This window comes from Williamsia sp. Y712 (genome assembly GCF_059445525.1).
Genome location: NZ_JCAIUN010000004.1, coordinates 172,710 through 229,572, shown reverse-complemented (window position 1 = coordinate 229,572; position 56,863 = coordinate 172,710). Strand labels below are relative to the sequence as shown.

The following is a 56,863-nucleotide window of genomic DNA, read 5'->3' as shown; positions in this document are numbered from 1 at the left end:
GCAGCCGCAAAGGCCGACATGCGGGCGATGTTCGCATCGAGTACCTGCTCGTCGACCGCGAGGAACGGGGTGTCGAGCGCCGATGTCGCGGTCAGTATCCGACCGCCCCGATCGGGCTCGACCCGGTGAGCTGTGATGCGTTCCGTCATGTGAGGCAACAATGCCAGAGTCGGATTCACGGCACCGAAGTAGTTCACTGCCATCGGCCCTGGTCGAGGTGTGAGGGCGACTTGTTGATCGAAACTATGTTCGATACCATGGGTTATGGGCTGGCACAATGGCCCTCCGACCTGGTCGGAGATGGAGCGCGTACTGTCCGGTCGACCGTCCGACGGCGGCCGGTCCGGTGAGACATTTGCCGGTGATGGCAGTGATAGTCCGGCCTGGTCCCGCAAGCGCGAGCCCTATGAGGCCGGAGCGCTCAGCAGGGGTGCTTCTGCCACTCCGTACGCCGAATTGCATGCCCATACCTCGTACAGTTTTCTCGACGGTGCCAGTAGTCCGGAAGAGATGGCGCAGGAGGCCTACCGGCTGGGACTCGAGGCGCTGGCGATCACCGATCACAACGGCTTCTACGGGGTGGTGCGGTTTGCCGAGGCCGCCCGGGAATGGGAACTGCCCACCATCTTCGGATCCGAGTTGTCGTTGGAACACGACTCGTCTCGGACCGGGATCGCCGACCCGAGCGGTTCGCACCTGCTCGTCCTGGCCCGGGGGCAGGAGGGTTACCGCCGTCTGTCGCGTCAACTGGCCGACGGCCACATGGCGGCCGGGGAGAAGGGGTTGCTGCGCTTCGACATCGACACGCTGGCGCAGGCGGCGCAAGGACATTGGCTGATCCTGACCGGTTGCCGCAAGGGTGATGTACGACGCGCACTGGAGACGGGTGGTCCGTCGGCTGCCGAGAAGGCACTGCGTGATCTGGTTGGCAGGTTCGGCCGCGACAACGTGGTGATGGAACTGACCGTCCACGGTGTTCCCGAAGACGACGAGCGCAATGCCGCCCTCGCGCAGATCGCCCATCGGAATCGGGTGCAGACTGTCGCGACCACGGGCGCGCACTTCGCGGCACCGGAGCGTCGGCGTCTGGCGATGGCGATGGCTGCGGTGCGGGCACGGCGCAGCCTCGACGAGATGGACGGGTGGCTCGGTCCACTCGGTGGCGCGCATCTGCGCAGCGGGGATGAGATGGCCCGGTTGCTCGCCGCACATCCGGAGTCCCTCGACAACGCCGTCATGCTGGCCAAAGACCTGGCATTCGGGCTGCATCTGATCGCGCCGCAGCTACCGCCTTTCGATGTGCCGCAAGGGTATACGGAGAGTTCGTGGTTGCGTGAGCTCACCGCACGTGGGGCATTGGAGCGATATGGCACCCCGCAGGAGCATCCCAAGGCGTACCAGCAGATCGAACACGAGCTGAACGTGATCGATTCACTGGGCTTCCCTGGCTACTTCCTGGTGGTACACGACATCGTCTCGTTCTGTCGTGCCAACGACATCCTGTGTCAGGGACGAGGTAGCGCCGCGAACTCGGCGGTCTGTTATGCCCTCGGTGTCACCGCGGTGGATGCGGTCAGCAACGGCTTGCTGTTCGAGCGGTTCTTGTCCCCGGCCAGGGACGGCCCACCGGACATCGATGTCGACATCGAATCGGATCGGCGTGAAGAGGCCATCCAGTACGTCTACCGGCGCTACGGCAGGCAGAACGCGGCCCAGGTGGCGAATGTGATCACCTACCGCGGTAAGTCGTCGGTGCGCGACATGGCTCGTGCCCTCGGATACTCGGTGGGTCAGCAGGATGCCTGGAGCAAACAGGTGCACCGGTATGGCGCTGCCCAATCGGCCGAGACCGACATCCCCGACGACGTGCTCGATCTGGCCGAGCAGATCAACGGCATGCCAAGGCATCTGGGCATCCACTCCGGTGGCATGGTCATCTGTGATCGGCCGATCGCCGACGTATGCCCAACCGAATGGGCGCGGATGCCCGGCCGCAGTGTGTTGCAGTGGGACAAAGATGATTGTGCCGCAATCGGTCTGGTGAAGTTCGACCTGCTGGGCCTGGGCATGCTCTCGGCCATCCACTACGCCATCGACTTCCTGGCCGAGCATCGCGACATCCACGTCGACCTGGCGAAGATCGATCTCACCGAAAAAGCGGTGTACGACATGCTCTGTCGCGCCGACACCGTCGGTGTGTTCCAGGTGGAGTCGCGGGCACAGATGGCCACCCTGCCGCGGCTCAAACCCCGAAAGTTCTACGACCTGGTGGTCGAGGTGGCACTGATCCGGCCGGGCCCGATCCAGGGTGGGTCTGTGCATCCCTACATTCGTCGTCGCAATGGTCTGGAAGAGCCGACCTGTGAGCATCCCTCGATGGAGCAGGCGCTCAAACGGACCCTCGGGGTACCGCTGTTCCAGGAACAACTCATGCAGTTGGCGGTCGATGTTGCCGGCTTCAGCGCCGCCGAGGCCGATCAGTTGCGACGGGCGATGGGGTCGAAACGATCACCAGAGAAGATGGATCGCCTGCGCAGCCGGTTCTACCAAGGCATGGAAGACCTGCACGGGATCACCGGGGAAGTGGCCGATCGCATCTTCGAGAAGATGGCTGCCTTTGCCAATTTCGGTTTCCCCGAGAGCCATTCGCAGAGTTTCGCCTCCCTGGTCTTCTATTCGTCGTGGCTCAAGCTGCATCACCCGGCGGCCTTCTGTGCGGCACTGCTGAAGGCACAGCCGATGGGTTTCTACTCACCGCAGTCGTTGGTCGCCGATGCCCGCAGGCATGGGGTCAGGGTGCACGGACCGGACATCAACGTCTCGCAGCCCCATGCGGACCTGGAGAACGGTGGCCTCGATGTCCGGCTCGGGCTGGGGTCGGTGCGCAACATCGGCATCGATCTGGCCGAGAAGATCGTGGCGCAGCGGGACGCCGGGGGACCGTTCAACGGTGCTGCGGACCTGTCCCGTCGCTGTGAGGTGAGCACCCGGCAACTGGAGTCGCTGGCCACGGCGGGGGCACTGGAGTGTTTCGGGACCAGCCGCCGCCAGGCGTTGTGGGATGCCGGGGCAGCCGCTGCGGAGAAGTCGGATCGGCTGGCGTTGCACGAGGTCAACGGATCACCCGCGCTGCCGGGTATGAGTGATGTGGAGATGGCCGCCTCGGATGTGTGGGCCACCGGCGTCAGCCCGGGAAGCTATCCCACCGAATTCATCCGGCCCCAGCTCAAAGAGCTCGGTGTGGTCGCGGCGGCCGATCTGTTGTCGGTGCCCGATGGTTCCCGGGTGCTGGTCGGGGGAGCGGTGACACATCGGCAGCGGCCGGCCACCGCCTCGGGGGTGACCTTTGTGAATCTCGAGGACGAAACCGGCATGGTCAACGTGGTCTGCTCGGTGGGTTTGTGGGCCAAATACCGCAAGTTGGCCCAGTCGTCGCCTGCTCTACTGATCCGGGGCCGGGTTCAGAACGCCGAGGGTGCGGTGACCGTGGTGGCAGAACGTATGCAGCGCATGGATCTTCGGGTCGCCAGCCGATCCCGGGATTGGGCCTGATCCGTCGAGTGTGCTGAAAACCGTCGTTGATCATGGCGTAATAACCTGAAGGCGTGGAAAAACTGGTGGTGGTCACGGTGAAGCCGAACAGTCGTAAGGGCCCGCTGATCGAAACCGACGACGCGGGTGCGCTCACGGTGTTCGTCCGGGAACCGGCCACCGAAGGCAAAGCCAATGCGGCTGTCGCGGCATTGCTGGCCAAGCACTTCGGTGTTGCAAAAAGCTGCGTGACGTTGACAGGTGGTGCCACTTCACGCGTTAAAAGATTCAAAATCGTTGGTTGAGTCGCCGCGCTGAGTTTCTTCGTATTGCTATCGAAAGATGTTGCAGCAAAACATAATTGGCGAGAATCTACCCTTGCGAACACGTGTTCGAACCGCTAGGCTGGGGTCAGTTGATCGCAGAGACCACTGACGAACAAATCCTCTTCCCAAGAGAATTATCAGCTTTCCTGTTGCTTCATGCCCGGAGGTGTTCTGTGGTGCGGCTTCTCGATATGGTTGATTCCCTGGTCGACTTGGTGCTACCCGACGATCCCCACGCGGCGCTCGGGATGACAAAAGATCTGATCACCCTACGCAACGCGACCGAGCATCAACTCATGGTGTGCGCCGCGGTGATCGACGAGTCCGGCATCGCTCGCACAGCCGGATCGACAACGGCAAAGTTGTTGCAGGCCAACGGTGCAGCCCCGGTCTCCGCATACCGCTGGTTACGCATCGGTGTCGGCATCGATGGCTTGGATCGGACTGCGGGTTATTCGAGGGACGGGTTTCTTGCATCCGAGCACGTCGATGCGGTGGTCAAAGGTGTCGCGCATGTGGTCGGCCGGTCCGCGGTTGCGGTCGCGGCCGAGGAGAAGGTTGAGTTCGAGCGGAAGTTGTTGAGTCAGGCAATTTCCGGGGCGACGCCGGCTGAGATCGGTGCGGCCGCCCGGTTGCTGGGGAACGAGATGGCGAAGGACACCGGGGGGCCACCACCGGCCGAAGACCGGTCCTTGAACAGTCTGGACTACGCGGTCCGTGAAGGTCGTTGTGTCGGGACGTTCGATGTGGATGCGGTGATCGGTGAAAAGTTGTTCTCCGCGTTGGACTTCTGGAGCAAGAAACGGCCGCAGCCTGACGGCTCGGACGATCCGCGCACACTCTCGCAACGACGCGCCGACGCCCTGCATCAACTGCTTGACTGCGGTGGTGGTGGGCAGACGCTGGTGTCGGCGCCGCGGACCGAGGTGATGGTCACCGTTCCCGCCGATCATCCCGAGGCTGCATCACTGCCGTGGATGGGTCCGATCACCGAGGCGACCGCGGCGATGTTGGCGTGTGATTCGTCGATCACCTCGATCACCCTGGACGGGCAGCAGGTGCCTGTTGATTTGAGTCCGCCGCAACGGCTGTTCAAGGGGTTGGTGCGCAACCGCACCTGCCACATGGCGGTTCACAACACCGACTGGGACGTGATCATGGGCTCCGACGGTCACCCGTGGCTGATCCCGCCCGCTGACATCGACCCACAGCGAAGACCGCTGCCTGCTTACAACAGGCGAACACTCACTCTCGCTGCCTGACTCTGACGCAACTGACTTCCCCTGTCGCACCCGGCTCCGGCCGGGACCGCGCGCGAACATCGACAACTTCATAGTGTGAAAGCGGTGGTGCTGCCGCCCGGACCTGGTCGATCCAGTCAGATCAACCGGGCCATGGCGGCAGCAGCCACCGCGGCCGGGGTTACGAGCCCCCGCCGGCGTGCGCTGCTGCTTGCGATGGCGGAACAGGTGGATTGGGCCCGGTGACGTCGGCCGCCGCGGGCACGGGTACCACCCGGCAGCCGGAAAGAGCCTAACCTCGGTATATGACCACGAGAAGCACGTATTCGAGCAATCTCGACAAACAAGCGTCGGGAGACGACCAGGCGAACGCCAAGCAGGTCATCGACTCCCACATCAAGGATCTGTGGGAACTGGAGGACGGTTGGAAAGGTGCCGGTTCGCTGGCACCGACGGCCGAGGCCAAGGCGTTCTTCGAGTCGTACTGGGACGGTCTGAGCAGTTCCTACTGGACCGAGTCCACACCGTCCGCCACCGTGGACGGTGGTTTGAGCATGCAATGGGCCCGCGACAAACGTGGTTACACCGCGGACATCCTGCCCGGTGGTGAACTACAGCTGACGGTCACAGAGGTCTCCCCGGCCGACAACGCCGAGCTCATGATCGCCGAGCCGACGACCGCCATGCTGCGCAGATTTGTCATGCGCGGCCTGCCCCTCGACTGACCGGGTGCTCAGACGGCGCCGGGGAATCCGTGTTGACGCCAGGCTTCGTAGATCACGATGCTCGCGGCGTTGGCCAGGTTGAGGGAGCGTCGTCCGGGCAGCATCGGGATGCGGACGGTCTCGGTGATGTGGGGGTCTGCCAAGACCTCGGCGGATAGTCCGGTGGGTTCCGGGCCGAACAGCAGGACGTCGCCGGGCTGATATTTGATGTCGGTGTAAAAGGTGTCCGCATGGGCGGTGAAGGCGTACACCCGCTTGGGTGCCAGTGCGCCCCACGCCGCCAGCAGATCGGAATGAACACTCACCGTCGCCATATCGTGGTAGTCGAGCCCGGCTCGTTTGACTTTGGGCTCGGACAGGTCGAAACCGAGTGGTTCGACCAGGTGGAGTTCACAACCGGTGTTGGCGGCCAGTCTGATCGCATTTCCGGTATTGGGTGGGATACATGGTTCGTGAAATAGCATTCTGAACACTCGCCAAGCTTGCCGTACCGGCGCATCGACCCCACCGATGGGTGTCGCAAAACGACCCGCCTTTGCAAAGACGAGCCACAAATAGTGGCTCGTCTTCGTATTTTCTGGCTCGTTTGGGTGGACGGGTGTGCCCGTGTAGACATGGGGCATGACTGATGTGGCGCAGGGTGAACAGTTCGACTATGCCGACTTCTCAGGGGAGACCTGGGAAGACCGGGAGTTTGTCAGCTGTAGCTTCGTCGAAGCCGACCTGAGTGAATTGTCCACTCGTGCAGTGACCTTCACTGATTGTGACTTCACCGGTGCCAACCTCGGATTCTCGAAACACTCCTCGAGCGCGTTCCGCAACTGCCACTTCGAACGCACACACCTGAACAAGGTCGAGATGAGGGACTGCAGTCTGCTGGGATCGGTCATCACCAACTCGCGGGTCCGGCCGATGAAGATCATCGACAGCGATCTCTCACTCACGTCCATCGGTGGCCTGGACCTCTCGGGTGTTGTCCTGCGGGGTTGCCGGATGCGGGAGGCGAACCTGTCGGATTCGAATCTCACCGGCGCCGACCTGGCCGGGTCGGACCTGTCGGGTGTCCGTGCGATCGGCACAAAACTCGGTGAGGCGAATCTGCGTGGTGCGAGAATAGATCCGATGCTCTGGCTGCAGGCCAAAGTCACCGGTTCACTCGTCGACCACGGGCAGGCGATGGAATTCGCGGCAGCACACGGACTCGACATCGGAGGCTGACCTGAGCAAGCCATCGATCTCCCCGGTGCGCTGGACGTCGACCCCTGCGACGACCGATGGCTGGCCGGAGCCGCAGGAACCCGAGATCACCGTCATCGATATCGAATCCGACTCACCCGAAGATGTGGTCGTCGACGGCCGCGGGCGGATATGGACCGGGGCGATCGGTGGTGACATCATCTGCATCGATCCCGACACCGGGCGCTGGCAGGTGGTTGCCACCACGGGCGGGCGACCACTCGGTATGGAAGTGCTTGGCAGGCGACTGCTCATCTGTGACAGCGAACGTGGACTACTGCAGATGGACCTCGACACCCACGTGATCGAGACCATCCTCGACGAGGTGGACGGTCATCGGCTGACGTTCTGTTCCAACGTGATCGTGACCGAGCACACCGGTGGCACCGATCCGCGGCCGCGTGTGCTGTACGTGAGTCAGTCCACCACGCGGTTCGGTTACGACCACTACAAAGCCGACATCATCGAGCACTCGGCGACCGGACGGCTGATCCGCGTGGACCTCGACGACGATCTTCGGCCGAGCGCCACCGTCGTCCTGGACGACCTGCAGTTCGCCAACGGGATCGTCGCGCACTCCGGGCTCCTGTTCATCGCCGAAACCGGTGACCACCGGGTGCGGTCCTACGATCCCGCGACGGGGGAGCAGTCGATGCTCATCGATCGGCTTCCCGGATATCCGGACAACGCGTCGTTGAGTCGCGACGGACAGCGCATGTGGCTGGCGATGGCGGGTATGCGGAGCCGGCCGCTGGCGTTGCTTGCCGGGCATCCATGGCTGCGGAGGTTGATCTGGCAGGTGCCGGATCGTTTTCTGCCGGAGCCGGTGTCCCCGCTGTGGCTGCTCGAGATCGAGTTGCCCAGCGGTCGTGTTATCGCAGATCATCGGGCACATGTCCCGGGTTTCGGCCAGAGCACCGGAGTGGTCGAGACCGGCGGCAAAGTGTGGATCTCGGGTATCGGATCGTCGAAGATCGCGTGCTTCGACACCCGCTAGATCCATGGCCTGCACAACCTGCGGCCGCGACCTGAAATGATGGGTGTCGTGAGTGCAGCTGTGTTGGACGGAAAAGCCACCCGTGACGAAATTTTTGTCGACCTGAAAGAGAGGGTGGACAAGCTCCGCGCCGCCGGGATCGTTCCCGGTCTCGGTACCGTGCTGGTCGGTGAAGACCCCGGCTCCCACGCCTACGTGCGTGGCAAGCACAACGATTGCGCCAAACTCGGCATCGCATCGATCCGCAAGGATCTGCCCGCCGACATCACCACCGAGCAACTCAACGCGGTCATCGACGACCTGAACGCCGATCCGGCCTGCACCGGATACATCGTCCAGCTGCCGCTGCCCAAGCATCTCGACGAGAACGCGGCGCTGGAGCGGATCGACCCCGCCAAGGATGCCGACGGCCTGCATCCGATCAATCTGGGCCGGCTTGTGCTGGACGGCTCGGGGACGTCGTCCGATGCTCCGCTGCCGTGCACCCCGCGTGGCATCCTGCATCTGCTGCGGCGGTACGACGTGCCGATTGCCGGATCCCATGTTGTTGTCGTCGGCCGCGGCGTGACGGTGGGACGTCCGATCGGGCTCTTGTTCACCCGCCGGACCGAGAACGCCACTGTCACGCTGTGTCACACCGGCACCGCGGACCTCGCCGCCGAGGTCTCGCGCGCCGACATCGTGATCGCGGCAGCCGGCGTGGCCGGCCTCATCACCGCCGACATGGTCAAGCCCGGAGCCGCGGTTGTCGATGTCGGTGTCAGTCGAACGGATGCAGGTTTGGTCGGCGACGTGGACCCCGCGGTGTGGGATGTCGCCGGATATGTCTCACCAAACCCCGGTGGTGTCGGACCGCTCACCCGAGCGTTCCTGATGGCCAATGTCGTCGAGCGCGCCGAATCCGCGTTGTCGCGAAGCTGACCCGGATATGAGCAGCAGGTCGGCCGCGGGCGAGGGGGCAGCAACAAGCGCACGGCGTGCGCGCGCCCGTCGCTTTCATCGCGTCCGGCAGTTGCGGACGGTGCTGGTCCAGATACCTTTCATCGCCGTCATGGCGCTGATCGTGGTGGCCGCGATCTTCTTGATCTTCGACCGCTGGCGTCGAGGGACCTTCGTTCTCGGTTCGGCCGCCTTGCTTGCGGCGCTTCTCCGGGCGATATTGCCGACATCACGCGCCGGTCTCCTCGAGGTTCGTGGACGTGTAGCGGACGTGTCGTCGATGGTGGTAGTCGGTGTCGCCATCCTCTGGTTGGCGACCTCGATCGACCCTTTGGGCACAGATTGATTACAATGGTTCCCGTTGCTGTAATTGTCTGTTGACTTTGGTCGTGCCGAAAAGTACTGGCGCGGCCGTAGACAATGGCAGTAGGGGAACTGTCCAACAGCGGCAGTGAATGGATCAGGGGTGTGAAATCGGCATCATCTGGGCCCCAACCGAGCGATAGCGATCGGAATGAGGACCATGAGTACGTCACTGGGTTTGTCCGCAGGCAGTGGAATGATCCACTGTGTCCTGCTGTCGACCGATGACAATGGTCGCCAGAGTTCGATCAACCGCGTCATCGACGTCGACCTCACCGATGGTCTGACCCGCGCGGGCCGCGTGAACTCCGGCATCGATCTGATGTTGGGTACCGCGCAGGACCGCGGGAGCAAGGTCGGGCCGATCGGCGTCGCGTACCGCACCGACGAGCACGCCCGCGAAATCGCTTCTCGTGGCACCGGTGCCAAGCGGCAGATCCAGTTGATCGCCGAAACAGAGGCTGTGGCCCATCAATTGGGTTCCACCGGCGAGATCGGCCGGTTTGCCTCAGTGGTCGTCGTGGACCTCGGCGACACCGGAATGAGCACGTACACACTTGATCCGGCGACTGGACGGGTCAGTGACCTGAGGCGGAGCGAGGCGATTTCGGGCGCCGAGCTCGATGCTCTGCTGATGCAGGAACACGCCACCAATGGTCGCTTGCGCGGACGTCGCAGGTCTACGGTGCTGAGCGCCTGCCGGACCGCAAAAGAAGAACTGTCGGTCAGTGAGTCGACCTCCCTGACCGTCGGTGGCTCGTCGGATGCCGGCACCGTGACCCGATCGGCGTTCGAAGCTCTCATCCGGCCGATGGCGCAGGCGGCGGCGGCAGAGGTCGCCGACTACACGGCGGTCTCCCGTCCGGACGCCGTCGTGCTCATCGGTGGTGTCGCCAACATTCCGCTGGTCCGCGACCTCATCACCGATGAGGTCGGCGTCGAAGCGGTGCTTCCGCACGGCCCGGAATCGGTTGCGGCCACCGGCGCGGCCCGGCTGGCCGCCGCGAGCATCCGGCCTGCCGGACTCGCTTTCATCGGTGGCCGGCGCAGCCGCGACTGGTTGTCGGCGGCGCCGCTTGCCATGTTCGGTGCATTGCTCGCGGGAGCGTTGATGACCGTGTACGCGGTCGGATCGTCGCTCGCAGGCAACCCGTCGACACCGAACAAGGTCCCGGAGCCCCCGGCGTCGCCGTCCGTGATCGCTGAAGCGCCGCCGCAGACAACGACCACGACCACGACCACAACCACGACGACCAACGCGCAGGTGACCTCCACGCCGACGCAGATTCCGACGCGGACCACGTGGGATATGGCACCGCCGGTTGCCGGCGGAAACCCCGAACTCGGCTGGGCGACAACCGAATTGCCGCCACCAACGTCGTCGTCGGATCCGCCGACGAGGACCCTGAGCCCGTCGTTGATCCCGTTCCCGCTGCCGAGCCTCACCTGGCCACCCAAGGTGGGCCCGTCGTCTCCGTCGACTCCACCGCCACCGCCACCGGAATCAACCACGCCTGAACCGACTCCGGAGATCGAACCCGCTCAGCCGCAGGAGGGGGAGGGCGCGGCGCCGTCACAGCCGGCGCTCGTGGCCCCCTCGGGTTCATCGCCGTCTGATGCACCGCAGTCCGGAGATCCGGCGTCGGGTACTGTGCCTACTTCGCAGCCCGCAACCTGACGATGTTCCGGTGCCGCCGCACCTGACCGACTGCCACGTGGGCCGAGCCGGTCAGGTGGAGGTATCAGCCACGCGCGAGGACGAGAGTCTTCTTGAGAAGGTCTGAGATCGCGTCGAATTCGGTCAGGAATCCGTCGTGACCGTTGGCGGAATGCACCACGTGCAATCCATCGACGCAGCCGGGCATGAGTTCGGCCAACTCGATCTGCTGACGCAGAGGATAGAGCCTGTCGGAATCGATGCCACCGACCACCACGGGTACATGGCAGCTCCGCAGGGCGGCTTCGACGCCACCGCGTCCGCGTCCGACGTCGTGGTTGTTGAGCACCTCGGACAGCACCACGTAGCTACCCGGATCAAACCGGCGGACAAGCTTGTCGGCCTGGTGTTCGAGGTAGCTCTGCACCGCGTAACGGCCGCCGTGTAACGGATCTTCTTGTCCCTGAGGGAGATTGGCGAACCTCTGGTCGAGTTCGGGTTCGCTGCGGTAGTACATGTGCGCGATGCGGCGGGCAATGCCAAGACCTGACGTGGGTGTTCGACCACTACCGTGATAGTCGCCGTTCTGCCAGTTGGCATCGGCCTTGATTGCCGCGATCTGTGTTGTCTGCGTACCGATTTGGTCAGCTGATGCGCGAGCGCCGACGGCCAGGATCAAGCCGCTCCGCACTCGCTGCGGGTAGCCGATGACCCATTCCAGAGCGCGGGCGCCACCCATCGAGCCGCCGATGACGGCTGCGACGGAATCGATCTGCAGTGCGTCGAGCAGTGCGACCTCGGCGCGGACCTGATCGAGAACGGTGATGGTGGGGAAACGTGAACCCCACACCTGACCTTCGGAATCCAGTGATGCCGGGCCGGTGGAACCGCCGCATCCGCCGAGGACATTTGCCGAGATGACACACCACTCGTCGGTGTCGACCGCGGCGCCCGGACCGATCAGCCCATCCCACCAACCGGGGGTGGGCTGATCGGGACCGACGGGTCCGGTTGCGTGGGAGTCGCCGGTCAGGGCATGCAGTGCCAGAACAACGTTGTCGCGGGTGGGCGAGAGTGTGCCCCAGCGCTGAAACGCCAGGGTCACATTCTCGATCTGTCCGCCGTTGTCCAGCGAAATCGGGCCGACCGACACACTGGTCAGCTGCCCATCAGGCAGGAATTCCCAGTCCGGATGAGTTCGTGGTGGCGTGTGCGGGTCGATACTCACCTCACTTGGCCGCAGCGAAGCCTGCATCGAGGTCGGCGATGATGTCGACGATGTTCTCGATGCCGACAGCCAACCGGACCAGTCCGGGGGTCACGCCTGCGGCCAGCTGCTCTTCGGCGATCAGCTGGGAGTGGGTGGTCGAGGCGGGATGGATGACCAGCGAGCGCACATCACCGATGTTGGCGACATGGCTGTGCAGGACCAGTGCGTCGACGAACCTCTTGCCTGCGTCCACGCCGCCGGCGATCTCGAAGCCGATGATCGCGCCCTGGCCACGCGGGGCCAATTCCTGGCCTCGCTTGTACCAGCGTGAGGATTCGAGTCCGGCGTATGCCACTGACTCCACCTGCGGGTGCTCCTCCAGGTACTTGGCCACTTTCTGGGCGTTCGACACGTGGCGCTCGATCCGCAGGCTGAGGGTTTCCAGGCCCTGGGCGATGAGGAAGGCGTTGAACGGCGAGATGGCGGCACCGGTATCGCGCAACCACTGCACGCGGGCCTTGAGGGCGTAGGCCGGAGCACCGAGGTCGGCGAAGATCGCACCGTGGTAGCTCGGGTCCGGGGTGGTGAATCCGGGGAACAGGTCCACACCGTCACGCTGGCCGCGCCAGTCGAAGGTGCCACCGTCGACGATCACGCCGCCGATCGCGGTGCCATGTCCACCAAGGTATTTCGTGGCCGAATGCACCACGATGTCGGCGCCGTGCTCCAGCGGGTTGATCAGGTACGGGGTGGCGACGGTGTTGTCGACGATCAGTGGCAGGCCGGCCTCGTGGGCAACGGCGGAGATGCCGGGGAGGTCGAGGATCTCGTTGTTCGGGTTCGAGATGGTCTCACCGAACAGGGCGCGGGTGTTGGGCTGGATGGCCGCGCGCCAGCTGTCGAGGTCTTCCGGGTCATCAACGAAACTGACCTGGATACCGAGCTTGGGAAGCGTGTAGTGGAAGAGGTTGTACGTGCCGCCGTAGAGGCGGGGGCTCGACACCACATGACCGCCGTTTTCGACGATGTTCAGGATCGAATAGGTCTCGGCGGCCTGACCCGACGCGACGAGCAGAGCCGCCACGCCACCTTCGAGGGCTGCGATGCGCTGCTCGACGGCGTCCTGGGTGGGGTTCATGATGCGGGTGTAGATGTTGCCGGGCTCGGCCAGACCGAAGAGGTTGGCGGCGTGCTCGGTGTCGCGGAACGTGTACGACGTTGTCTGGTAGATCGGCAGGGCACGGGCGGAGGTTGCCGAATCCGGGCTCTGGCCAACATGGACCTGCTTGGTTTCAAAGCTCCAGTTGTCGGCCGGATTGACGTCGGTGTCAGACATGTAGGACTTCTCTTTCTTGGTCGTTAGACATCCAATTAGAGGGTCCGACCTTTCGGACCCCGCGCTTGCCGCGGCGAACCGCAACCTGGTCGTCACCCGGAGCACCCCACCGCGGTTGGAGGGTTGCCGGTCAGCTAGCCGGGGCTTGTCGCTGACACTCAGGACCTGGCCAAAAGGATATAACACGCGCTTCCTGTGCAAAAAAGCGTTCAGCGCAGGGAGATTCTGTGATTCGCCATCGTGTAGTCCGCTCTGTACTACGTTCACGCGATTGGTCATTGTCAATACCTGTCGTAACTTCAGTGCATCGCCTTGAATTGCCTGAGGCAGTTAGCAATTCGAAACAACTGGGGCTGCTGTGGGTGTTCAGACGAGGCGTGGTCGTGTTGTTTCGAAACGGACCAATCGGCGCGCGGTGGCGCTTGCCTCCGGTGCTGCGGCGGCGGCGCTGCCGGTGCTCGGTTTCCTCGGGAGCGCTCCGGGGCTCGCCGCCGAGTCAGCGCCGTATGACTGCGGTGACGGCGGAGTGTTCGTGGTGGCCGGCACCGATGATCCGAACCACCTGCACACCCGGGGCCTGGAGACCAGGTACACCGACCAGGGCTACGTGATCAACCGGGTCGACTACCCGGCGACCTTCTGGCCACTCGGTGCGCAGAGTTACGACGCGAATATCGAGACCGGAAAGGCCGCGCTCGCCCGGGACGTGGCGACCTATCAGGCCAACTGCCAGGACAAACCGGTTGTCATCGTCGGTTATTCACAGGGGGCCCGCATCTCCGGTGACGTACTGACCGACATCGCGGCGGGCAAGGCCGGTGGCGTGACCTCGGTCGGAGTGTCGGGTGAGCTCTATTCCGACCCACGGCGACGGGGCACGAACTCCGGTGCCGGAGCCGAGGTCAACCTCATCAATGCGTATCCGGGGGCGATACTCGACGGTTCGCGCGACGGCGACTTCGGCGACATTGCGGTGTACTCGGTCTGTATCGACGGCGACGCGATCTGTGACCTACCCGATCTGCGGCGAGATCCCATCGGGGCGCTGGATGCGCTGGTGGGCTTCTTCGTCAAACACCAGAACTACGGCCCGATCATGGCGGCCGGGCCAGGCGCATCCGTCGGTACCGACGGCGTCACTGTCATCAAAGAGTCCGACGGTGCCGATGTGGTCTTCATCGCCGCCGATCCATCACTGACCATCGTGCTGGCACAGGTCGGGTTACCCAACCTGCTGCGCCCGGTGATCCTCGATTTTCCCTATGCCGAACTGGCGGTCATCCAGCCGATATCACGCGCGATCATGGGATTGCTGCCTGCGCTGCCGCAGCTCGGGCACGGCGCATATCTGACCGATCTGTACGCGATCCGGGACGCGCTGTCCGGTGATCCGACTGCATGGGCCGCGATCTTCGGGAGCGCGGTCAGCATCATCCGGTATCCGGAGAACTTCGTTCGGGACTGGATCGCGGTGATCGACGCCGTCCTCGACCACCGCGACCCGGACCTCGGGTTCATCGCGGCACCGACGGTGCGAGCCATGGCGGTTGCGGCATTCGGTGCGACCACCGAGGGAGGGGCGGGCCTGGACGATCGCACCACGGATATCGCCGATTCCGGCGATTCCGGCGAGGTGCTCGCCGCGCCGACCGTCGATCACGTGCAGACGCCTGTCGCCGCCGTTTCGGTGCCGGGCAGGCACCGGGCGCCGGAAGGCACCCCGTCGGCCGTGCGACCTGCTGATGTGTTCGCCGACGCCCCGGTGTGGAGCGGTCCGGCAACCTCGCAGCCGGACCTGGGTGTCGATGACGGCGGCCACGACGCCGCCGATTCCGCGGCAGATCAGGAGCCGGCTGTTTCGGCGCAACCGGTGTCCCAAGAGCCTGCCGCGTCCGATACAACGCTCGTTGACCTGTCCGCGGATCTCGCTTCCGCCCCGTGAGCCGGTCTCTGCGCCGACCCCCATGACCCGCCGGTGATGGGTATGCTGGCAAGCAGTACGCCCGTTATATTTGCATGTGCTCGGTGAGCGAGATACCTGCCCGCCGGACTAGGTTGAACATGTTTGGGTGCAGGCGCGCGCCGGCGCACGAGGCGGCGCCCGAAGCAGGGCCCACATCGTCGAGGAGGACGCGTAGCCATATGGGCAAGATCAAGGTCGAAGGAACGGTCGTAGAACTGGACGGCGACGAGATGACCCGCATCATCTGGCAGTTCATCAAAGAGAAGCTGATCCACCCCTACCTCGATCTGAACCTGGAGTATTACGACCTCGGCATCGAGGAACGTGACCGTACCGACGACCAGGTCACCATCGATTCGGCGTACGCCATCCTCGAACACGGTGTCGGCGTCAAGTGCGCCACCATCACCCCCGACGAAGCCCGGGTCGAAGAGTTCGGCCTGAAGAAGATGTGGCGCTCACCCAACGGCACCATTCGAAACATACTGGGCGGCACGATCTTCCGTGCTCCGATCATCATCTCCAACGTCCCGCGACTGGTACCGGGGTGGACCAAGCCGGTCATCGTCGGTCGCCACGCGTTCGGTGACCAGTACCGCGCGACCGATTTCAAGGTTGCCACCGCGGGCAAGGTCACCATCACGTTCACCCCGGACGACGGCTCCGCGCCGATCGAGCACGAGATCGTTCAGATGCCCGAAGAGGGTGGCGTCGTGATGGGAATGTACAACTTCAACAAGTCCATCGAAGACTTCGCGCGGGCATCGCTGAACTACGGTCTGCAGCGCAACTACCCGGTGTACCTGTCGACCAAGAACACCATCCTCAAGGCCTATGACGGAGCGTTCAAAGACATCTTCCAGCATGTCTTCGACACCGAGTTCAAGGCTGAATTCGACGCTGCCGGAATCCATTACGAGCACCGACTCATCGACGACATGGTGGCCTCCAGCCTCAAGTGGGAGGGTGGATATGTCTGGGCCTGCAAGAACTACGACGGCGATGTGCAGTCGGACACCGTGGCCCAGGGATACGGTTCGTTGGGCCTGATGACCTCTGTCCTGATGACACCGGATGGCAGCGTCTGCGAGGCGGAGGCCGCGCACGGCACCGTCACCCGGCACTTCCGTCAGCACCAGCAGGGCAAGCCGACCTCGACCAACCCGATCGCGTCGATCTTCGCGTGGACCCGCGGTCTCGATCATCGTGGCAAGCTCGACAACACCCCTGAGGTGCGTGAGTTCGCCCAGAAACTCGAGGACGTTGTCATCGAGACGGTCGAGAGCGGCAAGATGACCAAGGATCTCGCGCTCTTGGTCGGCGGCGACCAGGCGTACCAGACCACCGAGGAATTCCTTGGGGCACTTGATGAGAACCTCGAGGCGGCCATCAAGGCCGGCTGACCGGCCGAAAATCGCATCGGAATCCGCGGCGGACGTCGTTGGCGGATTGTCGTCCTGTGGGTCAATTCACGTCCGATCCCGGAATGACTCGTGACCTCTGCCGGTTGACACCGTAGCTACGCCGGTTGAAGAACCGCCAGCAGTATCGCCGTTGCCCCCGATCACCCCCGATCACCCCCGATCGTCTTCGAGAGGTTCGAACATGTCCGCAGTCAGCACCGTCGCCCCCGAATCCTCGGGGGTGGTGCGGAACAGTAGACGGACCGCCATTCTGGCGTTGTCGCTCGGCGCGTTCGGCATCGGTACCACCGAGTTCGTCGCGATGGGGCTGCTGCCGGACATCGCCGATTCACTGGGAACCAGTGAACCGACGGCCGCGCACGTGATCTCCGCCTACGCGCTCGGTGTTGTGGTGGGCGCTCCTACAATTGCGGCACTGACCGCGCGAATGTCACGACGCACCTTGCTGATTGCGCTGATGGTCGCCTTCACCGTCGGCAATGTCGCCACCGTGTTCGCCCAGAACTACGGCATGTTGATGCTCGCCCGCTTCGTCGCCGGACTGCCCCACGGCGCCTACTTCGGTGTTGCAGCCCTCGTGGCCGCCCATCTGGCGGGTCGTGAGTCCCGGGCAAAGGCAGTGGGCCAGGTGATGATCGGACTGAGCGTTGCCAACGTTGTCGGAGTGCCTGCGGCGACATGGCTCGGTGGCGCGCTCGGCTGGCGGGCCGCGTTTGTGGTGGTGGCCGTGATCGGCTTGTTGACGATCGGGGCTCTGTTCAGATTCCTGCCGGCACTGTCGGACATGAAGATCACCAATCCGATGACCGAACTCGGCGCTCTGAAACGGCCGCAGGTGTGGTTCGCGCTCCTCATCGGCATCGTCGGATTCGGCGGGATGTTCGCGTTCTACACCTACATCAGCACCACGCTGACCAGTGTGTCGGGCGTCTCCGAATCCCTCGTCCCGTTTGCCCTGATGCTCTTCGGTCTGGGCATGGTGGCAGGCAACATCCTCGGTGGTGTGCTTGCCGATCGTGGTGTGGTCAAGGCGATACTCATCAGTCTGGTCTCCATCGTGATCGCACTGACCGGGTTTGCCCTGCTGGCCAGTAATCCGTGGGCCGCGCTGATCCTGACCTTCTTCATCGGATTGACCGGCGTTGCGCTGACCCCGGCGCTGCAGATCCGGCTGATGGATGTCGCCGAGGACGCGCAGACCCTGGCCGCGGCGTTGAACCACTCGGCACTGAACATCGCCAATGCTGGTGGTGCGTGGATGGGCGGGCTGGTGATCGCGGCCGGATACGGATACCGGGCACCGTCGGTGCTCGGTGCCGGGCTGGCCATCGCCGGCCTCGCGGTCCTCGGGCTGGCGGTGCTGTACGCCCGCAAATTCGCTGTCACAGGACGCACGTAGGCTCGCCCGACGTGACCACAATCGTGACGACGATCAACGTAAACGGCATTCGCGCCGCTGTGAAGCACCGCTCGGAGCGCAATCTGGGGCTGATCCCGTGGCTGCGTGAAACCACCACCGACCATGTCCTGCTCCAGGAGACCAGGGCCACCGAGGAGCAGGTCGTCGAGGCGCTGGCCCCGGCGCTGGACGACGGTTGGTTCCTGAGCCTGCACGAGTCGTCGGTGAAGGGCCATTCAGGGGTGGCGATCCTCTCCCGCACCAAGCCGGACAAGGTTCGCAAAGGTTTCGGCAGCGAGGAGTTCGACGACACCGGGCGCTATATCGAAGCAGATTTCGGAACGCTGACCGTGGCCAGTCTGTATCTACCCAAGGGCGCCGGTGACGGTCCCAAGCGCGAGGCGAAGTTCCGTTTTCTCGACGAGTTCGGAGCGCACCTGGGCGCACTCGGCCGCAAGCGCCGGGGTGTGGTGGTCGGCGGCGACTGGAACATCGCACCCACCGCCCTGGATCTGAAGAACGCCAAGGGCAACGTGAAGAACCCCGGCTTCCTGCCGGAAGAACGCGCGTGGGTGGCCGGGGTACTGGAGACCGGATGGCGTGACGTCGCCCGTGATCTCGCCGGTGAGGTCGCCGGGCCGTACTCGTGGTGGAGCTGGCGCGGCAAGGCATTCGACAACGACTCGGGCTGGCGGATCGACTATCAGCTGGCCAACAAGACGATGGCCGCCACGGCGACGAAGTCCTGGGTCGATCGCGCCGGGGCCTACGATCTGCGGTGGTCAGACCATGCGCCGGTCACCGTGGAGTACGCCTGAGAGGCGTGCCGCCCGGAGCGTGCGGGTGCGGTGTGTGAAATGCGGTGGCGCCCGGATGAGAGAATTCGTCCGTGAGTGAATCGGTAACCGAAACCAAGCCCGCCCGGCGCAAGAGAGTCCTGTCGGGTATCCAGCCCACCAGTGACTCCTTCCATCTCGGGAACTACCTGGGTGCGGTGCAGCAGTGGGTGAGGTTGCAGGACGAGTTCGAGCAGGCGTTCTACTTCATCCCGGACATGCATGCCATCACCACCGCGCACGACCCCAAGGCGTTGCGCGATCGCTCGCGGCGCAGCGTTGCCCAGCTGCTGGCCCTCGGTGTCGATCCGGCACGCTCGACCATCTACCTGCAGTCGCATGTGCCGCAGATCGCTCAATTGACGTGGGTGCTCTCGTGCCTCACCGGTTTCGGCGAAGCCGGCCGGATGACACAGTTCAAGGACAAGTCGGCCAAACAGGGCACCGATCACGCGAGCGTCGGGTTGTTCACCTACCCGATCCTGATGGCCGCCGACATCCTCACGTTCCAAGTCGATCAGGTGCCGGTGGGCGAGGACCAGCGTCAGCACCTGGAACTGACCCGAAATCTCGCTCAGCGCTTCAACTCTCGGTTCGGCAAGACGTTCATCGTTCCGGAGGCGTACATCGTCACCGAGACCGCGAAGATCTATGACCTGCAGAACCCGTCGGCGAAGATGAGCAAGTCGGCCGAGTCCGATTCCGGTCTGATCAATCTGCTCGACGACCCGAAACGGTCGGCGAAGAAACTTCGTTCGGCGGTCACCGATAACGGCCGGGAGATCATCTTCGACCGTGAGGAGAAGCCGGGTGTGAGCAACTTGCTGACGATCCTGTCGGCGCTGAGCGGTAAGTCGGTGGACGACCTCGTCGCCGGATACGACGGCCAGGGTTACGGCCAGCTCAAGGTCGACACGGCCGAGGCGTTGACCGAGTTCGTGATTCCGTTGCGGGCCCGTTTCGATGAACTGCTGGCAGATCCGGCTCAGCTCGATCAGATTCTGGCCGCGGGTGCGCAGACGGCTCGTGAAGTGGCTTCGCGAACGTTGGCAACCGTCTATGACAAGGTGGGATTTGTAGCGCCAGTGCCGCTCGACTGACACACCGAACGGGGAACGACATGCCACAGGCTCGCGCCGGTACAAAGCTCAAGCCACGGGCATCCGATCACGGCCAGGACGCACACAAACCGGGTGTGATCACCACGCCCGGTGCGGCCGACAAGCCGTCGTTTCTCGATAAACAGCGCGCACGATATCCATGGTTCAACCACCTCATGGAGGCGGCGACGCGGTATCAGGGTTCCAAGGGTGACTACTTCGCCGCCGGGGCCACGTACTTCAGTGTCTTCGCGCTTTTCCCACTGTTGATGATCGGGTTTGCCGTCGCCGGTTTCGTCTTCGCCAACAACGAGGAGTTACTCGACAAGGCAAAGGACAAGATCGCCGATTCCGCGGACGGCAGCATGGGTGAGCAGCTCACCGATCTGATGGACCAGGCCATCGAGTCGCGCGCCACGATCGGTGTCCTGGGTCTGCTGATCGCCCTCTATGCCGGTCTCGGGTGGATGGCGAACCTGCGCAACGCGCTGACCGTGCAGTGGGGTTCAGAACCCGAATCGCCTGGCATCGTGAAGACCAAGTTGTCCGATCTCGGTGCCCTCCTCGGCCTCTTCCTGGCCATGATCGTCACCTTTTCGCTGTCGGCGCTGTCCAGTAGCAGCCTGGTCCATCAGATCTTGGAATGGCTGACCGTCGATGACCTCCCAGGGGTGTCATGGGCGGTTCGGGCGGTTTCCGTGGTGCTCTCGATCCTGGCGTCATGGTTGCTGTTCACCTGGGTGATCGCGAAACTGCCCCGGGTGGCACTACCGTTGCGCAACGCGTGGAAGGCCGGACTGCTCACCGCCGTGGTGTTCGAGATCTTCAAACAGGTGGCGAGCTTCTACCTCAAGTCCGTGGTGAGCGGCCCTGCCGGAGCCACATTCGGGCCGATTCTGGGCATCATGGTTTTTGCCTTCATCACCACCCGGATCATCCTGTTCGCCACCGCTTGGGCGGCCACCGATCCACGCAACCGCAAGTACGAGCCGACATCGGTACCGGATTCGGTGGTCATCAGCCCGCGGGTCGTGGTCCGCGAAGGACTCTCCGGGCGTGGTGCGGTGGCAGCTGTCGGTGCCGGTGTGGTTGCGGCGTTGGGTATTTCGGCCGCGACACGGCGCAAGCGCTGACGTCACCGGCGATTTCGGTCCGGAGGCGGAACTCAGGAGCGCTTGTTCAAGCGCAGCCCGGCATAAACCAGTGCCACCACGATCAGCATGCCCACCAGCCCGATGATCAGCTTGGCAGTGCCCGACGTGGAATCGGATGGAAGTCCGTCGGCCGATGCGATGTCGCCGCCGGCGCCGGTGCCGGGGGAGTCGGATTCGGAGAGTTCTTCCACCAGATCCTCGGGCCCGTCGACCAGGACGCCGATGTTCTGATCAGCCGACTGGGCGAAGCCGTAATCGAGCATCGCTTCGGCCTGTCGCCAGAATGATCCGGGGCTGTCGTTGAGTCCGTACATCTGGACCACGAGAATCTGCCGACCATCGCGCTCTGCCGCCCCGACAAAGGTTTTGCGGGCATCGTCGGTGTATCCGGTCTTACCGGCAATGGTTCCCTCATAGTCGTACATCAATTGGTTCATGTTGTAGAGATCGATCCCCAGATCCGCCGCCGGTACCGCTGCGGGTGTGGTTTCGGTGGGGAATCCGTCGTTCTCCGGCGTTTCGGTTGGCATGCCCGGATAGCCGGGGAAGTGGGCCTGATCTTCTTGTGAGATCTCGACGAAGTCAGGATTCTGCAATGCCGCCGCGAAGATCAGCGCCTCGTCGTACGGGGAGGTGGTCATGCCCGGTGCATCAAGGCCTGACGGGGATGCCGCGCGGGTGTCCTTCGCGCCGAGCCGCTCCGCCATCGCGTTCATCTTCGCAACGGTGGCATCGGTTCCGCCCAATTCGCGGGCCAGGGCGTTCGCACAGTCGTTGCCCGAGACCAGGATCAGTCCGGTCATCAGGTCGCGCACCGTATATGTGCCACCGGGACCGACGCCTGCGGCATCGCCTTCGACGTCGTCGTCTTCCTGGGTGCCGGTGATGGTGGCGTCGAGGTCCAGTTCGTCGAACACCACGAGCGACAGGAGCACTTTGATGGTGCTGGCCGGCCGGTAGCGCCCGTGGGGATCCTTGGCGGCCAACACGGTTCCGGCCGTCAGGTCGGCGATCAGCCAGCCGGTCGCGGTCAGACCCGCGGGCACGGGAGCGGCTCCTTCGGCCAGCACGACCCCACAACCGCCGAGTTCGTCACCACCGATCGGTGGGTCGGGCACCGGCAGTGGCGTGGGTGTCGTGGACCCATCGGGAATCACCTCGGACTCGTCGATCGGCGCCACCGGTGTGGTCTGGTACGGGCACGCGTCGGTCACCGTCTCGGGCGCGGGCGCTCCGATCGGCGGCGTGATCGTCACCGGGGTGGCCCCGGACAGCGCCGGACTGCCGATGGCGGTGAAAAGGAGTGACGCCGCCAACAGGGCTGCGGCGCGTGTCGTGAATCGGATCATCGCACCGGACGATACCGCTGTTGGGACCTGTTTGGGCCGCCGTGCGGCGGCAATTCGGCCCAATTAAACTTTTCGAAATCGACTGATCGGGCGCGCGATGCGGAGATGGGCCGCCTGAGAGGCATCCGAAGCGGGAACCATCAGGGCGGTGCCGGTTTCGCCTCGGGGCCTGGTCGGCTCATTCGGGTCAAGCGGTGCAGGGGCATGTTGCACCGTGTCGGAGATCGCACGCCCTGTGCGCGACGGATCGGTTGTTCGGTGACCTATTTTCTGGTGTTCTCGCCTGCGAGTTCGCGGATTGCCTTGGCCAGTGGTGCCCATGCATGCGGGGGTAAGTCGTGCCCGACCTCGGGAAGGATAAGGGTGCTCGAGCCGGGTATTTTGGACGAAATTGCATGCGCAGCATTAATTTTGATGAGCGGATCGTCTTCGCCGTGCACGACCAATGTGGGACTTGCGATCTCGGTGATCGCTGGGCCACTCCATCGGGCGCCGATCTGGCGACTCTGTGCCTGTTGGTCGTGAATCCCGGGGTCGGGATTGCTTTCCAATTGTGCGCGCATTGCCGCTTCGTCGAACTCTCGGCGCGGGGAGGCGAGTAGTCGTGCGACGGCCAGACCGGCGTCGATTGCGCCCTCTCGGTTGTCAGGGAACTTCAAGCGCGCGAACTTGGAGAGTGTGCGCAAGCGGATGAAGCGGAATGTTCGCAACCCGGTGACATCGCCCGGGACAGCCGCGATAGATGTGAGGGAACGCACCCGGGCGGGGTGTCGGAGGGCGACACGTTGCGCGAGAGCGCCGCCGAGTGAGATTCCGAGTATGTGCACGATGCTCCACCCGAGTTCGTCGACTACCGCAATTGCATCGTCCGCCATGTCTTCGGCGGTGTATCCCTCACTGCGTTTGGTCAGGATCGCGGCGATGGGGTTTCGTACGGCCGTCGGCGGCAGATGGGTGGACTCGCCGCCGTCGCGCTGGTCGTAGCGCGCGACAGCGAACCCCTGCGCGGCCAGTTGTTCACAGAATCCATCAGGAACTGCGTGTCGGTTGACGCCCAAGCCGGTGGCGATCAGTAATGGTGTGCCGCCGAGTTCGGGCCGGTATTGATCGAATGCCAGACGTACCGATCCGTTCTGAGCCCATCGCCGCGGTCCCCATGCATTGTCGAGTGTCATCTTGAACCTCCCATTTACTGCGTTCGCTGAATGCAGTTTTAGTGTAGGTTACTGACGACATCCGCGAGTGGAAGGTGAAGACGAGTGGCACGGTCCGGGACGGAGCAACGGCACACGACGGTGTGGGAACGCTCGTGCGGCACGCGCGGGCCCGCGCCGACGCACAGTCGCGACGATGTCGCTGCCGCGGCGATGGAACTTGCGCAAGAGGGGGGCTTGTCGGTCGTCTCCACTCGCCGGATTGCTCAGAAACTCGGGGTGAGTCAGTCGGCTCTGTACCGGTACGTGGCGGGCTATGACGACGTGCTCGACCTCATTGTTGATGCTGCTGCCGGCGAGATCGACCTCGGTGTCCCGTTGCGCGGCGAGGCGATCGACGACCTCACCGATCTCGCGGCCCGCGCGAAGGGCGTTCACGTGAGACACCCGTGGTTGCTTGACGTTCCGGTCGAAGCGATGCGCATCGGGCCGCGGGGGATCGACTTTCTCGAGTACGCCCTTCGGGCCATGGCTACGGTCGACGTATCGGGGATGGTGAAGTTACAGGTGGTGGCTGTGCTGAACACCCTTGTCCAGCAGTTTGCGCGCGCCGAGGTCGGTGGCGGAACGGCGAGACAGGAACGCCGAATCTCTCAGGTGATGTACTTGCACAAGACCGCCGCGGTCGGCGGTCATCCGTATCTTGCAGCTGCGCTCCATCTTTCGGATCCAGGCGCCGACCAGTCTGGTGACATGTTCGAGTCTGTGTTGCGCCGAGTCCTCGGTGGCATGCTGACGCCGGATTGATTGCCGGTGACGGAGTTCTCGTCACGGACTGTGAGTGCTCGGTTTCTTCACTCAAGCGTTCAGCAGAACAGCGAAGAGATCCTGTGACGCAGAACGGAGAAAGTTGATACCGAACCACCTGTGGCTCAGGGGCAGCTCGAATCAATCGATCTTCAACGACCCGAACTCGGCGACTCCGCAAATCCGCGAATACTTGCCGAGCTCGCCGGCGCCCATCCCGCCAGTGGTCGCGGTGTTTCGACTACCGAATATCCAGTCGCATCACCCTCGATGATCGTCGACCGATCCCGATGAACACCGATGGGTATGTCGCCGGCAAGTGTCACGCGATTGACTCGCCGGAATTGGTCGCCGAAGTCGGCCACGCCGTAATGCTGAGTGGAACGGTTGTCCCAGATTGCGACGTCACCGGCGTTCCAGTTCCAGCGAAACGTGTTGTCGGGACGTTCGATCCGCGCCTGCAGCAAACGCAGCAGATCGCTGGTCTCGGAGGTCTTGAAACCTGAGAACGATTTGACGAAGTGGCCGAGGGTCAGTGCCCGCTCACCGGTTTCGGGGTGCACCCGTACCGCCGGGTGTTCGGTCTGAAAGACGGTCTTGACGAACTCTTCGCGGTACGCCGGGTCCGAGCTGTCGCCGACGGTGAGGTGTTCGGCGTAGTCGTAGTCGTTGGTGTGAACGGTCCGCAACTGGTCGGCAAGGGCGCGCATCGGGCTCGGGAGATTGGCGTAGGCGGCCACCGTGGATGCCCACATCGTGGCGCCGCCGTACGTGGGACGGACGGTGGCGCGCAACACGGAGATCTTGGGGATCCGGTCGACGAAGGAGACGTCGGTGTGCCAGGAATTGGCGGCGCCTTCGAGGGGGAGCAGGTCTTCGCCCCGGGAAAGGACGGTCGGATGCGCCTTGGTTGGCGTACCGAGCAGTGATGCGAACTCGTACTGCGAGATGTCGTCGAGATGGTGCTGACCGGTGAAGATGACCGCCTTGTGCGTTGCGATGACAGTGCGGATGGCCTGCACTGTTGCATCGTCGAGGTCGCCGGACAGCCGGACACCATCCACCCGGGCGCCAAGATGTTCACCGAGTTTGGTCACCGTCAGGCTCGAGGATGCCGACAGGGTGGTGGTACCGGTGGCGGGAGATTCGATCAGAGCGGTCATGACTCCAGTTTTGCTGTAACTCCGCAGTGTCGAAACCTTAGGAGCACCCTGATCGAAAGTCGGTGTCACACAAGTCGGTGCCACTTTCGACGTTCACCCCTTGGTGATGAAGCCTTCGGAGATCATCCAGTCCCGTGCCACGATCGCCGGATCCTTGCCGTCGACATCGACCTGCTTGTTGAGCTCGGTGATCACCTCGTTGGTGAGGGCTGCGGTCACCGGGGCCGTCACCTCGGCGATCTCGGGGTGCTTCTCGAAAAAACTCGCCTTCATCGTCACGGACGGGTTGTAGTGCGGGAAGAACTGTTTGTCATCGGTGAGGACGACCAACCCGAGCCCGGCGATCCGACCGTCGGTGGTGAACACCTCACCGAACTTGCATTGTGTTCCGGTCGAGGTCGCCTGGTAGATGATCCCGACCTGAAGAATCGGGGTGTCGGCTTTTGCCGGATCGAACCCGTACGCGGCGGCCATACCCGGATATCCGTCTTGGCGGGCCCGGAACTCGGTGTCCACGCAGGTCGCGGCCGCGGCCGGATCTTGCTTGACCAACTCGGCATACTCGGAAAGGTTCGTCACGCCGGTTTCGTCGATCACCTTTTGGCTGGCGGCCAAGGCATAGGTGTCATCCATCGGACCAGGCTCGAGCCACACCATGTCATTGCGTTCGAGGTCTTCGTCGCGCACCGCCTCGAATTGTTCCCGGGTGTCGGCAATCGGCTTTTCGTGACCGAGATAATTGATCCAGGCATTGCCGGTGAACTCGTAGGCGACGTCGACCTGACCGGCGATCTGCGCATCACGTGTACTGCGCGAACCCACGATCCCGGTCATGTCCCGCACATCGGCGCCTGCCGCGACGAGTGTGAATTCGAGGATGTACCCCAGGATCACCTGCTCGGTGTATTCCTTGGATCCCACGGTGATCTGAACACCTTTGAGACCCTCGTTCTCGGTGATCGAACCCGGGCCGATCTTGAGGGGTACGGCACCGCCGGACGACAGGCCACAACCGGCGAGCAACGCGCAGACGATCGCGGCGATGACCGGCTTGAGCAGGCGGCTCATCCTCGGACCCCCTTCGGCCCCAGGTAATACTCGGCCATCGCGCCGACCCAATCCACGAGCAGCGCCAGGCACACCGCCAGGACGCTGCCGAGGATCAGCGTGACGTTGTCCCGCAGCTTGTAACCGGTGTCGATGAGGACACCGAGACCGCCGGCGTTCACCAGGAAGCACAGCGTCGCGGTACCGACGGCCAGAACCAGCGAGGTACGCAGGCCCGCAAGGATGTACGGCACGGCCAACGGCAATTCGACCCGGAAGAGAATCGATGACCCGGACATGCCCTGTCCTTGGCCGGCGTCGATGAGTGACTTGTCGACCTGATCGATGCCCAGGATCGTGCTGCTGAACACCGGCAGCAGCGAATACACCGCAATCGGCAGGACGCCGATCCAGAAACCGGTCTCACCGGTCCACAGGAAGAGCAGGACGAGCAGGCCGACGGCCGGCGCGGCCTGCCCGATGTTCGCCACCCCGATGAGGGGCGGTCGCAGGAAGCGGGCGTGGCCGCGGGTGACCAGGATCCCGAGCGGGACTCCCGCGAGGACCACGATGGTGGCGACCGTGATCGTGATCAGCAGATGCTGCCAGAGCAGTGTGCTCACGTTGCCTGCGTTGATGTTCACTTTTTGGGTGGCGGTCAGATCCCGGTTGAATGCCCAGACGATGACGGCGACCGCGACGATCAGCACGAGGATCGGCTGGATGATCAGGCGCAGGCGGTCCGCCACGCTGATCGAGGTCGGCGGTGTCTCGACGGCCGTGGTCATGGCGTGACGTCCCTGGTGTCGGGGTTGTCAGAGCTGTCGGGGGAGTCGGGGAGGTCAGGGGAGTCGGGGGCGGTCTTCGAGGCGGATGAGTTGTCTCGGAGCTTGGTGATGGTGGAGATCAACGTCTCGAGTGTCACCACCCCCTGATAGCGGTTGCCCGCGCCTGCGACCACTGCGGAGGCGTGGTCCTCGGCGAGCATCGCCTCGAGCGCGTCCTGCAGGGTGGCCTGCACGCTGATCACCTCGCCAAGCGGTTCGGCGAACTCCTCGACGGTGCGGGCCTGCCGGAGCCGACTCTCGCGCACCCAGCTGACCGGGCGTTCCCGGTCGTCGAGAATGACGGCCCAATCGTGTTCGCCGGCCGCAAGTTCCGCTCGGAGTGCGTCGACATCATCCCCGGCGTGCGCGGTGGCCCGGGCCTCGAGGTCGATGTCCTTGACCCGGACCAACCCGAGTTGGCGTAGTGAGGCACCGGTGCCAACGAACCCGGCCACGGTGTCGTCTGCGGGATTGGCGAGGATCGCCTGCGGGGTGTCGTATTGCAGGATCTTCGACTGCTGACCGAGTACCGCGATGCGGTCCCCGAGTTTGACCGCCTCGCTGAAGTCGTGGGTGACGAAGACGATGGTCTTGCCCAATTCGCTTTGCAGTCGCAGGAGTTCGTCCTGCAGCGAGCTACGGGTGATCGGGTCGACGGCACCGAAGGGTTCGTCCATCAGGAGTACGGGCGGGTCCGCGGCCAGAGCCCGCGCGACACCGACGCGTTGCTGCTGCCCGCCGGACAACTGACGTGGGTAGCGGCCTGCGTACTGTGCCGGATCGAGACCGACGAGATCGAGTAGCTCTTCGACGCGGGCGGCGATACGTTTCTTGTCCCACTTGAGCAATCCCGGTACCAGTCCGACGTTCTGGCGGATCGTCATGTGCGGGAAGAGCCCGGCCTGTTGGATCGAGTAGCCGATCGAGCGTCTCAACTCGGTGGGTTTGATCGACAGTGCATCTTTGTCGCCGATGGTGATCTTGCCCGACGTGGGCTCGCTGAGGCGGTTGATCATCCGCATGGTGGTCGTCTTGCCGCATCCGGAGGGCCCGACCAAGACGACGATGTCGCCGGCCGGGATGTGCAGCGAAACATCATCCACCGCTGGTGTTTTGGACCCCGGGTAGGATTTCGACACGTGTTCGAGGGTGATCTGCACCCCGGTCGGGTTTGCTGAGCGCAGGCTTTTCGACGCTGAGGTCTGTTCTGTCATCGGATGCCTTTCGACGTTGTGAGCCGTCCGAGAAGTACGTAGAGGGCGTCGAGAGCGAGAGCGAGTACAACGATCAGCAGGGTGCCGCTCAGGGCCATCGGCACCGCGGTCGGACTGCCGACGCGGGCGAGGCCGGCGAAGATGAGATTGCCCAGTCCCGGGCCCTTGACGTACGCGGCGATGGCCAGCACGCCCATGGCCATCTGCGTGCTCAGTCGCATCGCGGCCAGAATTGCCGGCCACACCAAGGGGAGTTGCACCCGGACGAGGGTGATGAAGCCGCCCATGCCAATTCCCCGGGCGGCGTCGATGAGTGCCGGCTCGATGTTGTTGAGTCCGACAATGGTGTTCCGGATGATCGGTAGCAACGAATACAGCACCAAAGCGGTCACAGACGGTATGACACCGAGACCGACGAGCGGGATGAGCAACCCCAACAGGGCAAAAGACGGAACGGTCAGGATGGCGCTGGAAATCGATGTGGCCAGATTGGAAGCGATGTCGCTGCGATAGGTGAGCAGACCGACCACAACGCCGATCACGGTCGCGATGAGAACGCTTTGAAGCACCGCACTGACATGCTGATAGGAATCGAACACCAACTGAGATCGGTGTGACGTCATGTAATCCCACAATGCGTTCAACCGGTGCCCCCGTTCTTCACTCGTCGTTCCAGCCGTCCACACTCGAACACTGACACCGACAAACCCCCGGCGCAATGATCAACATGTTGGCCTATTTCTCTCGTCCGCGCACCCATGACATTCGGTTTTCGACTCGATCAATTGGTTTTCGATGACATTTGTCATGGCCCGGACATGTGTATTCGTCGGGCTTTTGATGATCGTGTGCACTGGTGACGACAGTCGATGTGGATGAGCCTTGAAGGCATGCACACAACACATCACAACTACAACCACCGTCCACCTGACCATCGCGAAACAGAGTCGCAAGCAACATTTTTCGGCAATCTGATGAAAGATGCGCTTCGCATCGGTCCGGCGCCCACCCGTGGGCGCGAACTCGCGGTGGCCGGATTCACGATCATCCTGCTCGCCGTCGTGATCGGTCTCACCGCGCCCGATGCGGTCTTCTCGCTGATCGCGGCGGTGGTCGCCTCGGCAACCATCGCAATCAGGTGGGTCGTTGGCAGCCGGAAATGGGGGCAACGATGAATGCAGTGATCACCGCCCGCGGGTTGCGCCGGGTCTATGGCCAGGGTGACGACGCGTTCGAGGCGGTCAGGGGCATCGATCTCGATGTCGCAGAGGGCGAGGTCTTTGCGTTGCTCGGCACCAACGGTGCCGGTAAGACGTCGACCTTCGACGTGCTGGAAGGACTTGCCGCACCGTCTGCCGGTGAGGTCGAGGTCTTCGGTCTCGACCCACGACGGGACCGCAAGTTGGTCCGCCCGCAGGTGGGCATCATGTTGCAGTCCGGTGGTCTGCCTGCCGAATTGACCGTCGCCGAGACATTGGAGATGTGGCGCGGCACCTGCTCGAATCCGACCACCGTGGACGAAGTCCTGGCGCAGGTCAACCTCACAGACCGCGCCCATGTGCGCGTCGGAGCGTTGTCCGGCGGTGAAAGGCGCCGGGTCGACCTCGCCTGTGCGTTGTTGGGGCAGCCCCGGTTGTTGTTCCTCGATGAACCGACCACCGGTCTCGATCCGGAAAGTCGTCGCGCCACATGGCGTTTGCTGGCCGATCTCAAGGCGTCCGGGGTCACGATGGTCCTGACGACCCACTACCTCGACGAGGCCGAAGCGCTCGCCGACCGGATTGCGATCATGCACAGGGGTCAGATCGCCCGCCGCGGAACACTTCGCGACATCGTCGACGAGCATCCGGCGCGAATTGTCTTCGACCACCCCGGGCCTGCCCTGCCGCCACTACTCGGCGCGCGGGTCGATGCCGGCGCTCGGGTGACCGCGTACACGCACGATCTGCAGGGCCACCTTTCGGAACTGCTGGCCTGGGCCGGTGCCCGCGGCGTGCAGCTCGGTGGCCTGGAAGCCCGCGCCGCATCGTTGGAGTCGGTATTCCTCGACATCGCCGCCGACCCGGCCGACACCTCGGCGTCCACCCCCGACATGATCGGAGCACCCCGATGACCATCACAACCGCATCCACTGCGCTCGGCTACGGCCGGCGCCCACTGAGTGCTCTGGCGAAGGCCGAGTACCGGCAGTTCGTCCGCAACAAAACCCTTGTCGTGCTGGGAACGGTGTTCCCGGTGGCCCTCCCACTGGCGACCTTCTTCATCGCCCGCAACGAATCCGGTGCCACGGCGGAGGTCTCGACCACGGGCCTGGAGATGTTCGCGTTGATGGCATTTCTGTTCGTGCAGTACTACTCGGTGCTGTCGATGGTCACCACCCGCCGTGGGGAAGGAGTGTTGAAGCGGCTGCGAACGGGTGAGGCAGCGGATTGGCAGATCCAGACGGCCCCGGCCGTACCCGGTGCCATCCTCACCGTGATCGGTGGTGTGATCGTCTCCGGGGTGATCTACGGCGCCGGTGCGCCCGCGCCCGTCAATCCGATCGCACTGATCGTTGCGATGGCAGGCGGAATCATCGTCTTCTCGCTGCTCGGACTGGCGACGAGTGCGGTCACCAAAAACGCGGAGGCAGCACAGATCACTTCTCTACCGGTGATGATGATCGCGATGGTCGGCCTTGAATCGATCCGTGACATCCTTCCCGATCGCCTCGGCGACGTGGTCTCGTGGACACCGTTTGCAGCCCTGTCCGACCTGATCTCCCTCGGTACGGCCGGCCTGCCTGCCACCGCAGGCGAGTCCGACGCACCGCTCGATTTCGCGGGCACGTTCGCCGAGATGGCACAACCACTTGCAACACTGGGTATATGGACCGCGTTGGCGCTGGCAATCGTCGCAACAAGCTTCCGCTGGGACGACCGCGGATGACACGGGTGGCGTCCTGGTGGCGTGAGCTGTCCGGGCCTGCGAAGTTCCGGCTCTACAGCCGGCTCACGCTCCAGGGCGCCATCGCCGGGGTGGTGGTCGTTTCGGCGACCACCACCGCCGACGTTCCGTGGTCGGCAGCGGCGATTGTCATCTCCGGGGCTGCAGCGCTTCTCGCCCTGCAGACCCAACCTGATCTGACGGCCTGGACCAATGCCGCACTGCGGCGATGGGCACTGCCGGTGGGGGCGGTGGTACTGGTCGTGGTCTGGCTGTTCTGCGCCCTGGTGGCCAATCTGGCCACCGACGAATCCGACCTGGACGCCGCACGTACGGCGGGCATCTTTGCCGCACTTCTGCCGATGCTGTCTATCGTTCCGTTTCTGCGGGGCAGGTGGTGGTTCGTCCTCGGCGTGAGTATCGCCACCGGCGCAGTTTTCGGGACGTCTGCGGTCGTGGGGCTCCGGTTGGCCGCGGTCACGTTCTTCATCGGTGGGTTCCTCGTCGCCACCACGTTGTTGACGATGTGGGGTCTGGAGGTGGTCGATGAGCTGGAGCGCGCCAAGTCCGTCGAGGCCCGGTTGCAGGTTGCCGAAGAGCGTTTGCGTTTCGCCAGGGACCTGCACGATGTGGTCGGCCGCGGATTCTCCGCCATCGCCGTCAAAAGTGAACTCGCCGCGACACTCTCACGGGCCGGAGCCGGGGACCGGGCAGCCGCCGAGATGGACGAGGTGAAGGTGCTCGCCGTCGAATCGATGGACACGATGCGCGATCTGGTGCGTGGCTACCGCGACATCAACCTCGACGGTGAGGTCGCGGGCGCCCGCTCACTCCTGGCCGCGGCGGGCTGCCGGCTCGTCGTCGAGGGCGATCCGGCCAAGGTGCCTGCACGTTTCCATGAGGTGGCGGCCTGGGTGGTCAGAGAGGGAACAACCAACATCGTCAAACACTCGGCTGCGACGTCGGCGACTCTCTCGATCGGTGCGGCGGGAATGTCTCTGCGTAACAACGGCACCCGCGAGGAAACCGTGGACGATGGCCGCGGGCACTCGGGTCTCCGTGGCCTGTCGGAGCGTCTGGCACACGTCGGCTCCGGACTCGAGGCCACCACGAGCGGAGAGATGTTCATGCTCGAAATACAGTGGGAGAAAAAGTGATTCCAGTCCTGTTGGCCGACGACGAAACGCTCATCCGCACCGCGATGGCCGCCATGCTCGACCTCGAAGACGATCTCGATGTCGTCGCGAACGTCGGGTCGGGCGAAGAACTGGTCACCATGTGGCAACAACGCCTGGCCGACGGCCAACCGGTTGCCGTCGCCGTCATCGATCTGCAGATGCCCGGGATCGACGGCATCGACACCGCCACCGAACTTCTCGCGCTGACTCCGGGTGCCGGCATCCTGATCGTCACCAGTCACGGACGGCCCGGCTACCTCAAACGTGCTCTCACCGCGGGAGTGCGGGGCTTTCTGCCCAAGACATCCTCGGCTGCCACCCTCGCCGAAGTCATCCGCACCGTCGACGGCGGTGGCCGGCACGTCGATCCACAGTTGGCCGCCGAAGCGATCAGTGCCGGCGACACCGTACTGACCGCACGCGAAGCCGACGTCCTCGAGTTCGCCATCGATGGTTCCTCGGTGGACGAGATCGCCACGCGCGCACACCTGTCGGTCGGCACCACGCGTAACTACCTGTCATCGGCGATGTCGAAGCTCGGTGCCTCGAACCGGTATGAGGCAGCCCTCAAGGCCCGCAATCTCGGATGGATCTGAAGCGCCGGGCCGGCCATGTCCGGCCGGTCCCGGCGGCGTGAACTCAGATCTTTGTGTAGGCCTCGGTCAGTACCGATCGCAGGATCTGTTCCATCTCGTCGAACTCGGCCTGCCCGCAGGTGAGCGGGGGAGCGAGTTGGACCACCGGATCACCCCGGTCGTCGGCGCGGCAATAGAGTCCGGCGTCGAACAATGCGGTGGAAAGGAAATTGCGCAGGACCCGCTCGGACTCGTCCGGCGTGAACGTCTCCTTGGTGGCCTTGTCCTTCACCAATTCGATGCCGTAGAAGTAACCTTCGCCGCGGACATCGCCGACGATCGGTAGGTCATTCAATCGTTCCAGCGTTCGCCGGAAGTCCGGTGCGAGTTGCTTGACCCGGTCGTTGAGGCCCTCGCGCTCGAAGATGTCGAGGTTGGCCAACGCGACGGCCGCCGAAACCGGGTGTCCGCCAAAGGTGTAACCGTGGGCAAACGATGTGGCGTTGTCGTTGAAGGGTTCGAAGAGTCGATCGGTGGCGATCATCGCGCCGATCGGGGAGTAACCCGAGGTCATGCCCTTCGCGCAGGTGATGATGTCGGGGACATAGTCGAAGTCGGTGCAGGCGAACATCGATCCGATCCGGCCGAACGCGCAGATCACCTCGTCGGAGACCAGCAACACGTCGTGCTTGTCGCAGATCTCCCGAACCCGCTGGAAGTATCCGGGCGGCGGCGGGAAGCAGCCGCCGGCATTCTGCACCGGTTCGAGGAAGACCGCGGCAACCGTGTCGGGTCCCTCGAACTCGATGGCCTCTTCGATGCGGTTGGCGGCCCAGAGGCCGAATTCCTTGGGGTCGTCGCCGTGTTCACCGGCGCGGTAGATGTTGGTGTTCGGAACCCGGAACGCTCCTGGCGTGAGTGGTTCGAAGGCTTCCTTGAGCGCCGGGATACCGGTGATCGCCAGCGCGCCCTGCGGAGTGCCGTGGTAGGCGATCGACCGCGAGATGACCTTGTGCTTGCCGGGTTTTCCGGTCAGCTTGAAGTACTGCTTCGCGAGTTTCCATGCGCTTTCCACGGCCTCGCCACCACCGGTGGTGAAGAAGACCCGGTTGAGGTCGCCGGGCGCGTAGTTCGCCAGCCGTTCGGCCAATTCGATGGCGGGTGGTGTCGCGTATGACCACAAGGGGAAGAAGGCGAGTTCCTTGGCCTGCTTCGCTGCGGCCTCGGCAAGCTCGACCCGGCCGTGGCCGGCCTGCACCACAAACAATCCCGACAGCCCGTCGAGATAACTGCGGCCGCGGTCGTCGAAGATCCGGACACCCTCGCCGCGGGTGATGACCGGTGGTGTTGTTGTGTTTCCGTGCCTGGAGAAGTGGCCCCACAGGTGGCGTGCCGAGCGGTCGCCAAGGGTGGTGGTGTTGTTCTCGACTGCGGTCATCGGGTACCCCAATTGTATTGTTGTTTGACCAATTTCAGGTAGACCAGGGTCTCTGTCCCGGTCACGCCAGGCTGCGATCGCACCTTCTTGTTCAGTACCTCGAGGAGATGTTCGTCGTTCTCGCAGACCACTTCGATGACCACATCGAATGATCCGGCGGTCAGGACCACGTAGTCGATCTCCTCGACCTCCGCAAGTGCTTCGCCCAGTGCCGCGGTGTCTCCGGTGCAACGGATGCCGATCATCGCCTGGCGGGCAAAACCCACCTGCATCGGATCGGTCACCGCCACGATCTGGAGGACACCTGCCTCACCCAGGCGCTGAACCCGGTTGCGCACCGCCGCTTCCGAGAGCCCCACTGCTTTGCCCACCGAGGCATATGAGCGTCGGCCGTCGGCCTGCAGCTCCTCGATGATCTTTTTGGAGATGTTGTCTAGGACTATTGGCTGCTCGGTCATGGCTCCGATTCTTCTCGATGCACTGGCCGGTTCGATCGTTGCATCCCACATGCTACGGAATCCGCAATAATTCGCAACCTAAACAGAGGGAATTCGTCGTCTGATGCCACTATCCATCGCGAAATGCGCAGTGTCTCGGTATGGTGGCCATCAGATACCCATTGACGACGACGGCCCGCGAGGACTGAATATGACCAACAGTTCAACAACTTTTGCCGCCGGCTGGGTGAACGGACGTGCGCAGTCCGGTGCCGGACGTGTTCACGATGTCATCGATCCGGCGACCGGCGCCGTCGTCGCGTCCACGATGTTGGCCACGGCCGCAGATGTGGACAAGGCGGTCGACGTCGCACGAAATGCGCTGGGAGAGTGGTCAAGCGCAACGCCGGCCGAGCGAAGCACCGCGCTGTGGTCGTTGGCGTCGGCGATGTCGAAGGCCGCCGATGACCTCGCTGCGGAAGAGGTCGCTCAGACCGGAAAACCGATTCGTCTGGCCACGGAGTTCGATGTTCCGGGTTCGGTGGACAACGTCGAGTTCTTCGCAGGCCTGGCCCGCAATCTCGAAGGCAAGGCCAGCGCCGAGTATTCGGGTGACCACACGTCGTCGATCCGTCGGGAGGCGGTCGGTGTGGTCGGCTCCATCACGCCATGGAACTACCCGTTGCAGATGGCGGTGTGGAAGGTCATCCCGGCGCTGGCCGCCGGATGCACGGTGGTGCTCAAACCGGCGGAGCTGACCCCGTTGACCACATTGACGCTGGCCAGGCTCGCCACCGAAGCAGGTATCCCGGACGGCGTTTTCAACGTGCTCACCGGGACCGGCGCGGAAGTCGGCGCTGCGATAGCCGGTCATGCCGGGGTGGACGTCGTCACCTTCACCGGGTCCACCGGGGTCGGCAGGCAGGTGATGTCGCAGGCTGCGGCCAATGGCACCAGGGTCCAACTCGAACTCGGTGGCAAGGCACCGTTTGTGGTGTTCGACGATGCCGACCTCGAGGCAGCGATCCACGGAGCGGTTGCGGGTGCGTTGATCAACTCCGGCCAGGACTGCACCGCGGCGACCAGAGCCATCGTTGCCCGCCCGCTGTACGACGACTTTGTCGCCGGTGTCGCTGAACTCATGTCGAAGGTGCGCGTCGGCAATCCTTGCGATCCGGCCACCGACATGGGCTCGCTGATCTCGTTCGGTCACCGCGACAAGGTGGGTGCGATGGTCGAACGCGCACGGGTGGCCGGGATCCGGGTTGTCACCGGTGGCCGCGCACCCGAGGGCCCGGGCGCCTTCTATGAGCCGACTCTGCTCGCCGATGTACCCGAAGACGCCGAGGTGTATCGCGACGAGATCTTCGGACCGGTCCTGACGGTCAGCGCTTTTGACGACGACGACGATGCGCTCCGGATGGCCAATGACACCGTGTACGGTCTGGCGGCATCGGCGTGGACACGAGATGTGTATCGCGCGCAGCGGGCGTCTCGCGAAATCCGTGCCGGATGTGTGTGGATCAACGACCACCTCCCGATCATCAGCGAGATGCCGCACGGAGGTGTCGGGGCGTCGGGTTTCGGAAAAGACATGTCCACGTATTCGCTCGACGAATATCTCACCATCAAACACGTGATGAGTGACATCACAGGAGTACCGCACAAGCCATGGCACCGAACGATTTTCACGCTGCCGCAGTGAGCGGCCCAGGGTCACGGAGCGATTGGGCACTCGAGCCCACCGCTCGCGGAACGGCGATGGTCGCGGGCGCGACCCCGGCCCCCTACTGGCTCGACCGGCCACTGAGACCCGCGGCGAGACCGCGTCTGGCCGGGCGACACAGCGCGGATCTTGTTGTCGTGGGAGGCGGATTCACCGGTTTGTGGGCCGCCGTCCAAGCGGCCGAGGCGAATCCGCAGCGATCTGTCGTCCTGCTCGAAGGTGACCGGATCGCCGAGGGTGCCTCCGGGCGCAACGGCGGATTCTGCTCGGCCAGCCTGACCCACGGGCTCGTCAACGGCATGGAGAGGTACGAAGACGAACTGCCGGACCTGCTCCGGATGGGGGTGCAGACCCTCGACGCGATCGCCGATGCGATCACCAGGCTGGGAATCGATGCGGACGTCGAGCGCACCGGGGAACTCAATCTGGCGAGTTTCGACTGGCAGGTCCCCGGACTCGAAGAGGTTGTGGAGCAAGGACATCGGCTCGACCAGCCGCTGCGCTTCCTCGACGGTGACGAGCTCGCCAAACATTTGAACAGCCCGATGGCCCACGGCGCCATGTACGACCCGGACGTGATGATCATCGACCCGGCAAAGCTGGCCTGGGGGCTGGCTGCGGCGGCCGAGCGCCTCGGGGTCCGGGTCTTCGAGCACAGCGAGGTGACGTCGCTGACGTCGGTGGGCGACCGGGTGACCGTGGCGACGGGATACGGCAGTGTGGACGCAGCGCGGGTGGTCGTGGCCACGTCGGCGTCGAAGCCGTTGCGCCGCAAGCTCGGCTATCTGATGGTGCCCGTGTGGGATTACGCCATCATGACCGAACCGCTGACCGACAAACAGCTGTCCGCGATCGGGTGGTCCGGACGTCAGGGGCTGGCCGATTCCGGCAATCGCTTCCACTACTTCCGGCTCACGGCCGACAACCGGATCCTGTTCGGTGGCTGGGATGCGTTCTACTACTACGGCGGTGACACCGATCCCCGTCGCGCGCAGAAGCCGAGTGAGTTCGGTCTGCTCGCAGAGCATCTGCTGCAGGTGTTCCCGCAACTCGAAGGCATCACCGCGACCCACACGTGGGGCGGTGTCATCGACACGTGTTCGCGGTTCAACAACTTCTGGGATGTCAGCATGGGCGGCAAGGTCGTCTCGGTGCTGGGATTCACCGGGCTCGGTGTGGGCGCGTCGCACTTCGGTGCTGCGGCCGCGCTCGACCTCGTCGACGGCCGCGACACCGAACGCACCCGCCTGAAGATGGTGCAGTCCACGCCGATTCCTTTTCCGCCGGAGCCGTTGCGGTGGTTCGGGATCACCGTGACCCGTCGTGAGTTCGCCCGCGCCGATCGAAATCAGGGTCGACGCGGACTGTGGCTACGGGCGATGGACGCCGTCGGCCTGGGTTTCGATTCCTGACCCCCGCCTCCGCGCCCCGATGATGTGCCCTTATTGCGGCCATTTCCCCAGGTGGGCACCGCAAAAAGGGCACATCATCGGGGTCAGGGGGTGAAGCCCTTGGGTACCACGACGATGGGTGCGTCAGTGTTCTTGAGGATGCGCGCCGACATTGACCCCAGAAATGCCCGGCGTGGCGGTGCCAGGTGTCCGGAACCGATGACGACGACGTCGCCGCGCGACCAGCGCAGTTGCTCGAGTGCCTCTTCGACCGTATTGCCATCGGCGACAAGGGATTCGATCTTGACGGCGTCGCCACAACTCTTCTTGGCGAGTTCCAGATTGGCAGTCGCCTGGGCGACGTGTCGTTGCCGGACAGCCATCGACTCCTCATCCTCGCCGTGTAGGTCGTCGTGCGAGACCAGCGAGAGAAGTCGCAGATTCAGGCCGGCCTTCTTCGCGAGATCAAGGGCAAAGGGCAGGGGACTGTCTTTTGATTCCGAGGTGGGGATGGCAACAGTGAGCGTGGGGATGACCGGACGCTCGAGGCGGGTGTAGCCACGGGGCGCGAGGGCCACCGGCACCGGTGATGCATGGGTCAGTGCCGACGAGATGCTGCCGAGTGTGTGCTTGCCCAGGATGCCGTCGCTGGTGCCGCCGACCACGATCATCGTGGCATGGCTGTGCACCGCAAAGTCGATGAGCGCCTGCGGAAATGACTCCGCCACCGGCGTGTGCAGGGCGACCTCGATGTCGTCGGGGATGTCGGCGGCGACTTCTTCGAGCCACTTCTGTGCCTTGTTGACCAGTGCTTCCTGGAAGGAGGCCCGGCCCGGGGTGCCGTCGGGTTCGACCTCCCGAACGACACACACCAGATCCATTGCGGCGCCGGTGGTCTTGGCGATGGCGATCGCCAGATTGACGCCGTCGTCGCCGGTGTCGGTGTAGAGGTAACCCACTGTCAGTCTCATCGGCTGGTACTCGCTTCCGTGGATGCCGTTGTGGTGCACAGGGACCGGGCGGCGCTGCAATCAGTAGACATCGGGAACCTTGACCTCGGTCTTGGCATTGAGTGTCTTGCCTTTCCAGAAATCCTTCGGACCGAACGCAAAGCACAGCAGCATCAACGGGATACCGAGCACCAGCATGCCGACGCCCATGATGAACACGCCACCGACACCACCCACTGAGGTGGAACCGTAGTCGGCCGCGTACATGTCGAAGGCACTTTGGAAGAAGGCCCAGGTCATCGCGAGGGCGCCGATGAGCGGGAAGATGCCGCGGAAGAAGAGATTGCGGGCCGATTGCAGCAACGTCCGCCGGAAGTACCAGACACAGGCGAACGCGGTGATCCCGTAATAGAACGCCACGGCAAGGCCGAGGGAGGAGATGGAGTCTCCAAGTGTGTCTTCGCTGACCAGGGAGAGGACCAGGTAGAACATCAGCGCCGAGGCGCCCATGACGGCCGTGCCGAAGGCCGGGGTCATGTACCGGGGGTGGATGGTGGCGAATCGTTTCGGGATCGCGCCGTACACGGCCATCGACAACGTTCCACGAGCGGTGGGGAGAATCGTCGACTGGGTCGACGAGAGCGCCGAAATGGATACCGTCAGCAGCAACAGCGATGCCATGATCGACCCGGCCACGGGATCGCCGAGAATGGTCAGGACGTCGTCGGCGTTGTCCGGGTTGTTCAAACCGATCCCGTCCTCGCCGAATCCGGCAAACGACTGGATCGCGTAGGCGACCAGAACGTAGGTGCACACCAAGATGATCGTGGTGATGACCGCGGCGCGACCGGGGGTCTTGGCGGAATCCTTGGTTTCCTCCCCGACCGCGAGGCAGGCATCCCAGCCCCAGTAGATGAAGATGCACAGGATCACCGCTTCGGCGATGGAGGACGAGGTCAAACCGCTCGGCCACAGCCACGACAGGCTCGGGTTGATGGCCTGCGGACCGGCCTTGTCGAATCCCACCTTGAACAGTGCGATGACACTGGCGACGATCAGGACACCGAACTGGATGACGACGAGCACATTCTGCATGCGCTCGCTGATCAGAATGCCGCGGATGCTGACCCAGGTCATCATCACGATGAGGGCGCACCCGAGCAGGACCTTGATCCAGAGGTTCTCCGCCCACGAGTCGAGGCCAAGGAACCTCAGCAGATAGACACCGGCGATCTCGGCCACATTGGCCAGAACGATGATGGCCGACACCGCGAGTCCCCAGCCGCCGATCCAGCCGATCCATGGGCCGAATGCCTTGGTGCCCCAGGTGAATGTGGTGCCGCAGTCCGGGGTGTCTTCGCCGAGTTCCCGGTAGGCGAAGGCGATCAGCAGCATGGGGATGAAGGCCAGGACGAACATCGCCGGCGCCTTCTCGTGTACGGCTGCCACGACGAACCCGAGCGTGGCCGCGAGACTGTAGGCGGGTGCCACCGCCGAGAGTCCGATGACCACATTGCCGAAGAGTCCGAGTGTTCCGCTGCGCAGGCCCTTGTCTGGAACGGTGGGACCCGGTGCTTCCGATGCTTCCGATATGGCCATGTATGTCTCCCGACAGTGAGGGATTCGAACACGATCACAGTACGATTTTCGTGGTGTTGGCGCTGTGCAACGACGGATTTGTTTCCAAATCAGTAACATTTCGACTAAATCGGTTGTTCAGACGCGATCCGACGGCCGGATCCGGACATAACGGGGGAGGAGACTGTTCCCTCAACCTGAACCGGCGCCAGATTCAGATACCCAAGGTGGCCAGTAGTTTTTCGCTCTCGGTCCACAGGCGGGCCGCTGCGGCATCGTCGAGTGCGGCCGCGGTGGGCTGCTCTTCACGATTGCGATGGAAGTAACGTCCGCCGTCGCGTCCACCTTCCGGGTCGGTGGCCAACCAGCGGAGTGTTTCGGCGGGTTCGTCGGGCGTGACGGTGACGGCGGTGGCCATGTGCGCCTGCATGTACTCGTCGCCGTGCGAGGCGAAATTGCTGGCGACCACACCTGGGTGCATGACCTGGGCGACGATCCCATCGGCGGCCACGCGACGCGACAGTTCGCGGGTGAACAAGATGTTGGCTAGTTTGGCCTGCCCGTATGCTGCCGCGGAGCGAAATTTGGTGAGGCTTTGCATGTCGTCCCAGTCGATGCCGCGGCTCATCTTGTGGGCATTCGACGACACCGCGACCACTCGTGTCGAACCGGGTTCCGAATCGACGGCGTTCGCCAGGAGTAGCGGCATCAGGTCCCTCGTAAGCACGAAGGGAGCGAGATGGTTGGCGGCGAAGGTGGCCTCGGTGCCCTCGGTGGTGACCGTCCGCTGATCCCGCACACCGCCGGCGTTGTTGATGAGCACTTGGACGCGGGGCGTGAGGTCGGCGATCCGGGCGGCGACCTGTTGAACCTCTGCCATCAGGTCGAAATCGCCGCGCAGCATGATGAATCTGCCGCCATCACAGACGGATTCGACGATCTCGGACTCGGCTTCCGCGCAGCGCCGGGGGTCGCGGCCGACCCCGATCACCTGCCAGCCCATCGCCACCAATATGGCTGCGGTCGACTTACCGATCCCCGAGCTGGCTCCGGTGACGACGGCGACCGGACTGTTTCCGTCGAATTCCATGGTTGTCTCCTCGTGTCGTCATCGTGGTCGCAGGCCGTTGAGTAGTAAGTCGATCGTGAAGTGGACCTGCGTGTCGAGCTCGGTCGGGGTCGGTTCTCGGCCGTTGACAATCGCGCGCACCCAGCCACCGATCACCAGAGACATGAACGCCCGAGCGGCGCGGTCGCAGTCGGTCGGGGCGATCTGCCCGGCGCTGACCGCGCGGTCGAATAAGCCGGCGACGAACTCGATCACCGGTTTGGCGCTTTGCTGGTAGTTCGATGCGAACAGCTTGGGGAACCGGTAGCTCTCGGTGTTGATGATGCGTTGCAGCCGAACACCGTTGGGTGTCATCACCTGGCGGATGCGCAGCCGGGCGATCGTCTCGAGGGTTTCGGCCAGGTCGCCTTTGTCGGCCTCTGCGAGTGTGTCAGGAGGTACGACCTGCCGTTCGATGGCCCGCTGCGTGGCGGCGTGGAACAACGAGGCCTTGTCGGGGTGGCGCGCGTAGACGGTGCGTTTGGTCATGTGGACTCTGGCGGCAATCATCTCGATCGTCGCGAGCTCGTATCCGTGCTCGAGGAACAGATCGAGCGCGGCATCGAGTAACTGTTCATGGCGTGCCTGCGCCTGCTCGCGGGTGGGGCGGCCTGCCCCACGGTGAACTGATGAATCCGGGTTCGCCATCGCATCCTCGCCGAAGTTGCCTCTTGCGCTCTGACATCGAGTACAGGTACGAATGATACGCATAAGGTGCCATTAATGGAACCGGCTCGACCACAATTGAAAGGTTGACCACGTGACTTCAGCCACCGAGAGGCTGGTGAGTTTGGTCGATGCGGAGGACCGCTTCGACCATTCGCCCGCCGAGCTGCTCCCGATCCAGATCGAAGCGCTCGAGGAGCAATTCCAGGAACGCAAAGATCGCATCAAACTGCTCGGTCACCGAGCCCGCGAGGCCGGCATCACCGAAGTTCGCAGCCGCGAGGACATGGTGGCGTTGCTGTTTCCGCACACCGCGTACAAGAGCTATCCCGAGAGCTTCCTGATCGAGGAGAAGTGGGACCGCCTCGGCAAATGGCTCGGGACGGTCTCCCCGCATCCCATCACCCCGATCGAGACCGCAGACATCGGCGACATCGACGAGTGGATCGGGCGCCTCGCGGCTGCCGGGCACTACGTGTCCTGCTCCAGCGGCACCACCGGAAAATCGGCGATGTTGCCGGCCAGCGACAAAGACATGGCGTGGTCGCGGATGGACACGGTCAACGTCTTCTCGTGGGGTTCGGGCGTCAAACCGGCCGCGGACCGGCGGATCATGGGGTTGGCGCCCACGGCGTCGGTCCCCAAGAACGAGGTCATCGCGGAGGCTCAGCTCGCGGCATTCGGTGATCCGGCCTTGGAGCGGTTTCGGTTGCCGATCCCACCGATCACAGTCGGTTCGCTGACCCAGATGGTGGTGCTGCGCAAGAAGATCGCCGATGGCACCGCCCGACCCGATGAACTGGCGGACTTCGAGCGGACCTCGCTGGAGCGTCAGGAGGGCCTCGACAAGGCGATGATCCGCGGCGCAGAGGCGCTCATCGAGTATCGCCACGAAAAGCTCTACCTCGCGGGGATGTGGAACTCGCTGTACCAGCTGGCGAAGCTGGTTCGCGACATGGGCTACTCCGCGAAGGACTTTCATCCCGACAACTGCATCTACGTCGGTGGCGGACTCAAGCGGGCGCAGCTGCCACCGGACTATCAGGAGTTCGTCCACCAAACCTTCAACATCCCGGCCAGCCGGGATTTCCAGAATTACTCCATGCAGGAGCTCAACTCCGGAATGCCCAAATGCCAAGCCGGGGAGCGCTATCACGTACCGCCGTGGATTGTGCCCTTCGTCCTCGACGAATCCGGGGAGAACCTGCTTCCGCACGAGACCGGTGAGATCGAGGGGCGCGCAGCCTTCTTCGACCTTTCGCTCGACGGTCGTTGGGGTGGCGTCATCACCGGCGACAAGATCTCGCTCGACTTCAGTCCCTGCGCCTGCGGCTCCAAGGGCGCATCGATCCGCGACAACATCGCCCGCTACGCGGATATCAAGGGCGACGACAAGATCGGCTGTGCCGGCACTGTCGACGCATATGTGAGAGGTCTGTCATGACAACGATCGACACCGACCGGGCAGTGGACCACACCACGGTCTCGGCGCCGTTCTTCCTGCGGGGAGAACTGTTCGAGGGCCAGGAAGTCTCGCACCGTTCCCGCGATCTAGGGGTCACGTTCACCACTCCACGCATCGCGATGGACAAGGTGGTGCACCCGCGCACCGAGCTGCCACCCCTGCTCAACGTGCCGCTCGCCGAGATCATCGACTTCCTTGTCGAGACCGGTCAGCGCATCAACGATCCCGGGAATCCCTTTGTGCAGGACTGCATCGACCGGATGGCCTCCACGCACGTCCTGCCGCGCGCAGTGCTGCAGGCGCAGGTCCAAGGCGCAGCCGCCTATCTCGACAAGCGGGTGCTCGAGGCCGTCGTGGAGCAGAACTTCCCGGACCCCAAAGCGCTCGACGAATGGGTTCCGAAGGGGGACTTCACCGGTCGCAAGAGTTTCGTCCGTGCCTTCGCGCCGCGTCTGGTTCATGTGCTGCCCGGCAACTCGCCCGGTGTCGCCGTGAAGTCCATTGCCCAGGGCGCGATGGTCAAGGCTGTCAACCTGTTCAAGATGTCATCGAGTGATCCGTTCACCACCGTCGCGATCCTGCGGACCATGGCAGAGATCGATCCGGACCACGCGATCGTGAAGTCGATGTCGGCGGTCTACTGGCGCGGCGGCGACGACCAGGTGGAGCGCGTCCTCTATCGCCCGCAGTATTACGACAAGATCGTGGCCTGGGGTGGCGGTGATGCGATCAACAACGTGATCAAGTACCTGGGACCGGGGTTCCAGCTGGTGTCGTTCGATCCCAAGACGTCGATCTCGATGGTCGGCAAAGAGGCGTTTGCCTCTGATGAGTCGCTCGACCTCGCTGCCGAGTTGGCTGCCACCGACGTCATGATCTTGAACCAGGAAGCGTGCGTGGCCAGCCGCTTTGTACATGTCGAGGCGAACCAGGAGGACGCCGACCGATTCTGTGAACGCCTCCACGCGCGGATTGTCGCGAAGGCAGCAGATTCCGGGGATCGTCGGCCGTTGGAGATGGACCTGCGCGAACAGGTCGACACCTTGATGATGCTCGACGACGAGTTCCGGGTGTGGGGCAAAACCGACGGCACCGGTCTGGTGATCCGTTCGGACGAGCCGGTTGACTTCCATCCGATCAACAAGACCGCCAACGTGGTGCGGGTCGACTCCCTCGACGACGCGATGAAGTACGTCAACGTGGCGACTCAGACCGTGGGCTTCTACCCGTTCGACCGAATGTGCGACTACCGCGACCAGCTTGCCAGCGGCGGCGCACAACGGATCGTTCATCTGGGTGAGGCGGGGCCGAGCACGATCGGCAATCCGCACGATGCGATGTACCCGTTACATCGCCTGGTGCACTGGATGGCCCATGAGGATGGCGTCGACGACGGTCGGTAGGGGATCATGTTCTTTTGTGAACGCCTCTAAGATTCCTGTCACCACTGTCGACCCCGACGAAGTCGGCTCGCGCATCGATCCGGTGCTGGCCCGAAGTTGGCTCCTGGTCAACGGTTTGCAGAATGAACGCTTCCAACCGGCCGTGCATTCGCGTGCCGACATCGTTGTCCTCGACATCGAGGATGCGGTGGCACCGAAGGACAAGGTCGCCGCCCGCGACCACGTCGTCCGGTGGCTTGCCGGTGGCAACCGCGACTGGGTGCGGGTGAACGGATTCGGCACCCAGTGGTGGGCCGATGATCTGGCCGCACTGGGTGAGGTCAAGGTCGGTGGCGTGATGCTGGCGATGGTCGAGTCGGTGGACCACGTCACCGAAACCGCGAAGCGACTGCCGGGTGTGCCGATCGTGGCCTTGGTCGAGACCGCACGTGGTCTGGAACGGATCAGCGAGATCGCCTCGGCCAAAGGCACATTCCGTCTCGCCTTCGGGATCGGCGACTTCCGCCGCGACACCGGATTCGGTGATCAGCCCGCGACCCTGGCCTACGCCAGGTCGCGTTTCACCATCGCGGCCAAGGCGGCGCACCTGCCGAGTGCGATCGACGGTCCGACCGTCGGTTCATCGGCGCTCAAACTCAGCGAGGCCACCGCGGTCAGCGCGGAGTTCGGCATGACCGGAAAGATCTGTCTGACACCGGATCAGTGCGCCGCGGTCAACGAGGGACTGTCTCCGTCGCACGAAGAGGTCGCGTGGGCGCTGGAGTTCTTCGCCGAGTACGAGCGCGACGGGGGAGAGATCCGCAACGGATCAGATCTGCCCCGTATCGCCCGTGGCACCAAGATCCTGGATCTGGCCCGCGCCTACGGCATCGAGTTCAACCAGGAGTACGACGACCCGGACCACATGCCGGCACCGTCGGACACCTACCACTACTGATCGCCAGGCCGAACACAAAAATGGTCGCCGCCCTCGAAAGGGCGGCGACCATTTTGTTGTCAGATCAGATCAGTGCGATCAGCGTGCAAACATCAACGCGCGCTTGACTTCCTGGATCGCCTGGGTCACCTGGATGCCACGAGGGCAGGCGTCGGTGCAGTTGAAGGTGGTGCGGCAGCGCCACACCCCGTCGACGTCGTTGAGGATGTCGAGGCGTTCGGCGGCACCTTCGTCACGGCTGTCGAAGATGAACCGATGCGCATTGACGATCGCGGCCGGACCGAAGTAGCTGCCTTCGTTCCAGTACACCGGGCAACTCGTGGTGCAGCAGGCACACAGGATGCACTTGGTGGTGTCGTCGAAGCGGGCGCGGTCGGCCTGGCTCTGGATGCGCTCACGGGTCGGCTCGTTGCCACTGGTCATCAAGAACGGCTTCACGGCGCGGAAAGCGTCGAAGAACGGTTCCATGTCGACGACGAGATCTTTCTCGACGGGCAGGCCCTTGATGGGCTCGACCGTGATGGTGATCTCCTTGGACTTGTCCTTGGGGAGCATGTCCTTCATCAGCAGCTTGCAGGCGAGCCGGTTGACGCCGTTGATCCGCATGGCATCACTGCCGCAGACGCCGTGGGCGCACGAGCGACGGAACGTGAGGGTGCCGTCGAGGTAGCCCTTCACGTACAGCAACAGGTTGAGAAGGCGGTCGGTCGGCAGAGCCGGGACCCGGAAGCTCTCGAAGCCCTGGGCGTCAGGATCTTCCGGGTTGAACCGGCTGATCTTGAGCGTGACCATGGTCGCCTCTTCAGGGACCGGAGGCAACGGCGGATCGTCGTGCCGGACAGCGGTATCGGTTGTGGCAGTCATCAGTACTTCCGCTCCATCGGTTCGTAGCGGGTCTGGACCACGGGCTTGTAGTCCAATTCAATCGGGGCGATCAGTCCGTCGCCCTTCTTGTAGGCCATCGTGTGCTGCATGTAGTTGACGTCGTCGCGGGTCGGGTAGTCCTCGCGGGCATGCCCGCCACGGGTTTCCTTGCGGTTCAGCGCACCGACCACGGTGACCTCGGCCATTTCGAGCAGGAAGCCCAGCTCGATGGCCTCGAGCAGGTCGCTGTTGAAGCGCTTGCCCTTGTCGTGCACGCGGATGCTGTTGTAACGCTCCTTGAAGCCGTGGATGTCGTTCAAGACCTTGGTGAGCGTCGCGTCGGTGCGGAACACCGATGCGTTCGCGTCCATCGTGGCCTGCAGTTCGGAGCGAATGTCCGCGACGCGCTCGTGTCCGTGCTCGGACAGGATCGTCTCGAGCCAGCCATCGACCATGGCGGTCGGTGCCTCGGGGAGAGGGGTGAACTCGGTGGACAGCGCGTACTCGGCGGCAGCGATGCCGGCGCGGCGACCGAACACGTTGATGTCGAGCAGCGAGTTGGTGCCGAGACGGTTGGCGCCGTGGACCGAGACGCAGGCACATTCGCCTGCGGCGTACAGACCGTGGACGATCTCGTCGTTGTTGCGCAGCACCTCACCGTTGATCTTGGTGGGGATACCGCCCATGACGTAGTGACAGGTGGGGAACACCGGCACGTACTCGGTGACCGGGTCGACGCCGAGGTAGGTACGGGCGAACTCGGTGATGTCCGGGAGCTTCTCGTTGAGGACGTCCTCGCCGAGGTGGGTCACGTCGATGTAGACGTAATCCTTGTTCGGTCCGGCGCCGCGGCCCTCGAGGACCTCCAGCACCATCGACCGGGCGACGATGTCGCGGGGCGCGAGGTCCTTGATGGTCGGGGCGTAGCGCTCCATGAAGCGTTCACCGTCGACGTTGCGGAGGATTCCGCCCTCACCGCGGACGGCTTCGGAGATCAGGATGCCGAGGCCGGCCAGACCCGTCGGGTGGAACTGGTGGAACTCCATGTCCTCGAGCGGCAGGCCCTTACGGAAGACGATGCCCATGCCGTCACCGGTGAGGGTGTGGGCGTTGGACGTGGTCTTGTACATCCGGCCCGACCCGCCGGTGGCGAAGACGATCGACTTGGCGTGGAAGACGTGGATCTCACCGGTGGCGAGTTCGTAGGCGACCACACCGGTGGCCACCTGCTCACCCTGCTCGTTCTCGGTGAGGCAGATGTCGAGTGCGTAGAACTCGTTGAAGAACTCGACGTCGTGCTTGACGCAGTTCTGGTACAGCGTCTGCAGGATCATGTGGCCGGTGCGGTCGGCGGCGTAGCAGGCACGGCGGACCGGGCTCTTGCCGTGATCGCGGGTGTGACCACCGAAGCGGCGCTGATCGATCTTGCCCTCAGGGGTGCGGTTGAACGGCAGCCCCATCTTCTCGAGGTCGAGCACGGCGTCGATGGCTTCTTTGGCCATGATCTCGACCGCGTCCTGGTCGGCGAGGTAATCGCCGCCCTTGACGGTGTCGAAGGTGTGCCATTCCCAGTTGTCTTCTTCGACGTTGGCCAGTGCTGCGCACATTCCGCCCTGGGCCGCGCCGGTGTGGCTACGGGTCGGGTAGAGCTTCGTCAGCACTGCGGTGCGGGCGCGCGGCCCGGCCTCGATGGCCGCGCGCATCCCGGCGCCGCCGGCGCCGATGATGACTACGTCGTAACGATGTTCCTGCATGTGTTTGTTGCTCCGATTCGGGCCGGGTCTAGACGCTGTTCACGTCGAAGGTAAGCAGGGCATAGGTGCCGGTGAGCAGCACCAGGATCATCGACAGGACCAGCAGTGTGTTCAGCCAGAACCGGGTCGAGTCCTTGCGGGAGTAATCGGCGATCACGGTACGGACGCCGTTTCCTCCGTGAAGCTGGGCGAGCCACAGCATGGAGAGGTCCCAGACCTGCCAGAACGGTTCTTTCCAGCGGGCGGCGACAAACGAGGCGTCGATCCGGTGCACACCGTCGTCCCACGCCAGCATGATGAACATGTGACCGATGGTCAGAATGATCAGTGCGATACCCGAGAAGCGCATGAAGAGCCATGCGTTCTTCTCGAAGTTGCCACCCTTGGGCCGGCGCGGTGAGCGCGGGTTGTCGAGGCTGGCCGGACGATCGTGGTCGGTGCCGTAGGTTTTGGCGATCCGAGGTGCTTGTGATGCGGTCATCTGCGGCGCCTTCCTAAATGTGTTCCACGAGCAGCTGCAGCAGACGTACCGTCGCTGCGCCGAAGATGATCACGAACAAGGTCAAGATCGTCCACAGCATCTGACGCTGGAACTTCGGTCCCTTGGACCAGAAGTCGACCAGGATGATCCGGACACCGTTCAACGCGTGGTACAGCACGCAGGCGACGAGTCCGATCTCCATCAGACCGATGATCGGGTTCTTGTACGTCTCGATGATCTCGGAGTATTTGTCCGGATCGATCCGGATCACTGCCGTGTCGAGAACGTGTACAAAGAGGAAGAAGAAAATGGATACGCCGGTTATCCGGTGCAGCACCCAGGACCACATGCCTGGGTCGCCCCGGTACAACGAGCGCTTGCGCACCGGTTTGGGCGCGGTCTCGGTAGGAATGCTCATCGAGAAATTGGCCTCCAACATCGTTGATGGACGCGTCGAGCGCGGTTCCGGGCTGCTCGATCGTGGACCCACGTCAAGAACCATAAACCTAAGCTGTTGTGAGAAAGAATCCTGCCCGAGTGGAGATGAGCTGCAACACATCTCGACTTAGGGTTGCCTTACCAAGGTTTTAGTGTGTAGGTGATGTCCGCTTTCGTGGGCGTCGATGGCGAAAGGGCTACCCTGTGGCACCGGAAATTGACTGGAAAGTACTGCGGGACAAGGCTATTGAGGTAATGGGGTGGGCATATGCGCCTTATTCGGGCTATCCGGTGGGTGCGGCCGCAATAGTCGATGACGGCCGTTTTGTGACGGGTTGCAATGTGGAAAATGTCTCATATGGATTGGGCCTGTGCGCCGAGTGCACATTGGCCGGAAATCTCCACGCAACCGGTGGTGGGCGCCTGATCGCGCTCAGTTGCACGGACAGCCGGGGTGAGGTGCTGATGCCCTGCGGGCGTTGCCGACAGGTGTTGCTCGAACACGGCGGACCGCAGATGTTGATCGATCATCCGGACGGCCCGAAGTCCTTGGGCGAGTTGCTTCCGGACCATTTCGGTCCGTCCGACCTGGCCGCCGGACGGGTGTCGGGGGATGTCCGTGGCTGAGGTCTTCGACGCGGTCTCGGTGATCCGGACCAAGCGTGATGGCGGGGCGCTGAGCGATGGCCAAATCGATTGGGTGGTCAACGCCTACACCGCCGGCCTGGTGCACGACGAACAGATGTCGGCGCTGGCGATGGCGATCCTGTTGCGCGGCATGGACCGTCGTGAGATCGCCCGGTGGACCGAGGCGATGATCAACACCGGTGAGCGAATGGATTTCACGCACCTGCATCGCGGCGGTGAACCACTGGTGACCGTCGACAAACACTCGACCGGTGGGGTGGGCGACAAGATCACGTTGCCGCTGGCGCCGTTGGTGGCGTCGTATGGCATTGCGGTGCCGCAATTGTCGGGACGTGGCCTGGGTCACACCGGGGGAACGCTCGACAAACTCGAAGCCATCTCGGGATGGCGTGCAGACCTCACCAACACCAGGATCACCGAACTACTCGAATCGGTCGGTGCCGTGGTGTGTGCGGCCGGTTCGGCGTTGGCACCTGCCGACAAGAAGCTCTACGCACTGCGCGACGTCACGGGGACGGTCGAGTCGATCCCGCTCATCGCGAGCTCCATCATGAGCAAGAAGATCGCCGAGGGCACCAGTGCGCTGGTACTCGACGTAAAGGTCGGTTCTGGTGCATTCATGAAATCCGAGAGTGATGCCCGTGAGCTCGCCCAGATCATGGTCGAGATCGGCAATGACGCGGGTGTCCGGACGTCGGCCCTGCTGACATCGATGTCCGAGCCGCTGGGTCTGACGGCAGGCAATGCGCTCGAGGTTGCCGAATCGTTGGAGGTACTGGCCGGTGGTGGTCCACCCGATGTCGTGGAACTGACGGTGGCGCTGGCGCGCGAGATGCTGGCCGCCGGTGGCATCACCGGGGTGGATCCGGCCGAGAATCTTCGCAACGGCAAGGCGATGGACCTGTGGGAGGCGATGATCGCCGGACAGAGCGGTGATCCGAAAGCACCTCTGCCGCAGGCAGATCACGAAGAAGTCATCAGGGCCCAGGAGGCCGGGGTGATCGAGTCGATCGACGCGATGGCCGTCGGGGTGGCGGCTTGGCGGCTGGGAGCGGGCCGCGAACGGCAGGGCCAGACCGTCCAGGCCGAAGCCGGTGTGCGGTGGCACGCGGTGGCCGGGCAAACGGTTCGCGCCGGTGACCCGCTGTTCACCATGTACACGCAGACACCGGAGCGGTTCGAGGCCGGAGCTCACGCGCTCACGGGTGCGGCTGTGATCGGTTCGGCAACGCCGCACACCGGGTCCCGGGTCATCGATCAGGTTACCGTCAACTCATGACATCATCGCCGCTGGATCTGACCTCCATCGCGCTGGCCCCGAAGGTGCTGCTCCACGATCACCTCGACGGTGGCCTGCGTCCGGAAACGGTGCTCGAACTCGCCCACGAAGCCGGATACAAATCTCTTCCGGCGGACAATCACGCAGATCTCGCGACATGGTTCCGGGAGGCCGCCGACAGTGGCTCGCTTGTCCGATATCTGGAGACGTTCGAGCACACGGTGGCCGTGATGCAGACCGCCCCGGCTCTCGAACGGGTGGCTCGGGAGTGCGCCGAAGATCTCGCGGATGACGGTGTTGTCTACGCCGAGGTTCGGTTTGCGCCGGAACAGCACCTCGAGGCCGGGCTGTCGCTCGACGAGGTTGTCGAGGCGGTGTTGCGTGGCTTTGTCGACGGCACCGCGGAGGCCGCGGCTCGGGGTCGCCGGATTCAGGTTCGCACCCTCGTCACCGCGATGCGACACGCGGCGCGGTCCCGGGAGATCGCAGAGTTGGCGGTGCGATACCGGAATCAGGGTGTGGCCGGCTTCGACATCGCAGGCGCCGAGGCGGGCTACCCGCCGAGCCGTCATCTCGACGCGTTCGAATACATGCGGGCCTCGAACGCACCGTTCACCATTCATGCCGGGGAGGCCTTCGGGTTGCCGTCGATCCATGAGGCCATCAGCTTCTGTGGCGCCGATCGGCTCGGACACGGGGTCCGAGTCATCGACGACATCACGTTGCCCGAGGGGGCCGACCTCGCCGCGGACGCATTCAAGGGCGCGCAGCTGGGGGACATCGCGAACTATGTCCGCGACAAGCGGATCCCGCTGGAATTGTGCCCGAGCTCCAATGTGCAGACCGGTGCTGTGGCAAGTCTGGCCGAACACCCGTTCAATGTGCTTGCGCGACTACGGTTCCGGGTCACCGTCAACACGGACAACCGACTGATGAGCGATACCAGCATGAGCCGCGAGTGCAAGGTGCTCGTCGACCAATTCGGCTACGGATGGTCCGACCTGGAGCGCTTCACGGTGAACGCCATGAAATCGGCGTTCATCCACTTCGACGAACGTTTGTCCATCATCGACGACGTCATCAAACCGGGCTATGCGGTCCTGATCGGCTGAACTGTCGGCTGACCTGCCCTGAAAACCGCTGAATACGGGGGCGGCGAGGGAACATATCCCTTGCCGCCCCCGTATTTGACTGTTTTCAGGGCCAAGAAGAAGGCGCGTCAGCCGCGCTTCTTCTCCAGGCGGGTGTCGAAGTCGTGCTCGAGTGCCCGCCAGGCTTCGGACTCGTTGTCGAACGGCGGGCTCGGCGCCATCCGCTTCGGATCCGGGTTGAGCGTGTAGTCCACGAACCAACCGAGTGGCGTGGTCGTCCCCAACGCCTCGGCCACCGAATCGTCGTCCGCATAATCCGCTGCGTCCGTGAGCAGTTCGACAGCCAATTCGAGTTGCTTGCGGTCGATGCGGCGCGGGCCGTCGAGGATGTCATCGGTCAGGCCCGGCAGTACGTAGACGTTGTCTTCGTAGACGTCGATCTCGAGAGATCCGTCGGTGGCCGCGACCTGGATGTCCTCGAAGGTGCTGATCGGCGACAGGTCGTGTTCGTTGTCGTCGGCCAGGTACCGCTCCAGGGCACGCTTGGAGGTGAAGGCGAAGATCTTGCCGTTCTTGCCGAGGAAGACCGGATCGTCGTCCAGATAGCAACGGAGCGAGAAGAACTCGCCTTCGGCGGTGACGATCTGGATGGGGTCGATACCGACTGACGCCCAGAAGTCGTCTTCGTCGATCTCTTCGTACTCGTCTTCGTCTTCGTCGTCTTCATCAACGAGGTCGTCGTCGTCGTCTTCGTCATCGTCTTCGTCGTCACGGTCGACGATCTCGACGTCCTCGTCTGGCTCGTCCTCGTCTTCGGCGCTGGCGGCTGCGAGGAGTTCGGCGTCGGCGACCGCAACGGCTTCGGCGTCGACCTCCGGAGTGCTGATGACCTCATCGATCGCGTCGATGACGTCGTCCCAACGCTTGTCGATGAGCGTGCCGATGCGCTCCCACAGTTCGGCTCCGTCTTTGCCGATGAAGTTGCGGGTGCCGGTGGTGACCGCGCCGAGGATGGGATTGCCGTTGAAGAACTTGGTGATCGGCGTCAATTCGCAGACCTCGCCGATGATCCGGACGATCTCGAGGACATCCTCGAGCTTGGCGATGACCTCAGGGGTCGGGTCTTCGGCAGCGAGCTCCGGGACGGCGATGAGGTCGAAGGACTTGTCCTGCGCCGGTTCGAACTCGTCGGCCTTGAGTCCGACGACCGTCTTCCATGCCGGGTGCTCATCGAGATCGTTTTCAGCACCCGACCGGACGAATGCGACAAGCTCGGCGACCGAGCCGAATCCGTACAGGTCTTCGTCGAGACCCAGGAACGCCTCCCACTCGTCATCGCCCTCACGCCAGCGGGGAGCCCACAGCGTAAAGGTGTTGCCTTCGGTGATCACGAGTTCAATTGGGACGATGTCTCCGGCCATGGGGACAGAGCCTAGTCACCGATGATGACCATGGGCCACCTCGCCTCACCATTACTGCTGTGGCTTTGTCGTGAATTTGTCGCCGCGTCTGAGATCGGCCGGTAAATGCCCTCGAATGTGAGGCTCGATTCGGCGACTCCGCCCGGCACAACGCGTGTTGCGGACCGTTGACTTCGGGAAAGCTCGGAGCCTGATCGTCAGCAAGGAACAACGTCATCGCGGTGTGTGAGTGTCAGCACATCAACGGCCACGCGATGCGACTATGGAGAGCATGAGAGATCCAGAGGCAATGGAGGACGACGAGTTGCGCCCCGGGCTCTTTGCGTCGCAGCGGACGCGAGAGTTGGCGATCGCGATGGATGATCCGGACAACCTCCCACACATCGAAGAGCACATCCGGCGGTACGAATTCGAAATCGTCAGACGCGGCCTGTAGTCACGTAGGCCTGCAGTCACGTGGGCCGGTAGAAGCCCTCGAACGTCTGACTCAAGTTTGACGTCCGGACGGGTGAAACGCTGACCGGGTCGCCGGCTTCGACCATCTGGCCGTTGCCGATGTACATCGCGACGTGTCCGGACCAGACGGCGAGATCACCTGGCCGCAGATCGGCTTGTGAGACCGCCACACCGGCGGAGTCCTGTTCTTGGGCGAGGCGGGGGAGTTCGACGCCTGCCTCGCGGTACGCCCACTGGGTCAGGCCGCTGCAGTCGAGGCCCACGCCGGGAGTGGTCCCGCCCCAGACATAGGGGACGCCCTGCTGGCTCAACGCGGCCCGCACCGCCTTGGCTGCGCGCTCGTTGGGGGCATAGGCGACCGAGCCGTCCGGCAGGGTGATTGCGACACCGGTGCCGTCGGTGTTGGTGGCCGACAACCCGGCTGGAACGGTCGATGCGGCGCCCTGGTCCGGCGGCAGTCCTGAATCGGTGACGGTGGACTGTGCGCCCGCGGTGACGGGCCCGAGGGCGGCGTTCGCGAGATTGCCGAGTTCGGTGCCCACTCGAGCCAGCTGGGCGGTGACCGGATCGGTGGTGGCCGACGCGGTGATGGCCGGCGCGGGTGTGCGGCCGATCTGCAGAAGCCTCTCGGTGTCCGTGCTCAGTCTCGTGCGGGTGCGTTCGACGACGTCGATGCCGCGTTGCAGGTGGGCCATCGCAATCGGGAGGATCGCGGCGATGCCCGCGGGGGTGAACAGCGTCGGGCCCATCGCGGCCGCGATCGTCACAAAGGAATCGAGAATGGCCTCGAGTTCGAGGGCGGCCTGTCGCACGGTGTCGCCTGCCGACTCGATGATGTCGGCGATGGCAAGGCTGTCGTCGGAGTAGTTGGCCGCCGCGACGACTGCCTCGTCGAGAACCGCGATGGCCGAGTTGGCGCCTGCCCCGGACCACTGTGGTTTGAGTTCGGTGTTCACGCGGTACTGGCCGGCCCGGGAATCGTCGAGAACCGTTGCGATTGTTCTCAATTGCATCGTCGGCGCACCACCCGGCAGGATACCGGTACCAAGGGTGGCAAGGAGTGCTTGCAGCGGCGCGATCAGGATCTCGACGGGGATCATCTACAGGGCCTTGATCGGATGGACGCTATTCGGTTGGGCGCTGATCTCGCGCGCACCGGTGTCGTCGGCGCCCGAGTATGTGGCGGCGGAATTCTGTAGGTCGGTTGCCAGCGCGTCGATCCGGGACGCGAGGTCGGTGAGTTCACGGCTGTGTCGGTCGGTGACCATCACCGCGGCGGCCGCGAACTCGGCACCCATGAGACCGAATGCCGGAATGAGTGTGGCTGCCTCGACGCGACCGGTGGCCGCGTATGCCGCGATTTCGGCAGCCACCGATCGTGTTCCGGCAGCAGCGGCGGTCAGGGCGGCAGGTTCAACAGATACCGAAGTCATGGGTTTACGACGCGATGGGCGGGTGGTCTGGTTCCCCTCGTATGGTTATCCCATGCAGATCCGGACTGTCGATCATCCCTTGGCCGCGGCCAGACTGACCACCTTGCGCGACAAGAACACCGATAACGCGGCGTTTCGTGGGGCGTTGTCAGACCTGACCCAGATGCTCATCTACGAGGCGCTGATCGGTGCTCCGGTCACCGAGATCGCGGTGTCGACGCCG

Annotated in this window: 55 protein-coding genes and 1 riboswitch (2 of these 56 only partly in view); of the genes, 31 read left to right on the top strand and 24 right to left on the bottom strand. The window is 63.7% G+C overall.

Translation table 11 applies throughout. The annotated features are described in order from the left end of the window. Positions 1 to 149: the 5' portion of an alanine racemase gene (locus AC1D75_RS24245; RefSeq protein ID WP_495517894.1), read on the bottom strand. Its footprint begins 973 nt before the window's first position; only the first 149 of its 1,122 coding nucleotides appear in the window; it begins with the start codon at positions 147 to 149; the stop codon falls past the left edge of the window. A 115-nt stretch (positions 150 to 264) separates the two neighbouring features. Here AC1D75_RS24245 and AC1D75_RS24240 point away from each other — a divergent pair, with 115 nt between their 5' ends. From AC1D75_RS24240 to AC1D75_RS24225, 4 genes are all read left to right on the top strand, one after another. Next, positions 265 to 3,552: an error-prone DNA polymerase gene (locus tag AC1D75_RS24240; protein ID WP_495517893.1), complete on the top strand. Its 3,288-nt coding sequence runs from the start codon at positions 265 to 267 to the stop codon at positions 3,550 to 3,552. A gap of 53 nt (positions 3,553 to 3,605) precedes the next feature. Beyond that, a complete protein-coding gene (locus tag AC1D75_RS24235) occupies positions 3,606 to 3,836 on the top strand; it encodes a DUF167 domain-containing protein (RefSeq protein ID WP_495517892.1) in 231 nt (76 codons plus the stop codon). Positions 3,837 to 4,033: 197 nt separating this feature from the next. Further along, positions 4,034 to 5,119: a DUF222 domain-containing protein gene (locus AC1D75_RS24230; protein ID WP_495517891.1), complete on the top strand. Its 1,086-nt coding sequence runs from the start codon at positions 4,034 to 4,036 to the stop codon at positions 5,117 to 5,119. Positions 5,120 to 5,403: 284 nt separating this feature from the next. After that, positions 5,404 to 5,823, top strand: a complete 420-nt coding sequence (locus AC1D75_RS24225) for a hypothetical protein (protein WP_495517890.1) — start codon at positions 5,404 to 5,406, stop codon at positions 5,821 to 5,823. Between the two features lie 8 nt (positions 5,824 to 5,831). Here AC1D75_RS24225 and AC1D75_RS24220 read toward each other — a convergent pair whose 3' ends face one another. Then, on the bottom strand, positions 5,832 to 6,296 hold the full coding sequence (locus tag AC1D75_RS24220) for a tRNA (cytidine(34)-2'-O)-methyltransferase (RefSeq protein ID WP_495517889.1): 465 nt from the start codon (positions 6,294 to 6,296) through the stop codon (positions 5,832 to 5,834). A 148-nt stretch (positions 6,297 to 6,444) separates the two neighbouring features. Here AC1D75_RS24220 and AC1D75_RS24215 point away from each other — a divergent pair, with 148 nt between their 5' ends. The 5 genes from AC1D75_RS24215 to AC1D75_RS24195 all read left to right on the top strand — a co-directional run bounded on the left by AC1D75_RS24215 (position 6,445) and on the right by AC1D75_RS24195 (position 11,036). Then, the gene (locus AC1D75_RS24215; RefSeq protein WP_495517888.1) at positions 6,445 to 7,041 is read left to right on the top strand and encodes a pentapeptide repeat-containing protein; all 597 of its coding nucleotides are present in this window, start codon (positions 6,445 to 6,447) and stop codon (positions 7,039 to 7,041) included. 25 nt (positions 7,042 to 7,066) lie between these two features. Next, entirely contained in the window at positions 7,067 to 8,056 is a 990-nt protein-coding gene (locus AC1D75_RS24210; RefSeq protein ID WP_495517887.1) for an SMP-30/gluconolactonase/LRE family protein, read from the top strand. A 48-nt stretch (positions 8,057 to 8,104) separates the two neighbouring features. After that, positions 8,105 to 8,977, top strand: a complete 873-nt coding sequence (locus AC1D75_RS24205) for a bifunctional methylenetetrahydrofolate dehydrogenase/methenyltetrahydrofolate cyclohydrolase (RefSeq protein ID WP_495517886.1) — start codon at positions 8,105 to 8,107, stop codon at positions 8,975 to 8,977. Between the two features lie 7 nt (positions 8,978 to 8,984). Next, positions 8,985 to 9,341: a DUF3017 domain-containing protein gene (locus AC1D75_RS24200; RefSeq protein WP_495517885.1), complete on the top strand. Its 357-nt coding sequence runs from the start codon at positions 8,985 to 8,987 to the stop codon at positions 9,339 to 9,341. Positions 9,342 to 9,518: 177 nt separating this feature from the next. Further along, complete coding sequence (locus AC1D75_RS24195; RefSeq protein WP_495517884.1) at positions 9,519 to 11,036, top strand: Hsp70 family protein; 1,518 nt, start codon at positions 9,519 to 9,521, stop codon at positions 11,034 to 11,036. 64 nt (positions 11,037 to 11,100) lie between these two features. On the opposite strand, the gene metX is transcribed toward AC1D75_RS24195, so the two are convergent. Together metX and AC1D75_RS24185 are read right to left on the bottom strand one after the other, a co-directional pair. Further along, a complete protein-coding gene (metX, locus tag AC1D75_RS24190; protein WP_495517883.1) occupies positions 11,101 to 12,270 on the bottom strand; it encodes a homoserine O-acetyltransferase MetX in 1,170 nt (389 codons plus the stop codon). Further along, positions 12,245 to 13,561 carry a bifunctional o-acetylhomoserine/o-acetylserine sulfhydrylase gene (locus AC1D75_RS24185; RefSeq protein WP_495517882.1) on the bottom strand — a complete coding sequence of 439 codons (1,317 nt, stop codon included), beginning with the start codon at positions 13,559 to 13,561 and terminating at the stop codon, positions 12,245 to 12,247. Before AC1D75_RS24185 ends, metX begins: the two co-directional genes overlap by 26 nt. Before the next feature lie 56 nt (positions 13,562 to 13,617). Beyond that, positions 13,618 to 13,727, bottom strand: a riboswitch (SAM riboswitch). Positions 13,728 to 13,976: 249 nt separating this feature from the next. On the opposite strand from AC1D75_RS24185, the gene AC1D75_RS24180 reads away from it, so the two are divergent. From AC1D75_RS24180 to yhjD, 6 genes are all read left to right on the top strand, one after another. Beyond that, on the top strand, positions 13,977 to 15,503 hold the full coding sequence (locus tag AC1D75_RS24180; protein WP_495517881.1) for a cutinase family protein: 1,527 nt from the start codon (positions 13,977 to 13,979) through the stop codon (positions 15,501 to 15,503). A 200-nt stretch (positions 15,504 to 15,703) separates the two neighbouring features. Then, positions 15,704 to 16,927 carry an NADP-dependent isocitrate dehydrogenase gene (locus AC1D75_RS24175; RefSeq protein ID WP_495517880.1) on the top strand — a complete coding sequence of 408 codons (1,224 nt, stop codon included), beginning with the start codon at positions 15,704 to 15,706 and terminating at the stop codon, positions 16,925 to 16,927. Between the two features lie 202 nt (positions 16,928 to 17,129). Continuing rightward, positions 17,130 to 18,347 (top strand): MFS transporter, encoded by a 1,218-nt coding sequence (locus tag AC1D75_RS24170; RefSeq protein WP_495517879.1) that lies wholly within the window; start codon positions 17,130 to 17,132, stop codon positions 18,345 to 18,347. 11 nt (positions 18,348 to 18,358) lie between these two features. Then, positions 18,359 to 19,165, top strand: coding sequence for an exodeoxyribonuclease III (locus AC1D75_RS24165; RefSeq protein ID WP_495517878.1), 807 nt, complete (start codon positions 18,359 to 18,361; stop codon positions 19,163 to 19,165). Between the two features lie 71 nt (positions 19,166 to 19,236). Next, positions 19,237 to 20,283, top strand: a complete 1,047-nt coding sequence (gene trpS, locus AC1D75_RS24160) for a tryptophan--tRNA ligase (protein WP_495517877.1) — start codon at positions 19,237 to 19,239, stop codon at positions 20,281 to 20,283. Positions 20,284 to 20,303: 20 nt separating this feature from the next. Further along, on the top strand, positions 20,304 to 21,416 hold the full coding sequence (yhjD, locus tag AC1D75_RS24155; protein ID WP_495517876.1) for an inner membrane protein YhjD: 1,113 nt from the start codon (positions 20,304 to 20,306) through the stop codon (positions 21,414 to 21,416). A 32-nt stretch (positions 21,417 to 21,448) separates the two neighbouring features. Here the strand turns inward: yhjD and AC1D75_RS24150 are convergent, their stop codons facing one another. Both AC1D75_RS24150 and AC1D75_RS24145 read right to left on the bottom strand, forming a co-directional pair. Continuing rightward, entirely contained in the window at positions 21,449 to 22,786 is a 1,338-nt protein-coding gene (locus AC1D75_RS24150) for a D-alanyl-D-alanine carboxypeptidase family protein (RefSeq protein ID WP_495517875.1), read from the bottom strand. 263 nt (positions 22,787 to 23,049) lie between these two features. Then, positions 23,050 to 23,961, bottom strand: a complete 912-nt coding sequence (locus AC1D75_RS24145) for an alpha/beta fold hydrolase (protein WP_495517874.1) — start codon at positions 23,959 to 23,961, stop codon at positions 23,050 to 23,052. 84 nt (positions 23,962 to 24,045) lie between these two features. Here AC1D75_RS24145 and AC1D75_RS24140 point away from each other — a divergent pair, with 84 nt between their 5' ends. Continuing rightward, a complete protein-coding gene (locus AC1D75_RS24140; RefSeq protein WP_495517873.1) occupies positions 24,046 to 24,747 on the top strand; it encodes a TetR/AcrR family transcriptional regulator in 702 nt (233 codons plus the stop codon). Between the two features lie 152 nt (positions 24,748 to 24,899). Here AC1D75_RS24140 and AC1D75_RS24135 read toward each other — a convergent pair whose 3' ends face one another. The 5 genes from AC1D75_RS24135 to AC1D75_RS24115 form a co-directional block, all read right to left on the bottom strand. Beyond that, a complete protein-coding gene (locus AC1D75_RS24135) occupies positions 24,900 to 25,910 on the bottom strand; it encodes a TauD/TfdA dioxygenase family protein (protein WP_495517872.1) in 1,011 nt (336 codons plus the stop codon). Positions 25,911 to 26,003: 93 nt separating this feature from the next. Then, a complete protein-coding gene (locus AC1D75_RS24130) occupies positions 26,004 to 26,978 on the bottom strand; it encodes a glycine betaine ABC transporter substrate-binding protein (protein WP_495517871.1) in 975 nt (324 codons plus the stop codon). Continuing rightward, a complete protein-coding gene (locus tag AC1D75_RS24125; protein WP_495517870.1) occupies positions 26,975 to 27,745 on the bottom strand; it encodes an ABC transporter permease in 771 nt (256 codons plus the stop codon). The genes AC1D75_RS24130 and AC1D75_RS24125 overlap by 4 nt, the downstream gene beginning before the upstream one ends. After that, on the bottom strand, positions 27,742 to 28,998 hold the full coding sequence (locus AC1D75_RS24120) for an ABC transporter ATP-binding protein (protein ID WP_495517869.1): 1,257 nt from the start codon (positions 28,996 to 28,998) through the stop codon (positions 27,742 to 27,744). The genes AC1D75_RS24125 and AC1D75_RS24120 overlap by 4 nt, the downstream gene beginning before the upstream one ends. Beyond that, positions 28,995 to 29,642 carry an ABC transporter permease gene (locus AC1D75_RS24115; protein WP_495517868.1) on the bottom strand — a complete coding sequence of 216 codons (648 nt, stop codon included), beginning with the start codon at positions 29,640 to 29,642 and terminating at the stop codon, positions 28,995 to 28,997. The genes AC1D75_RS24120 and AC1D75_RS24115 overlap by 4 nt, the downstream gene beginning before the upstream one ends. A 246-nt stretch (positions 29,643 to 29,888) precedes the next feature. Between AC1D75_RS24115 and AC1D75_RS24110 the strand changes: the two genes are divergently transcribed. Genes AC1D75_RS24110 through AC1D75_RS24090 form a run of 5 tightly spaced genes read left to right on the top strand, consistent with a single transcriptional unit; the run spans position 29,889 to position 33,697 of the window. Then, positions 29,889 to 30,173, top strand: a complete 285-nt coding sequence (locus AC1D75_RS24110; protein ID WP_495517867.1) for a hypothetical protein — start codon at positions 29,889 to 29,891, stop codon at positions 30,171 to 30,173. Beyond that, positions 30,170 to 31,111 carry an ABC transporter ATP-binding protein gene (locus tag AC1D75_RS24105; RefSeq protein WP_495517866.1) on the top strand — a complete coding sequence of 314 codons (942 nt, stop codon included), beginning with the start codon at positions 30,170 to 30,172 and terminating at the stop codon, positions 31,109 to 31,111. The genes AC1D75_RS24110 and AC1D75_RS24105 overlap by 4 nt, the downstream gene beginning before the upstream one ends. Beyond that, positions 31,108 to 31,926, top strand: a complete 819-nt coding sequence (locus tag AC1D75_RS24100) for an ABC transporter permease (RefSeq protein WP_495517865.1) — start codon at positions 31,108 to 31,110, stop codon at positions 31,924 to 31,926. Before AC1D75_RS24105 ends, AC1D75_RS24100 begins: the two co-directional genes overlap by 4 nt. Then, on the top strand, positions 31,923 to 33,080 hold the full coding sequence (locus AC1D75_RS24095) for a sensor histidine kinase (protein ID WP_495517864.1): 1,158 nt from the start codon (positions 31,923 to 31,925) through the stop codon (positions 33,078 to 33,080). The genes AC1D75_RS24100 and AC1D75_RS24095 overlap by 4 nt, the downstream gene beginning before the upstream one ends. Continuing rightward, positions 33,077 to 33,697, top strand: a complete 621-nt coding sequence (locus AC1D75_RS24090) for a response regulator transcription factor (RefSeq protein ID WP_495517863.1) — start codon at positions 33,077 to 33,079, stop codon at positions 33,695 to 33,697. Before AC1D75_RS24095 ends, AC1D75_RS24090 begins: the two co-directional genes overlap by 4 nt. Before the next feature lie 43 nt (positions 33,698 to 33,740). On the opposite strand, the gene AC1D75_RS24085 is transcribed toward AC1D75_RS24090, so the two are convergent. Then, entirely contained in the window at positions 33,741 to 35,114 is a 1,374-nt protein-coding gene (locus tag AC1D75_RS24085; protein WP_495517862.1) for an aspartate aminotransferase family protein, read from the bottom strand. Further along, positions 35,111 to 35,572: an Lrp/AsnC family transcriptional regulator gene (locus tag AC1D75_RS24080; protein WP_482138426.1), complete on the bottom strand. Its 462-nt coding sequence runs from the start codon at positions 35,570 to 35,572 to the stop codon at positions 35,111 to 35,113. Before AC1D75_RS24080 ends, AC1D75_RS24085 begins: the two co-directional genes overlap by 4 nt. Positions 35,573 to 35,762: 190 nt before the next feature. On the opposite strand from AC1D75_RS24080, the gene AC1D75_RS24075 reads away from it, so the two are divergent. Together AC1D75_RS24075 and AC1D75_RS24070 are read left to right on the top strand one after the other, a co-directional pair. Continuing rightward, positions 35,763 to 37,256 carry a gamma-aminobutyraldehyde dehydrogenase gene (locus tag AC1D75_RS24075; RefSeq protein WP_495517861.1) on the top strand — a complete coding sequence of 498 codons (1,494 nt, stop codon included), beginning with the start codon at positions 35,763 to 35,765 and terminating at the stop codon, positions 37,254 to 37,256. A gap of 56 nt (positions 37,257 to 37,312) precedes the next feature. Further along, entirely contained in the window at positions 37,313 to 38,689 is a 1,377-nt protein-coding gene (locus AC1D75_RS24070) for an NAD(P)/FAD-dependent oxidoreductase (RefSeq protein WP_495518400.1), read from the top strand. A gap of 83 nt (positions 38,690 to 38,772) precedes the next feature. Here the strand turns inward: AC1D75_RS24070 and AC1D75_RS24065 are convergent, their stop codons facing one another. From AC1D75_RS24065 to AC1D75_RS24050, 4 genes are all read right to left on the bottom strand, one after another. Further along, complete coding sequence (locus tag AC1D75_RS24065) at positions 38,773 to 39,639, bottom strand: universal stress protein (RefSeq protein ID WP_495517860.1); 867 nt, start codon at positions 39,637 to 39,639, stop codon at positions 38,773 to 38,775. 60 nt (positions 39,640 to 39,699) lie between these two features. Continuing rightward, positions 39,700 to 41,217, bottom strand: a complete 1,518-nt coding sequence (locus tag AC1D75_RS24060) for an APC family permease (RefSeq protein ID WP_495517859.1) — start codon at positions 41,215 to 41,217, stop codon at positions 39,700 to 39,702. Between the two features lie 193 nt (positions 41,218 to 41,410). After that, positions 41,411 to 42,286, bottom strand: coding sequence for an SDR family NAD(P)-dependent oxidoreductase (locus AC1D75_RS24055; protein ID WP_495517858.1), 876 nt, complete (start codon positions 42,284 to 42,286; stop codon positions 41,411 to 41,413). Between the two features lie 18 nt (positions 42,287 to 42,304). Further along, complete coding sequence (locus tag AC1D75_RS24050; protein ID WP_495517857.1) at positions 42,305 to 42,952, bottom strand: TetR/AcrR family transcriptional regulator; 648 nt, start codon at positions 42,950 to 42,952, stop codon at positions 42,305 to 42,307. A gap of 112 nt (positions 42,953 to 43,064) precedes the next feature. Between AC1D75_RS24050 and AC1D75_RS24045 the strand changes: the two genes are divergently transcribed. The 3 genes from AC1D75_RS24045 to AC1D75_RS24035 are packed head-to-tail and all read left to right on the top strand — an operon-like array spanning position 43,065 to position 46,775. Further along, positions 43,065 to 44,414, top strand: coding sequence for a hypothetical protein (locus AC1D75_RS24045; RefSeq protein ID WP_495517856.1), 1,350 nt, complete (start codon positions 43,065 to 43,067; stop codon positions 44,412 to 44,414). Continuing rightward, positions 44,411 to 45,838, top strand: a complete 1,428-nt coding sequence (locus AC1D75_RS24040; protein WP_495517855.1) for an acyl-CoA reductase — start codon at positions 44,411 to 44,413, stop codon at positions 45,836 to 45,838. Before AC1D75_RS24045 ends, AC1D75_RS24040 begins: the two co-directional genes overlap by 4 nt. 16 nt (positions 45,839 to 45,854) lie before the next feature. Further along, the gene (locus tag AC1D75_RS24035; protein WP_495517854.1) at positions 45,855 to 46,775 is read left to right on the top strand and encodes an HpcH/HpaI aldolase/citrate lyase family protein; all 921 of its coding nucleotides are present in this window, start codon (positions 45,855 to 45,857) and stop codon (positions 46,773 to 46,775) included. A 78-nt stretch (positions 46,776 to 46,853) separates the two neighbouring features. Here AC1D75_RS24035 and AC1D75_RS24030 read toward each other — a convergent pair whose 3' ends face one another. From AC1D75_RS24030 to sdhC, 4 genes are read right to left on the bottom strand one after another with little or no spacing between them, the layout of a single operon-like run. Beyond that, positions 46,854 to 47,639 (bottom strand): succinate dehydrogenase iron-sulfur subunit, encoded by a 786-nt coding sequence (locus tag AC1D75_RS24030; RefSeq protein ID WP_495517853.1) that lies wholly within the window; start codon positions 47,637 to 47,639, stop codon positions 46,854 to 46,856. Next, positions 47,639 to 49,393 (bottom strand): succinate dehydrogenase flavoprotein subunit, encoded by a 1,755-nt coding sequence (sdhA, locus tag AC1D75_RS24025; protein WP_495517852.1) that lies wholly within the window; start codon positions 49,391 to 49,393, stop codon positions 47,639 to 47,641. The genes AC1D75_RS24030 and sdhA overlap by 1 nt, the downstream gene beginning before the upstream one ends. Positions 49,394 to 49,421: 28 nt before the next feature. Continuing rightward, the gene (locus tag AC1D75_RS24020) at positions 49,422 to 49,874 is read right to left on the bottom strand and encodes a succinate dehydrogenase hydrophobic membrane anchor subunit (protein WP_482138449.1); all 453 of its coding nucleotides are present in this window, start codon (positions 49,872 to 49,874) and stop codon (positions 49,422 to 49,424) included. Positions 49,875 to 49,887: 13 nt separating this feature from the next. Beyond that, positions 49,888 to 50,292 carry a succinate dehydrogenase, cytochrome b556 subunit gene (gene sdhC / locus AC1D75_RS24015; protein WP_495517851.1) on the bottom strand — a complete coding sequence of 135 codons (405 nt, stop codon included), beginning with the start codon at positions 50,290 to 50,292 and terminating at the stop codon, positions 49,888 to 49,890. A gap of 224 nt (positions 50,293 to 50,516) precedes the next feature. Between sdhC and AC1D75_RS24010 the strand changes: the two genes are divergently transcribed. The 3 genes from AC1D75_RS24010 to AC1D75_RS24000 are packed head-to-tail and all read left to right on the top strand — an operon-like array spanning position 50,517 to position 53,351. Beyond that, positions 50,517 to 50,939: a cytidine deaminase gene (locus tag AC1D75_RS24010; protein WP_495517850.1), complete on the top strand. Its 423-nt coding sequence runs from the start codon at positions 50,517 to 50,519 to the stop codon at positions 50,937 to 50,939. After that, positions 50,926 to 52,239: a thymidine phosphorylase gene (locus AC1D75_RS24005; protein WP_495517849.1), complete on the top strand. Its 1,314-nt coding sequence runs from the start codon at positions 50,926 to 50,928 to the stop codon at positions 52,237 to 52,239. The genes AC1D75_RS24010 and AC1D75_RS24005 overlap by 14 nt, the downstream gene beginning before the upstream one ends. After that, positions 52,236 to 53,351, top strand: coding sequence for an adenosine deaminase (locus AC1D75_RS24000; protein WP_495517848.1), 1,116 nt, complete (start codon positions 52,236 to 52,238; stop codon positions 53,349 to 53,351). The genes AC1D75_RS24005 and AC1D75_RS24000 overlap by 4 nt, the downstream gene beginning before the upstream one ends. A 107-nt stretch (positions 53,352 to 53,458) precedes the next feature. On the opposite strand, the gene AC1D75_RS23995 is transcribed toward AC1D75_RS24000, so the two are convergent. Further along, entirely contained in the window at positions 53,459 to 54,751 is a 1,293-nt protein-coding gene (locus AC1D75_RS23995; RefSeq protein WP_495517847.1) for a SatS C-terminal domain-containing protein, read from the bottom strand. A 271-nt stretch (positions 54,752 to 55,022) separates the two neighbouring features. On the opposite strand from AC1D75_RS23995, the gene AC1D75_RS23990 reads away from it, so the two are divergent. Beyond that, positions 55,023 to 55,187: a hypothetical protein gene (locus AC1D75_RS23990; RefSeq protein WP_495517846.1), complete on the top strand. Its 165-nt coding sequence runs from the start codon at positions 55,023 to 55,025 to the stop codon at positions 55,185 to 55,187. Positions 55,188 to 55,203: 16 nt separating this feature from the next. On the opposite strand, the gene AC1D75_RS23985 is transcribed toward AC1D75_RS23990, so the two are convergent. Both AC1D75_RS23985 and AC1D75_RS23980 read right to left on the bottom strand, forming a co-directional pair. Continuing rightward, positions 55,204 to 56,307 (bottom strand): C40 family peptidase, encoded by a 1,104-nt coding sequence (locus AC1D75_RS23985; protein WP_495517845.1) that lies wholly within the window; start codon positions 56,305 to 56,307, stop codon positions 55,204 to 55,206. Beyond that, positions 56,308 to 56,640, bottom strand: a complete 333-nt coding sequence (locus tag AC1D75_RS23980; protein WP_495517844.1) for a type VII secretion target — start codon at positions 56,638 to 56,640, stop codon at positions 56,308 to 56,310. Positions 56,641 to 56,692: 52 nt separating this feature from the next. Here AC1D75_RS23980 and upp point away from each other — a divergent pair, with 52 nt between their 5' ends. Then, a protein-coding gene (gene upp / locus AC1D75_RS23975) for a uracil phosphoribosyltransferase (protein WP_495517843.1) crosses the window boundary here: on the top strand, positions 56,693 to 56,863 show its 5' end (the start). 453 nt of this gene lie beyond the right edge of the window; 171 of the gene's 624 nt are visible here — the first part of the coding sequence; the start codon lies at positions 56,693 to 56,695; the stop codon falls past the right edge of the window.

Coding starts and splice junctions, on each gene's coding strand:
- yhjD (WP_495517876.1), top strand. CDS start 20,304: ATGCCACAGGCTCGCGCCGGTACAAAGCTCAAGCCACGGGCATCCGAT.
- AC1D75_RS24080 (WP_482138426.1), bottom strand. CDS start 35,572: ATGACCGAGCAGCCAATAGTCCTAGACAACATCTCCAAAAAGATCATC.
- AC1D75_RS24030 (WP_495517853.1), bottom strand. CDS start 47,639: ATGACTGCCACAACCGATACCGCTGTCCGGCACGACGATCCGCCGTTG.
- AC1D75_RS24110 (WP_495517867.1), top strand. CDS start 29,889: ATGCACACAACACATCACAACTACAACCACCGTCCACCTGACCATCGC.
- AC1D75_RS23990 (WP_495517846.1), top strand. CDS start 55,023: ATGAGAGATCCAGAGGCAATGGAGGACGACGAGTTGCGCCCCGGGCTC.
- AC1D75_RS24055 (WP_495517858.1), bottom strand. CDS start 42,286: ATGGAATTCGACGGAAACAGTCCGGTCGCCGTCGTCACCGGAGCCAGC.
- AC1D75_RS24000 (WP_495517848.1), top strand. CDS start 52,236: ATGACATCATCGCCGCTGGATCTGACCTCCATCGCGCTGGCCCCGAAG.
- AC1D75_RS24070 (WP_495518400.1), top strand. CDS start 37,313: ATGGTCGCGGGCGCGACCCCGGCCCCCTACTGGCTCGACCGGCCACTG.
- AC1D75_RS24200 (WP_495517885.1), top strand. CDS start 8,985: ATGAGCAGCAGGTCGGCCGCGGGCGAGGGGGCAGCAACAAGCGCACGG.
- AC1D75_RS23985 (WP_495517845.1), bottom strand. CDS start 56,307: ATGATCCCCGTCGAGATCCTGATCGCGCCGCTGCAAGCACTCCTTGCC.
- AC1D75_RS24215 (WP_495517888.1), top strand. CDS start 6,445: ATGACTGATGTGGCGCAGGGTGAACAGTTCGACTATGCCGACTTCTCA.
- AC1D75_RS24150 (WP_495517875.1), bottom strand. CDS start 22,786: ATGATCCGATTCACGACACGCGCCGCAGCCCTGTTGGCGGCGTCACTC.
- AC1D75_RS24130 (WP_495517871.1), bottom strand. CDS start 26,978: ATGAGCCGCCTGCTCAAGCCGGTCATCGCCGCGATCGTCTGCGCGTTG.
- AC1D75_RS24100 (WP_495517865.1), top strand. CDS start 31,108: ATGACCATCACAACCGCATCCACTGCGCTCGGCTACGGCCGGCGCCCA.
- AC1D75_RS24240 (WP_495517893.1), top strand. CDS start 265: ATGGGCTGGCACAATGGCCCTCCGACCTGGTCGGAGATGGAGCGCGTA.
- AC1D75_RS24050 (WP_495517857.1), bottom strand. CDS start 42,952: ATGGCGAACCCGGATTCATCAGTTCACCGTGGGGCAGGCCGCCCCACC.
- AC1D75_RS23980 (WP_495517844.1), bottom strand. CDS start 56,640: ATGACTTCGGTATCTGTTGAACCTGCCGCCCTGACCGCCGCTGCTGCC.
- AC1D75_RS24060 (WP_495517859.1), bottom strand. CDS start 41,217: ATGGCCATATCGGAAGCATCGGAAGCACCGGGTCCCACCGTTCCAGAC.
- AC1D75_RS24145 (WP_495517874.1), bottom strand. CDS start 23,961: ATGACACTCGACAATGCATGGGGACCGCGGCGATGGGCTCAGAACGGA.
- AC1D75_RS24085 (WP_495517862.1), bottom strand. CDS start 35,114: ATGACCGCAGTCGAGAACAACACCACCACCCTTGGCGACCGCTCGGCA.
- AC1D75_RS24005 (WP_495517849.1), top strand. CDS start 50,926: ATGTCCGTGGCTGAGGTCTTCGACGCGGTCTCGGTGATCCGGACCAAG.
- AC1D75_RS23995 (WP_495517847.1), bottom strand. CDS start 54,751: ATGGCCGGAGACATCGTCCCAATTGAACTCGTGATCACCGAAGGCAAC.
- AC1D75_RS24075 (WP_495517861.1), top strand. CDS start 35,763: ATGACCAACAGTTCAACAACTTTTGCCGCCGGCTGGGTGAACGGACGT.
- AC1D75_RS24170 (WP_495517879.1), top strand. CDS start 17,130: ATGTCCGCAGTCAGCACCGTCGCCCCCGAATCCTCGGGGGTGGTGCGG.
- AC1D75_RS24185 (WP_495517882.1), bottom strand. CDS start 13,561: ATGTCTGACACCGACGTCAATCCGGCCGACAACTGGAGCTTTGAAACC.
- AC1D75_RS24020 (WP_482138449.1), bottom strand. CDS start 49,874: ATGACCGCATCACAAGCACCTCGGATCGCCAAAACCTACGGCACCGAC.
- AC1D75_RS24105 (WP_495517866.1), top strand. CDS start 30,170: ATGAATGCAGTGATCACCGCCCGCGGGTTGCGCCGGGTCTATGGCCAG.
- AC1D75_RS24225 (WP_495517890.1), top strand. CDS start 5,404: ATGACCACGAGAAGCACGTATTCGAGCAATCTCGACAAACAAGCGTCG.
- AC1D75_RS24175 (WP_495517880.1), top strand. CDS start 15,704: ATGGGCAAGATCAAGGTCGAAGGAACGGTCGTAGAACTGGACGGCGAC.
- AC1D75_RS24135 (WP_495517872.1), bottom strand. CDS start 25,910: ATGACCGCTCTGATCGAATCTCCCGCCACCGGTACCACCACCCTGTCG.
- metX (WP_495517883.1), bottom strand. CDS start 12,270: ATGCAGGCTTCGCTGCGGCCAAGTGAGGTGAGTATCGACCCGCACACG.
- AC1D75_RS24095 (WP_495517864.1), top strand. CDS start 31,923: ATGACACGGGTGGCGTCCTGGTGGCGTGAGCTGTCCGGGCCTGCGAAG.
- AC1D75_RS24125 (WP_495517870.1), bottom strand. CDS start 27,745: ATGACCACGGCCGTCGAGACACCGCCGACCTCGATCAGCGTGGCGGAC.
- AC1D75_RS24120 (WP_495517869.1), bottom strand. CDS start 28,998: ATGACAGAACAGACCTCAGCGTCGAAAAGCCTGCGCTCAGCAAACCCG.
- AC1D75_RS24065 (WP_495517860.1), bottom strand. CDS start 39,639: ATGAGACTGACAGTGGGTTACCTCTACACCGACACCGGCGACGACGGC.
- sdhA (WP_495517852.1), bottom strand. CDS start 49,393: ATGCAGGAACATCGTTACGACGTAGTCATCATCGGCGCCGGCGGCGCC.
- AC1D75_RS24195 (WP_495517884.1), top strand. CDS start 9,519: ATGAGTACGTCACTGGGTTTGTCCGCAGGCAGTGGAATGATCCACTGT.
- sdhC (WP_495517851.1), bottom strand. CDS start 50,292: ATGAGCATTCCTACCGAGACCGCGCCCAAACCGGTGCGCAAGCGCTCG.
- AC1D75_RS24040 (WP_495517855.1), top strand. CDS start 44,411: ATGACAACGATCGACACCGACCGGGCAGTGGACCACACCACGGTCTCG.